This window comes from Roseibium limicola, from assembly GCF_017313085.1.
In the GTDB taxonomy this organism is placed as follows: domain Bacteria; phylum Pseudomonadota; class Alphaproteobacteria; order Rhizobiales; family Stappiaceae; genus Roseibium; species Roseibium limicola.
On the sequence record NZ_JAFLNF010000003.1, the window covers coordinates 461,374 to 519,044 of the forward strand.

Consider the following 57,671-nt stretch of genomic DNA (forward strand, 5'->3'; position numbering starts at 1 on the left):
CAGCGCCGCAGTGACATCTGTCAGCGCGCCGTACTCCAGAATTTCGGCAGTCGGATAAAGCGTCTCCAGGGTCTGGCGCAAGGCTCCTCGAAAAAGCGGATGATCATCGGCGATCATAAATCTGTAAGTTTCTGTCGGCACGATTGCCTTCCTCCCAATTAAGTCCATGCCTTAGGGCGATCGCGGTGTTGACCCTCAAGGATTATTTTCATTGCCAAGCGACAGAGCCGTTCCCACCCGGATGACAAGACGCTGACGAACCCGTCCGGTAGAGTCACGGCCAAGGACACCTCACCCTTGGTTGTCGTTAATCTAGCTGACAATCCTTATTCAGATCAGAGCGTCCCGTCTCGCTCTAAAGCCAACTTCACTTCACACACCTAGCTGTTTGCCTTGTTATTTGCCTGGCTCTGAACTGAAGCATTCCCTCATGTTAGCGGGATCAGCGTCACAGACACAACTACGAGCCATCGCCAACATAAAGCCCCAACCAGAGAGGCCTTCTCTGATCTCCATGCTCGGCACTGTTTTGCTTGCAGGCGTCTCCTTCCTCGTCGCCCATTTCATGCCTTTTCCTAGCGTTCAAATTCCGAGAACAGATATGTGTGTTCCACTCTCGCGTGACCGGCTGAAACGCGAAAGCGAAGGTAATTCCGATCAAAGTTGAAAAGATCCAGTCGGTTTATAAACTCAAATCCCAATTTAACCTAACCCGGCTCCATCGAAGCGAGTGATTGCCACCACTCCACCACGGCATATAGTCGATCTTCGCGCCTTAAGTTCATAAAAAATCAACAAAAACCCTACGTCAAATAATTTTAGTCTTGAGAAAAATTCAAGAACTCATTTATCCCAAAGTATAACCTTAAATCATGCAGAGTTCTTTTATGCGGAGTGCCGAAAATTCTGGCCAGCCGCTCAAGAACTTCAAACTCTCGAGACTCTTATGCTCCAGTGTAGTGAAGCGTTACGGTGCGCTGGAATGCGCCACGCCGATGCTCAACCAGATAGACCGCCTGCCAGGTGCCGAGATCCAATTGGCCTGAGACGACAGGGATTTGCAGGCTGATGCCTGCAAGCACCGACTTGATATGAGCCGGCATATCATCCGCCCCTTCAAGATGATGGCGATAGCCGCTGCCTTCGGGCGCCAGGCGGTTCAAGGCATCGAGCAAGTCCGCCTGAACATCCGGATCGGTATTTTCCTGGATGGTCAGAGAGGCGGAGGTATGACGGAGGAACACCGTCAAAAGCCCGTCACCTACCTCATTTTGACCAAGCCAATCATTCAGGGCGTGGGTAACCGTGGTAAATCCCGGATCCCTCGTGGGGACAACCAGCCGTCCCATAAGCTGACGCAAGGGGGCAGCGTCCTCGTCGAATGTCCAGACACCTATCTGATTGCCGTGCATGCTCGTCTCTCCCAACCAGAGCCTAGATTATCCAACAAGCCATGGCATGCGCCATTCCAAGTCACATCGAGATCGATCAGCGATCCCTATCAAATCAAGATGTCAAACTGCAAACCTGATGGCCAGTCTCTGAATGGCCACTGTTGCTTGCCAAACAACCTAACGTCATGTGGCAGTTAAATTTCTCACAATCCTTGGTTTATCGACAAGTCTGGAAATTCAGGGCAGAGAGTGTGGAGAAAACATTGCGGCCAATGCACTCTCTACCGACCATACTTCTGTCGCCGCTTTCTAGAAATAAATAGAAACAGGTGCTCACTCGTAATGTCAGCCTCAGAAACTCTGCATTCCTTCGTAAATCGATGGGAGTGCGACGAAGTAGATCACCTCAACGTCCAGTTCTATTTTGCCCGTTTTGAAGAAGCGGACCGCCAGTTCCGCCAAATCACAGGTCTGAGTGAAGCGCTGATTGGAGCGCGCAGGGTCCGTCACCTCCGTTTTCACCATGAACTTCGCTCTGGAGACCTTCTCTCCATCCGCACCGGCATTGCCTTTGACGGCCCACATATGCTGACCGTTCTGCATGAAATGGTGAATCGGGAAACCGGTGAAGTTTGCACCACAGCAATTGACGGATATGACCCGCAACCCACGGCCGTCAAAACTCTACGCAGCCGCTACAAGGATCACCGGGAAGACATGCCTGATCACGCCGCTCCACGTGGTTTGAGCGCTACCCCGGTCCAGACGCGGGTAACTTTGGACGAGCTGAAGAAATCCGGGACCCGCGAAACCTTTCGCGGAACGGTTCTGCCGCGCCATCTCTCCATCGATGGACGGGTGGACGATGCCTATGCTGTTGGCTGTTTCTCTGAGGCTTCACCCCACATTTGGCAGGCAACATCCCTGACCGCCGCACGGTTGAATGAAATAAATGCCGGACGCGTCGTGCTGGAAATGAAGCTTACATGGATCAGTCCGCTGAAGAGCGGTGACATGGTGGTGGCCGAAAGCGGATTGACGCAGGTTCAGGCCAATACCTTCAATGTACGCCACCACCTCTTCGAGAGCAGAACCAACCGGTTGGCTGCAATCTGCGATGTGGTTGCCGTAATGCTCGACAAGACAACCCGCAAGGTCGTGCCTTTGGACGAATTAACCCGACGCGAGATGACGAACCTGATCACCTGAGCTGCCCTACCCCGGAAAGAAAGGCGTCAGTCTCAAGGCTATCGCAAGATCAGACTTCAGCTTCCACCGTTGGTTAGCTCATTCTGCATATCCTGAATCAAGCCGAAGAAGCGCCTCATCGCCTTTTCTGAAAACTGTACCATCTGTTCAATCTGCGCCTGGTCTTCCGGTGCAAGGCGTGCCTCGTCTTTGCTTTGAACACCGGCACCCGATTCCAGCGTTTCCAGACGCGACGTCTTGTCACCAACGGTTGGCACCTGACTGACCACTGCTGCTGTATCGCCCTCTTCAGCAGCTGCGGGAGGCTCGCCAATGCTGCCCGTTGTCAGGTTCTCAGGCTTTTCCAGTTTTTCCTGGGCTTCAAGCTGTTCAACCGCAGCTTGCTCGCGTGCTTTCAGGTCAATGACCTCCGTTTCGAGAAGGTCGATCTGGTCCGAGAGCGCAGCGATTTCGCCCTCATAGGCGTCCCGTGCTTGTGGCACTGGCAGGCAACGCCAGATATCTGCGGCCTGCTTGCAGATATCGAGCGTCCCGTTCTCAAGATCCAGTCGGGCGAGCCCACCATCGACTTCGACCAAGGCAAAACGGCCCGGCGCATCCGGCAAAAGCAGTTGCGGCGCAGATCCGAACTGCTCTGTTTCAGGTGAGCTAGGTGGCGTTTTGGGCGGCGACACGACACCGGACTGTTCCGGCGCCTCCTGCAGTTTGCGGATCCGGGGCTTGACCTGACCAGGCGTCACCAGACGCAGGCCTTCACTGTTCTGGAATGGCGCACTGCTTGGAGCTTTCGACTCAGCAGCCGACACATCCGTCTGGGTGGCTTGACCGGCCTGTACCGCCTGCGCCGCAGTCAGCGCCATTAACATCATGGCAGGCAGTACCGCAGCAGTCGTCATCACGCCCATGTCGTCTCGCCTTTTACAGTTTGTTTACCTTCGGCATACTGACAGGAAAGGCACGTTGTGGGCAGGGGGCGATCTCGGCTTTTTGTCTGGATCCCCAAGCCAGTTTTGCATCCGGCGAAATCAGCGATCAGGCTGCCACCGAACTGGTGGCAACCTCCCCTGTGCATACTTCCCCCGAAGAAGAGCGCCAGCAGAAACCGGCGCACTCCAGAGATTTTAGAGCGGACGATAAGGTGCGCGACCGCTTTTCAAGGCTTCTTCGAGCAGGCCCAACCGGTCCTGACCCCAGAAGGGCTCACCGTTGAGAACGTAAGTCGGCGACCCGATCACACCAAGGGAAATCGCTTCGCTCTGGTTGCGCGTATAATCGGCTTGAACTGCGTCACTTTCGATTTCGGAAAGCACATCACTGGCCGACAGGCCGAGGTCTCCCAGCATACGCTCGATGACGTTGGGTGAGGCGATATCAAGGTCATCAACCCAAACAGCCTGGAATGCCAGCGCCGAAAACTGCAGAGCAGGCCCATTTGCGGCAGCGAGGTAGGTGGCACAACCATCTGCCAGTCGTGGCGATGTCGGAAAGTGCTTCGGCTTGAGCGTCAACGGCACGTCACGGGAATCGCGCCAGCGCTGCATTTCCACAAACCGGTAGTCTTGCCGCGCCTGATGGCGTTTGCCGAGCGGAAGGCCTCCGGTGGATTGAAAGACACCAGACAAATCGACTGGCTTCGGCCGGATGACGACGTCATAGCGCGCGGCCAGGGCTTGGAACGGCTGATGGCCCAGATAGGCCCAAGGAGAAATGTGGGTGTAGTAATAGTCGATCGTGGTGCTCATTGGCGCTCGCCCTTCCCTAACTCTCAATAGTTCCTACGAATTTCACCTCTAGGGGCCAAAGTAAAGTCTGTTCGCCCCAACTCCGCTCAAGAGCTTCCGCTGGGCAAAAGGGCTTCCAGCGTTTCCAACGTGTCTGCCTCGGAGGCAGGTTTGTCCCACCGCAAACGCGATATTCGAGGAAAGCGCATGGCCAGCCCGGACTTGTGTCGTGGCGAGCGGTTCAACCCCTCGAAGGCGACCTCAAGGACCAACCCGCCGTCCGGTTTCTGGGTCACTTCGCGCACCGGACCAAAGCGATTGACGGTATTGGCGCGGACGAAACGATCAATCTGCTTCAGTTCCTCATCGGTAAAGCCAAAATAGGCCTTGCCGACAGGAACCAGCGATGGGTCATCTGCACCCACCCCCGTTTGCGTCCAGACACCGAAGGTGTAGTCAGAATAAAACGACGAGCGTTTGCCATGCCCCCGCTGGGCATACATCAGCACCGCATCAATCAAATGCGGCTCGCGCTTCCACTTGTACCAGGGGCCTTTGGGACGGCCGGTCAGATACGCCGTGTCGCGCCGTTTGATCATTAGCCCTTCCACCGCCTCGGCGTCGGGCCCCTTCAGATAGGCAGCAGGGTCTGAACGGGCCACAGCGAGCTCCTCCAAAGTGGTGAGCGGGAGAACTGCCGAAAGATCAATGCGCGGCGAACCGATTTCACCAACAAACCGTTCGAGCCGAGGGCGCCGCTCCGAAAGTGGCAGCGGGCGCAGATCTTCGCCGCCCTCAGCCAGAAGATCGTAGGCACGCAACGCCGCCGGAAACTCCCGCAACAGCTTGGCGCCGACAGTCTTGCGGTTGAGACGTTTCTGCAGATCAGAAAAAGCCGCCACTTTCCCGTCCCGCATCACCAGCAGCTCGCCATCCAGCGCCCCATCAAAGGCTAGGTGCTCAAGGAGGTCGGGAAAGGCAGCAGAGATGTCATCACCTGTCCTGGTATAAAGCCGGGCGACATGGCGCCCCTCCTCATCCCGCCCCGCGGCCGCCTGGACACGGATGCCATCCCATTTCCATTCAATCTGATGCTCTGCGACATTCAGCGCCGGGCCATCCTTTTCGAAGTTGAAAGGATGCGCGAGCATGGCCGGTCGAAACGGCGCCGGATCTGAGTAACTCGGCTTTGGACCACGTCCCTCCACCCAGTCAAAGAGCGGTTGGTAGGGCGGCTCCAGTCCATGCCAGACTTCTTCCACCTCCGATGGGTCGACCTCCCCAAGCCGTGCAACCGCGACTTTTGCGGAGCGGGCTGAGACGCCAATCCGCAATCCTCCGGTTACCAGCTTGAGCAGCGCCCAGCGTCCAGTCTCGTCCAGACGGCTGAGCCAGTACGTCAGCAACCCCGGCAAGTCTGTCTTACCCGCCGCCTGCAACTGATGGACGACATCTGACAATGCCAACGCGTCAGAGCTGCCGTTGAGATCCGAGCCTGCATCGTCAATTGGCCACATCAGCGCGATGGTCTCCGACAGATCACCAACGAAGTCATAGGACAATTCGAACAGACGCGGATCGCTTCGTTCAGAAATCAGGCCGCGCAGAATTGCCGGCTTGGCGTGTCGAAAGGTCAGCGCGCCCGCAAGCGCGGCCAGCGCATAGCCGCGATCCGGATCTGGTGTCGCGGCGAGGTATTCCAGTACGAGCTTTTCTTTCACCAGCCGGCGAGGCTCAAAAGAAAGTCGGTCAAGGAGCGCGGCGAATGCCTTCATGAGTATGCCTGTCAGAGAATGCGGGAGTGATAGCCGGAGCGTCCCTTCACTTGCGTCAGGCCGACGGATTTTCAAGGGCCGTCTCATAGGAACGCTTCCAAGCCTGCTGCACAGCTTCCCGATGTCTCAATTAAAACGCGAGGCCTACTGTTTGGTTCGTAAATGCACGTATGTTCATCTCATTATTGACTTGGCAAGCCCGGTCGAAGTCTGAAATAATTGCAATAATTAATCATAGACACTTATGACACTGCATAGCTGCCCAACGATTTTAACAGGCCTGTAGAGCATCCTTAGAGTGGACGAATGGCTCGGAAACCCCTATACAGGCGCCAAATATATACGCGCACAGTGGCCTAGCATTTGCCGCCCGCGCGCATGCACCCCCACTGAAAGATCTAAATGACTGATTTCCAAAACGTCGTTCCGGCGTTGGCAAAAGCCTTAGAAAAAAAAGGCTATACTACTCTCACACCTGTACAGACCTGCGTTCTCGACGATGCGCCGCATGATGCAGACCTTCTGGTCTCTGCACAGACCGGCTCCGGAAAGACTGTAGCTTTCGGACTGGCTTTGGCCCCGAACCTGCTCGGCGACGACGACAAGCTTCCGCCTCCGGGCGCGCCGCTTGCTCTTGCAATTGCCCCGACGCGCGAACTCGCGCTTCAGGTCAAAGAAGAGCTGAGCTGGCTTTATCGTGAAACCGGCGCCCAGACGACATCCTGTGTTGGTGGCATGGATCCACGCGCAGAACGCCGCAACCTGGATCGTGGTGTTCACATCGTCGTTGGTACACCTGGCCGCCTGCGCGACCATTTGGAGCGCGGCGCACTGGACCTGTCCGAGTTGAAGGCCGTCGTTCTCGATGAAGCCGATGAGATGCTCGACATGGGCTTCCGCGAAGATCTCGAGTTCATTCTCGGATCCGCGCCGGAAGGCCGCCGTACGCTGATGTTCTCGGCGACCGTCTCCAAGCCGATTGCCCAGCTTGCTGAACGCTTCCAGCGCAATGCCGTGCGTCTGACGACCATCAATGCCCGTGAACAGCACATCGACATTGATTACGTCGCGCACCCGGTGGCACCGCATGAGCGCGAAAACGCGATCATCAACGTTCTGCGTTTGCATGAAGCCGAGAAGTCGATCCTGTTCTGCTCGACCCGTGAAGCTGTCAAGCGCCTGACCAGCCGCCTTGCCAACCGTGGCTTTGCGATCGTGTCCCTGTCCGGCGAACTCAGCCAGGCAGAACGGTCCAACGCGCTAGCCGCGATGAAAGACGGTCGTGCCCGCGTCTGTGTTGCGACTGATGTTGCCGCCCGTGGTATCGATCTGCCCAACCTGGACCTGGTGATTCACGCCGACTTGCCGACCGGCAAGGAAGGTCTGCTTCACCGGTCGGGTCGTACAGGCCGTGCAGGCCGTAAGGGCACCTGCGTTTTGATGGTCCCCTTCCCGCGGCGCCGTCAGGCGGAGCGTATCCTACAGTGGGCCGGCATCAAGGTGACCTGGGCCGGAGCCCCGACTGCAGATGACATTCGCGCCAAGGACAAGGCCCGCCTGATGTCGGACCCGGTCTTCACTGCGGAAACCGATGAAGACACGGTCGAGATCGCTCGTGAGCTTCTGGAAAACCACGATGCGGAATCGATTGCAGCCGCTTTCGTCAAGCTGCATCAGTCCCGCATGCCTGCACCGGAAGAAATCACCGCTGCCAATGCGGATTCCCTCGCCGGTCGCGGCACTGGGGAACGCGGCGGACGGGTCGCGGAAATTCGCGGCAAGTTCGACAGCGGCGCATGGTACAAGCTATCTCTCGGTCACAAGCATCGTGCGGATCCCAAGTGGCTGCTTCCAATGATCTGCAAGGCCGGCGGCGTCACCAAGAAAGACGTTGGCGCGATCAAGATCTACCAAAACGAAACCCACGTCGAAATTGATGGTGCTGTGGCCGACAGCTACACAGCGGCTGTTCTTGAGAACGGAACCGGTGAACGCAATGTCTCCATCGACCCGATCGATCTGAAGGGTGCCAAAACCCCGACAGCGCCGGAAGAAGCCCGGTCTGGTGGTTTTCGTGACCGCAAGGGCGGCCCAGGCGGTGGCGGCGGCCGTTTCGAAAGGAACAAGCGCGGGTTTGACTATGAAGGCTCAGGCCGGGAAGATCGCCTCGACGGCGACCGCCCTTCACGCGGCCCAGCCCGTGGTCCCGGTGCCCCCAAACCTGCACCCCGCGCACGCAAGCGCCGCTTCGGCGACGACGAGGAAACACCAAACCATCCCGCCTATGCCCCGCTTGACATGAAAGAGCTCGGTGGCGGTGCTGATCGCAAGGGCAAAAAGCCGTCTGGTCCCAAAGGCGCTGTAAAGCCCGCTGGCGTCAAGAAGAAGGCTGCAAAGCCCGGCAAGCCGTCGCGCGCTGATCGCAAGGAATCCAAGGCTGCAAAATAAGCCCTGGCCAAGACCATAAAAAAGCCCCGCAGTCCAAATCGGACTGCGGGGCTTTTTTGTGTGGACGACCGGATCTCGCCTTACTGAAAACGGCCCGCGCGTTCGAGCACCTCGATCTTGTATCCATCAGGATCCGACATGAAGAAGAACTTGGCGAAGGGCTTGCCCTCAAAAGGCATCTGCTTGATGTCGCCGAGCTCCAGACCAAGATTTCGCAGGCGCGCATGTTCCGCATCCAGGTCGTCAACCGACAGCGCTAGATGACCGTAGCCATTGCCCAGTTCATAAGGGCCTGAGTGACTGCCATTGACCGTAAGCTCCAGCTCGAAGCCGGTTTCCTTGTTCGCCAGATAAATCAGAGTGAACCCGTCAAACACATATCGACCAGCCACTTCGAGATCGAAAGCCTTCTTGTAAAAATCCGTCGAAATACCTTCATCCGCAACGCGGATCATGGAGTGAATCAATTTAGCCATTTTCGTCCCGTCTCTGCCAATAACCCTTCACCGCAGCACAGCTGGATCCCTACTCGTTCACAACTGTCGCGATCAGCCAGTCATCACCCAGCAAGACCAAGTGATAGTGACAGGTGAATTCCAGAATAACTTCGCCGTCAGGACCATCCTGGGTCCAGTCGAGCGTGACCAGGGCCGTCGTCCCGCAGACATGGCTGGAGACCACCTGGAAATCGGAGGTTACGACCCCCTCCCTGCCGAGAGCTCCCAACAGCGCCGCGATGTTCTCGACCAGCTCTTCTTCGTCGTGAAAAACATGGCCCTTTTCATGCTGCCAAATCGTGGCTGGCAGCGCGAAGCAATCGGCAATGCGGTCTTCATCCGCATCATTGAAGCCTTCGAGGTAGTCCTCGAACAGAGCGTTGATCTGCTCTTCCTCCTCCGGAGAAGAAGTAGCAGCCACGTCTTCATCGTACTCCAGCTTGCCGTCGTCGCTCATTTCTTCGTCCAACTCCTGTTCGCCCCACCGTCCCGTCGCCGGTGACTCCCCCACATAAGGGAGTTTCTCTCAACCGGCCACCGCATCAATCTGCGAAACGGTGGCTTCAGCCGCCTCTTCCCCATCATCATATCCGATCATGTTGAGAGGCCGTGCAACAAGTCCCTGATTTTCACACCAATGCACCAGAGCGTCTTCCGCTCCATGGGTCACCCAAATTGTTTGCGCTCCGGTTTCACGGATGGTCCGGCATAGATCATTCCAGTCGCTGTGATCTGAAATGACAAGTGGCAGCTCAACACCTCTCTGACGGGCCCTGGCACGAACCCGCATCCAGCCGGAGGCGACCGATGTCATGGCATCACCGAAGCGTCGGGCCCAACGATCCGCCAATTGGCCGGGCGGACACATGACAATCTCCCCCGCCAGCTCCCTGCCTCTCGTTCCGACGGGCTCCAGTGACCCAAGATCGACACCCTGATCCTGATAGTAGGTGCAGAGGTTGACCAGCGCCCCGTGGAGATAGATCGTTCGTTCATATCCCGCCGCACGGATTTCCGCGATGACACGTTGGGCCTTGCCCAGGGAATACGCGCCGAGCAAATGGGTCTTTTCCGGAAGTAGCTGAAGCGAAGCCAAAAGCTTTTGCATTTCCTCCTGCGCTGGCGGATGGCGAAACACCGGAAGGCCGAAAGTCGCCTCCGTTACGAAGGTATCGCAGGGCACCAGCTCGAAATCCGCACATGTCGGGTCGGACTGACGTTTGTAATCACCGGAGATGACTGTTCGTCCAGCCTTGTCTGCAAGACGAACCTGGGCTGAGCCGAGCACATGCCCTGCCGGATGCAAGCTGATTTTGGTCTCCGCGACTTTCACGACTTCGCCATAGACCAGCTCCTGGCGCTGTTCGCAAAACCCTTGTCCATAACGGATCGCCATGATGTCCAGCGTTTGAGGCGTTGCCAGAACGCTGCCATGCCCGGCACGCGCATGATCGGCATGTCCATGGGTGATGATGGCACGTTCGACCGGACGAACCGGGTCGATGTGTGCCCTGACATCAGGGCAGTAGAGGCCTTCCGGCGTGAGGATCAGGGTCTCGGACATGTTCTAAACAGTAGGATGCCGGATCGAAATTGCCAGCCCGTCCAATAGCTTTCTTTGAGCTCTCGGCCATACCCGGTCGTGTGGGCCAGCAGATGGTAACGCGCATAGCCATCACGACAGGCTCGCCTTTCGCGAAAAGCTTCCCTACATAAGCAGAATGTCAACAACGTCCCTCCCGCCCCGGTTTGAAAATTGGTTTGCATCGCGCGGCTGGAGCCCGATGGCACACCAGATTGATCTTCTGGGAAAGCTTGAGGCGGGACAATCCACCTTGCTGATTGCCCCGACGGGTGCGGGCAAGACCCTCGCTGGCTTTCTGCCGAGCCTTGTGGAGTTGGACGCCCGCGGAAGACGAAAGCCGGGCAAAGCCGGACCGAGAAGCGTCCACACGCTGTACATCTCCCCGCTGAAAGCCCTGGCTGTCGACATTGCCCGAAACCTTGAAGCTCCTGTTTCAGAAATGGCGCTGGATGTGCGGCTGGAAACCCGGACTGGCGACACCCCCTCACACAAGCGACAACGCCAGAAGATCAACCCACCCGATATCCTGCTGACAACGCCAGAGCAGATTGCGCTTCTGTTGTCGGATCCGACCGCAGCAGATCTTTTTGCCGGACTGCGGACCATCATTCTCGACGAACTGCACGCCTTGGTGACGTCCAAGCGCGGGGATCTTCTGGCTCTGGGTCTGGCGCGGCTTCGCCGCCTGGCGCCAAACCTGCGTACCATCGGCCTTTCAGCGACGGTAGCCAATCCGGATGAGCTGCGCGCCTATCTGGTCGAGCAGCCCGACCCGAAATTGAGAGCCCTGGCAGAGCTGGTCGAGATCAAAGGCGGGGCCCAGCCAGACGTCGCCATCCTGCATTCTGAAGATCGGATCCCATGGTCCGGCCATTCCGCCCGCTACGCCCTTACAGAGATCTACCAGCTGATCAAGGCACATCGAGTCACGCTGCTTTTCGTCAACACACGCTCGCAAGCAGAAGCGGTGTTCCAGGACTTGTGGCGGATCAACGACGACACGTTGCCGATTGCCCTGCACCATGGCTCGCTGGATGTGGGGCAGCGACGGAAGGTAGAGACCGCAATGGCTTCAAGTGCCTTGCGCGCGGTCGTCGCTACCTCATCGCTCGATATGGGGATCGACTGGGGCGACATCGACCTGGTCGTCAACATCGGCGCCCCGAAAGGTGCGAGCCGATTGGCGCAGCGGATCGGCCGCGCCAACCACCGGATGGATGAGCCATCGAAAGCAGTCCTCGTTCCCGCCAACCGGTTTGAGGTGTTGGAGTGTCAGGCCGCACTGACTGCCTCGCTGCATGGCGATCAGGACACGCCGCCTTTGCGCAAGGGGGCACTGGATGTTCTGACACAGCACCTACTGGGACTGGCCTGTTCGGCCCCACTTGATCCAGACGCCACCTTCGACGAAATTCGTTCCTGCCAGACCTACCGCCAGCTGACGCGCGGGCAATTCGACCGCGCTCTCGACTTTGTCGCCACCGGTGGATATGCGCTCAGGGCCTATGATCGCTATGCGAAGCTGAAGGCAGGGCCGGACGGCTTGTTGCGGATCGCCAATCCGAAGATTGCTCAGCAATATCGTCTGAATGTCGGCACCATCGTCGAAGCACCAATGCTGAAGGTGCGGCTCATTCGATCCAAGGCCGCTGGCCGACGGGCTCCCATCGGCCGTGGTGGGCGGATGCTAGGCGAGATCGAGGAGTGGTTTGTCGAGCAGCTCAATCTTGGCGACACCTTCATCTTTGGTGGTGAAGTCGTCCGGTTTGAAGGCCTGCGCGAGAATGAAGCCTTCGTCTCACGCTCCAAGGCCGATACGCCGATGATTCCCTCCTATATGGGAGGCAAGTTTCCGCTCTCGACCTATCTGGCCGCCAGCGTGCGGCACATATTGGCGACAAAGGCGCTCTGGCCAGACTTGCCCGAGCAGGTTCGGGACTGGTTGAAGCTGCAGGACCAGAACTCCAGGCTGCCTGAAGAAAACGGTTTGCTTGTCGAGACATTCCCGCGCTCCAACAAGCATTACCTGGTCTGCTACCCTTTCGAGGGGCGTCTGGCGCATCAAACGCTCGGCATGCTTCTCACCAAGAGATTGGAGCGCCTGGGCGCCCGGCCAATGGGGTTCGTTGCCAACGACTATGCGCTGGCGATCTGGGGTCTGGGAGATCTTTCCCTAAGTTTTCAAACGGAACGGATCTCTCTGGACGAACTCTTCGACGAAGACATCCTGGGAGACGATCTGGATGCGTGGCTCGCCGGGTCAAGCCTGATGAAGCGGACCTTCCGAAATTGCGCCGTCATTTCCGGGCTAATTGAACGCCGGCATCCGGGCAAGGAAAAGAACGGTCGCCAGGTCACAGTCTCCTCTGACCTCATCTACGATGTCCTTCGGGCGCATGAACCAGGTCATTTGCTATTGGAAGCAACGTGGAACGACGCGGCGGAAGGACTTCTGGATATCTCCAGATTAGGCGAACTTCTTGCACGGATTAAGGGACGAATCACGCATACTCCCCTCACGAGGGTATCTCCTCTGGCGGTGCCGATCCTTCTTGAGATCGGCCGAGAACCGATCTACGGCGAGGCCATGGACAGTCTACTGGAAGAAGCGGCAGACGATCTTGTCATCGAGGCAACCGGTCAATGAATCTCCTGCCCAAGCACATGCGAGAATTCATGGTCGTGCCCGTGTGTCACGACATTCAGGTCAACGGACAAACGATTGGCCTGCATGAAAGCGGCATTCTCTGGTGGCCGGATGAGTCCACAATCATCATTGCCGATCTGCATTTCGAAAAGGGCTCGTCCTACGCCACGCGCGGCCAGATGCTTCCACCTTACGATACGATTGCCACATTGGAAAAGCTCGCAGGTGTCATGGACGCCTTCGATCCGGCGCGCGTCATCTGTCTTGGCGACAGCTTTCATGACAAGGAAGGTTCCGACCGACTACCGGCGACCTATCGTGCCATGCTCGCCACGCTACAGCTGAACCGGGAATGGATCTGGGTCACAGGCAATCATGACCCACTTCCCCCCGTCAGACTGTGTGGGGAAACAGTGGACGAAGTCACCATTGGTGGCCTGACGTTTCGTCATGAGCCAAGCGAAGACCCCGCAAGATCTGCTGGTGAAATCTGCGGCCATCTTCATCCGGCCGCAAAAGTCCGCCGCTATGGCCGGGCGATCCGTCGTGCCTGCTTCGTCACCGATGGAACACGGCTTATCCTACCAGCTTTCGGCGCTCTGACCGGTGGGCTGAATGTGATGGATGACGCCTTCTCACCACTGTTCGAGAAGCGCCGGTTCTCCGCCTTCTTGCTCGGCGACAACCGGCTGTATCCCTTCACCGCGTCCCGTCTCGTCAGCGATTGAAGCAGCTTTTCTTGAACTAAATTGAAACTCGCAACACGCGCTGCGGCGCGCAGATTTTCTGTGCTTAGTCCTTGCGGAAGATCACGCCTGCCAGCCAACCGGTGACCGTCGCCAGAATGACAGCCAGTACGCCGTAGACCAGTGGGTGGTGGCGCGCCAGGTTATAGGTGACTTGCTCGAAGCCAATCTTTGCCACAGCCAACTCTTGCTCGGTGCGCGACAGAAGAACCCCATCCTGAATCAGAAACCCCTGAATGCTGTATTTGCCCACCGGGATATTGGCTGGCAGCGGGACGGTTGTCCGGAACATGGTATTGGTCAGAAACTCGATGGACTCTGGCCGTTCGGCATAAAGCCCCTGCTCCGTCCGCAGCCGCAAGAACGCCTCGCGGAAATCATCGCGTTCTGACAAAGGAACATGAGAGCTACCGCTGACCGGAAGGTTGAGGTGGTTCAAACCGAGCGCATGCGCGTCGAGCAATTCCCGTCCTCCGAGCTCTCCAACCCGGCCAGTGCTGGCCAGCGAATAGAAGCTAGGAACGGCCACGAAAGTTTCGTAGTCGCGGTTCACCCAGACCCCTAGAAACCGACCTTTACGCCGGGTGGTGATCTGTTGATCCGGACCGACGACCTTGATGATGATGTCGTATCTCCCCGGACGCGACAACGTTTGCGGGTCCATCCCGATCTGCCCGAAAATGACGATCTCTGTCCCGGTGAAATTGGACTGGATCGAGACGACATCGGAAGACAGTGCCGTCACGAGTTCCTCTGCGCGGCCTTCGCCACCAAGCAGAAACAGCCCCAGCAGCAGGCCGAGGCACGGCTTCAACCAACGCGTCGACAGGCGAGTGCAAGCCGTCAAGACCCTGCTCCCCCCATGATCGCGATGGAATAGAAATCCGTCGGCGTCAGCAGAAGATCCACTGCAAACCGCAGCCCGACGAGCAAAACCAGCAATGCCAACAGAAGGCGCAGCTGATCTCCGCGCAAATTTTGGCCCATGCGGGCTCCGAATTGCGCGCCAATCACGCCGCCGATCATCAGCGTCAACGCAAGAACAATGTCGACGGTCTGGGTTCCGATGGAATGCAAGACAGTGGCTGTCGCCATGGTGAAGAGGATCTGCAGAAGCGATGTCCCGATCACCACATTGGTGGGAACCCGCAACAGATAAATCAGCGCTGGCACCATCATGAAGCCGCCGCCAATCCCCAGGATTGTGCCGAGGAAGCCGATGGTGGCGCCCAGAAACAGGACCGGGATCACGCTGACGTAGAGCTTCGACTGACGGAACCGCATCTTGAACGGCAGGCCGTGAATCCAGTTGTGCTGGCCTGGGCGCCGAATGCGTGCGGCCCCACCGCTGCGCCGCCGCCGCATGGCGCGCAGAGATTCAAACAGCATCAAAGTGCCGATGGTACCGAGGAATGTCACGTAGGACAGCGAGATCACCAGATCGAGCTGACCGAGATTCTGCAGCACTTCAAAAAGGAAAACGCCTACGATCGAACCGGAAATGCCGCCGACCAACAACATTGTGCCCAGTTTGAAATCAATGGCCTTTCGCCGCCAATAAGTCAGGACGGCCGAAGTAGACGAGGCCGTCACCTGAGTGGTGACCGTGGCCACCGCGACGGCTGGCGGGATACCAGAGAAAATCAGCAAGGGCGTCAACAGGAAGCCGCCGCCAATGCCGAACAGCCCGGACAAGAACCCCACGGCTCCACCCATGCCAAATATCATGAAGATATTGACCGGTATTTCGGCGATGGGAAGATACAGTTGCACGGTAGACAGCAGACCTTGGAAGCGCCCGGAAGGCTAATTTACATCGGCACGGTTAAATCTTCTCGAAAAAAGCACGTCAATGCCCAACAAGCAAAGAAACAGTCCCCAAAACGAGATCAGGCACGCCTTCTTTATCAGGCGTGCCTTCATGATCACAGATGCGCTGATTTCCTAGGCATCCCGGCGTTCCAGTGCTTTCAAAAGATCGGCATCCGCTTCGCCTGTCTCGCTGCTGCCACTGTTGCGCTGGAAAGCCCGAATGGCAGTGCGTGTCCTCGGGCCGATTGCGCCATCCGGCTCTCCGGCCTCATAGCCCAGGCGGTTCAGATGAAACTGAACCTGCTTAACTAATGAGGTGTAGTCGGTGACATCATCCATCAGCGTCGATGCGTCTGTCGAGAAGCCAGTGCTTTCCGCCCAGGCCGGGTCCGGGATCACCTTGTTGGCGTTTTCGGCAGGCGTCTTCAGAGCAAAGTTCTCGACCGCCAGTCGTGCATTGGCCAGGTTTTCCTGGTCCAGCATGTTGGCGATCTCATCCCGCTTCTGTGCCGCATCCTGGTCACCCTGTTCTGCAGCGACCGCGAACCATTTGTAGCTGGCCACAAGATCCTTTTCGACGCCAAGGCCGCGAGCATAGAGGATACCCAAGTTGAAGAGGCTGTCCTTGATGCCGTAGTTGGCGGCAAGCTCGAACCATTTTGCCGCTTGGGCAAAGTCCGGTGTGCCTTCGACGCCTTCAGCATACAAAACCGCAAGATTATGCATCGACTTGGCGTTCCCGGCTTCGGCGGCCTTGGTATACCAATCGCGTGCCTTGATCCGGTTGCGTTCAGTGCCGCGACCTTTTTCATAGAGACTGGCGAGACGGTACTGTGCGGGGGCCAGGCCTTGCTCTGCAGACCTTTGATACCACTTGGCTGCTTCTTCCAGATTGGCTGGAACGCCCTGACCTTCAGTGTATTTAACACCGACGAGGAAAGCGGCCGCGGCATCACCGCGTGCAGCTGCCGTGCGCAGGGCGACAGAACCAAGTTCAGCTGGAGGGAGCGGTGTGCTCAGGTTGACCGGGCTGCTCTGCTGCGTGGTCTGAGAGAAACTGCCGGCGGGCACAGGCTCGGCTTCGCCAATTGCCTGAGGCGCGTTGGGGGTGGCGAATGCGAGATCGCTTCCAGCTTGAGCTGCAGGGGCATCTTCCATTTCCCGAGCGAGCTCCGGTTCGGAGGCAACATCCATATTTGCCATCTCGGAAGACGATCCGACCTCAGGGGCCTCAGCAATCTCAGCGTCGAGACCATCTGGCTCAACAATAGGTTCCAGCGGCACCTGAACCCGCTTGGGTAGGGCGGCGGTATTCGTTTCAGCGGTCGAGAGCGGGGTGCCCTGCTCATTAAGGCCGGACGCATTCGAGCCGACAACGCCCATCTGATCTTCCATTGCCGGCACATCGGTTGCCGCAACATCCTGAGAAGATGGCATCACCATTCGAGCGATCTGCAAAGTACCCAGAGCCAGAACCACAGCAGCCGCCGCAAACATCAGGGCTCTGCGACGTCCTTTGCCGCCCTCGGATCCACTCTGCTCATCGTCCAGAACCGAAACTCTTTCGCGCATATGCAGTTCATTGTCTGCATTCCCGGTTTCCGACTTTCCTGCATAAAGACTGCCGGATGGACGCGCATCCAGATCGTCCTGCACCGCCGTGCCGGCCTCAGTGTCCTTTTCGCCGCGCTTCAAAGTGTTGCGGAGCCAATTTCCACGGGCTTCTCCACGCTCGGGCGCTGACGCCGCCACCGGCGTCTCAATGGCTTCCTTGGCTGCTTTTCGTGCCGGCTTGGCCGCTTTGACCTTGGCCGGAGCCTCCTTGCGCGATTGTTGCTCAAGCTGGGCTGCCTCCTCAGAGGCCGCTTGTGCGGCGCGCCGGGCAGCAGCAATGAAATCGGCTTTGCGATCCCGCACCCGTTCGCCGGGTCGGTCATCCTTACCGGTCGTAACTGGTGCTGTCGGCTTGGCACCTGCAGCATCCGGCTCGCGCTTCAAAAACGCCCCCATGCGCCCTGCTGCTGCAACCGATGAGGCGCCAGAGACGGGGCCGTCCGTTTTTTCCAAATGCTCCAATCGGTCAGTCAGGGCAGAGAGAACCGACTGCACACCATCGAAAGTGTTGCGAGTGCGTTCCTCTGACCCTTGAGCCGCCTGAAGAAGTTTACGGAGATCTCCCTGCAAACCTTCGATGGCGTCGTCATATTCGGTCGAACGTGTCTGAGGCTGACCGGCGACCACGCCCTCGGCAACTTCGCGAGCCGCCTTTTTCGCCATCACGACCACATCATCGCGCGTGGCCTTGAGATTATCCTCGATGCGCGCCAGCGCCGAGGAAATACGTGCGGTATCCTCATCGCGTTCAGCAGAGTTTTCGAGGTGCTCAGCCAGCTGTGCAACCTTGGCTCCCAACTGGTCCAGACGGCTATCGTCAAGCTGGCCACGGTCTGCGGCAAGGGTCTCGGCCAGTTCGGCGATCCGCTGCTCCAGCTTTTCCGTCTGCGGGGGCGCCGAGAAGGACGCCCGCATCTCGCCGATTTCCTTGCGCAGCAAATCGAGGTCCGCCGTCGTGACTGAATCGGCAGGCTGTGAAAGTTGCTCCGACAAATCTCCAATGCGTTTCTGCAGGTCGCCCAGCAGACGCAGGTTGTCATCGGACAGGCTGGCCGACTTACTGGCGCTGGCGTCAAGCACCGGAACCGGACGGTTCGAGCGTTTCTCGATCAAATCGATCTTGCTGGAGATCTTTTCCAGCTTACGCTCCAGGGCAGACATGGCCTCGGAGCTTGCTTCAGCGCTCTGTGGCTTCGGCGTGTTGCGTTCCATCCGCTCAAGACGGCCAGCGATCTCGTCAAACCGGGCGCTCTCCGGCGGCGTACGGTCTTCCGATAGCATGCCGACGATATCTTCCAGGCGCCCCTGAAGACGACCAAGCATTTCCGCGTCCGGAAGGCGTTCTTCCATCGCGGCGATACGGGTGTTCATTCCACGCTGCTCGCGTGCAAGGGTTTCCAGCTCATCCAACCGGCTGGAAACGAAGCGCAACCGATTGTCGATGCTTTCGACAAGATCAGTGAAATCAATCTTGGTGACGACGGCCCGCAGATCCTGCAGCTCCATCTTCAAAGGTTCGATGTCAGTCGGGCGGTGGCTGGTGATCAGATCCTCGACCCGCTCGGAGATGTCGCCGATACGGTCTTCAAGGCTCTGCATATGCTCGCCGCGCGGCAGCACGGCAAAGGCGTCTTCAATTTCGTTCAACCGCGTGGTGATGCCATGCAACACGCGCGGATCGACTGCACCGCGATTAAGCTCATCCAGACGCTGAAGAATATGCGCATATCCATGCTCAAGGCTCTTCAGAGCGCCGTCCACATTGCTGCGTCCGAGAAGCGCCTTTACTTCAGACACTTCCTTCTGCATTTCCCTCAGCTGGCTGTCGTCCTGTCGATCAGCGCGCAAACGCTCAACCATCTCGGACAGATGCCGCAATTCGGAATTGTGGCGAGAGGAGCGCTCCTGGTTGCCTGCGGCATAACCGGAGATCGCGTCGCGCAACGAGCCGAGCCCTTCCCGCATCGCCATCATCGTCTCTTCTTGCGGCTTGCGCAGGGAATCAATACGGCGGCTCAAATCGCGATAGGATCGCGGTGACATATTCCCCGCGGTGTCACCCTCATGGGCACGTCCGTACAGTCGTGTGCTCGACGACTGGCCCATACTGGTCTTTGAACTCAGGCGCTCGCGCAGTGCCGGGCGTCCAGCGACAGGGCGTTCGTCTTCATAACCGCGGTAGCTATCATCATCGTCGTAGTCATCAAAGGCGTCAGTTTCAGCCTCAGAGGAATCGGCTGCATCTTCAAAAGCCTCGGGCGCAAAATCCTGCTCCGGCAGCCTCGCCTCTTCCGCTTCGGTTTCCGACAGACGTGCAACCTTCGCATCAAGACGCTCAAGAGCGCCCATGACTTCTTCCAAACGCTTGCTGCCCTGAGCAGGCGCATTGGCCGACTTGGGACTGGCGGCAGCCTTTCGTGGCGAGCGCCCATCCGATGTCGCAGACCGAGCATGGCTAGACGCGGCACCTTCGGATACGACTTCCTTCGAGGCACGCTTGGCAAGGCTCTGGCGCTCGCTGAGCAGCCGATCGAGTTCGTCGGCGACAGCCTCCAGATCTTGTTCCGGATCCGTGTCATAGGGCGCTTCGGAGTTTTCTTGCAAGGATGTGGCGGTGCGAGTCAGACGGTCAATACGGCGCTGGGCCTGAACTCTAGACTTTTCCTGGCGGGCATCTGTATCGCGTTCCGGCATATCGAGGTTTTCCTCATACTCGCCAGCAGAAGGATGACGGGAAGAATATCGACCGCGGCCTTCTGCATCACGGTTTTTCCAAGCAGGCATTTGCAAACCCTGAGCTGACGATCTTTCTGATCGCAAACGAATGTTTGAGCCGCCCGGAACCAACACAGTAAAATCACCCAGGGCAGCAGTTGCCAAAGCTTTGTCCGTTTAGGGTAAACAGCGCGTTAATCGGAATCGCGGTCTGCGAATACGCTAACGATTTGTCAGGCATAACTGCTCAGAAGAGCGGGCCTATCGGCGCCGAAAATTAACGATTTTCGACACGTGAACACCCCAGCGGCTAGACGGTGACGTACGCGTAAGCTAAAACCCGCGAGAACACGTTTAAAACGATACGAAATTCAGCGGCGGTCATGTGATTTATCCATGAAACCAGCCGCGTTCCGGCCTTATGTGCCTCGAAAGAAATGATATGAGTGAAGCCCTATCCATCCTGAATGAATCTGATCTGGCCGATAGCCTCGATCCGCGTGATGAAGGCAGCAAAAAGCCGTTTTTCACCATCGGCGAGCTGGCCAAGGAATTTGAATGCACGTTGCGTACCCTGCGCTTTTATGAAGACAAGGGACTGATCAATCCCAAGCGCGATGGCATGAACCGGGTCTATTCCCGCCGCGATCGTGCCCGCTTGAAACTGGTTCTCATGGGCAAACGCGTCGGCTTCTCATTGGCCGAAATCCGCGACATGCTCGACCTTTATGACCTTCGCGATGGTCAGGTGACCCAACTTCGTGTGGCGCTTAATCGCTTCAATGAGCAGATCGATGTTCTGGAAAAACAGCGGACCGATATCGAACAAGCAATCGGCGAACTCTCGCGGACCGTATCGGTGGTTTCTGGCATGCTTCGGCAGAAGGAAACCGAGGAAGCCGAGACCAACGAGCTGATGAACGCAGCCAGCTCACTCGACTAACTGTTTGCGGTTCAGTTATTAACTTTTGAACGGGCGGCCCAGGCTGCCCGTTTTTTATTTTCGCGTGCGGTGTGCTGGCGATCAATTCTCAAAAACCAGCATCCGCGAAAAGTCGAATATCACTGAAAAATCGGCCCCTCACATTCTAAAATCGGGCAAATAGTCTGCATTTTCGACCCGTTTTCCATCAAAAAGGCTCATTTTTCCGCTCACCTTCCCCAAGGAGACCACTTGTCGCCTCTTCCTGGTCAGCGTATATAGCTCACAAGGTGACGTTTACGGAAACGTCATGCATAAACGCTCCAGCGGCTATTCTGGGAGGAATTCATGCCGAGTTATCGCGCCCCTGTAGAAGACACCCTCTTTCTTCTCAACGATGTGCTCGACTATGCGAGCTACTCCGATCTGCCTGGCTTTGCGGATGCCTCCCCTGATCTGGTTGAGGCGATTCTGACGGAAGGCGGCAAGTTCGCCGAAGAGGTCATTCAACCCTTGAACCTCTCTGGAGATCAGGAAGGTTGCAAACGCAACAGCGACGGCTCTGTCACTCCGCCCAAAGGCTTCAAACTGGCCTATGAAGCCTTCTGTGAGGCTGGCTGGGGAACGCTTTCTGCGGATCCGGACTTCGGCGGTCAGGGGTTGCCGCATACCCTGGCGACCGCTCTCAACGAATATGTTTCCTCCGCCAACATGGCTTTTGCCATGTATCCCGGCCTGACCGCAGGCGCCATTGCCGCCTTGACGCTACATGGTACGGATGAGCAGAAGCAGACCTATCTGCCGAAAATGATCGCTGGCACCTGGACCGGCACGATGAACCTGACCGAGCCTCATTGCGGCACGGATCTGGGCCTCTTGCGCTCCAAGGCAGTGCCGCAGGGCGATGGCAGCTTCAAGATTTCAGGCACGAAGATCTTCATCTCCGCCGGTGAGCACGACATGGTCGAGAACATCGTGCACCTGGTTCTGGCACGCATCGAAGGCGCACCCGAAGGCACGAAAGGTATTTCGCTCTTTGTCGTTCCAAAGCGCAAACTAGATGCAGATGGAAACCCCGGCGAGGAAAACGGCGTCTCCTGCGGCTCGCTGGAACACAAGATGGGCATCCACGGCAACGCAACTTGCGTCATGAACTATGACGAAGCAGTTGGCTGGCTTGTCGGAGATGAACACAAGGGCCTGCGTGCCATGTTCACGATGATGAACGAAGCGCGCCTGGGGGTGGCTGTACAGGGGCTGTCCCAGTCTGAGGTCGCCTATCAAAACGCAGTTGCCTATGCGAAAGACCGCCTGCAAGGACGCGCCCTGTCCGGAGCAAAAGCGCCGGAAAAGGCCGCCGACCCGATTATCGTCCATCCAGACATTCGCCGGATCCTGATGCAGATCCGGGCCTTCAATGAAGGCGCACGGGCACTCGTCCTTTGGACTGCACTGCATGGTGACATTGCCCATCGGTCCCCTGACGAGAAGACCCGTCAGAACTCCGAGGACATGATGGGCCTGATGACACCGGTGCTGAAGGGCGTTCTCACCGACACAGGCTTTGCCAATGCCGTCAACGCCCAGCAAGTCTTTGGCGGACACGGCTACATTGCCGAGTGGGGCATGGACCAGTTCGTTCGCGATGCCCGTATCGCGATGATCTACGAGGGCGCCAACGGCATTCAGGCACTTGACCTGGTTGGCCGCAAGCTTCCCGCCAATGGTGGCCGGGCCGTGATGGCGTTCTTTGAGGAAATGAAAGCCTTCGGCAAAGCCAATAAGGACGATGAAGCGCTGGCTCCGTTCATCCAACCGTTGAAGCAGGGCGCCGATCACCTGCAGCAGGCCACCATGTGGTTCATGCAGAACGCCATGAAGCAGCCGGATAATGCCGGCGCCGGTTCCACCGATTACATGCATCTCTTCGGCCTGGTGGCCATGGGATACATGTGGGCGAAAATTGCCAAGGCCACTCATGCAAAACTCGCCAACGGCGATGCCGCAAACACGGAAGAACTGAAGGCCAAACTTGCGTTCGGGACCTTCTACATGGAGCGCATGATGCCAGAGACCGCGGCACACCTGGCCCGGATTTCATCCGGTTGCGACACCATGATGTCCGTGGATGCCGATCTGTTTTGATGATGCACCAGGCACAGCCTTTTTTTCGTGAGGCTGTGTCACTCCCGGCTCGGCGGGCGTGCGACTTCGGGCTAAGGTCCGGTTTCAAATACCGCTTCACGAGGAGAGATCAAACCATGAGCGATTATATTCTTCACTGCTTTGCCCAATCCGGGAACGCCTACAAAGCGGCCCTGATGCTGGAGCTGTCCGGAGCCGACTGGAAGCCGGAGTGGGTCGACTTCTTCAACGGAGCAACACGGCAGGAAGGCTTTCGCGAAGGTGTGAACGAAATGGGCGAAATCCCGGTTCTCGTTCATGGAGACCTGCGGCTCAGCCAATCCGGGGTCATTCTCGACTATCTGGTCGAAACACTCGGCACCTTTGGCTGGGAGACGGAAGCAGAACGGCGTGAGATCCTGCGCTGGATCCTCTTCGATAATCACAAATTGACCGGCTACACGGCAACGCTGCGTTTTCTGCGTTTCATTGCCAAGACCGGAGAAACAGACGTTGTGAAGTGGCTCGAAACGCGCGCAACCGCCGCCTACGCCATTCTCAACAAGCACTTGGACGGTCGCGAGTTCGTTGTCGGTAACAAGCCGACAATCGCCGACCTTTCGTTATGCGGCTACCTGTATTGGCCGGACGAAATCGGCATCGACCTGAGTCCCTATACGAACATCACGCGCTGGCTGGAAACCCTCAAGGCCCTTCCAGGCTGGCAACACCCATATGATCTCATGCCCGGACACCCCTTGCCCTGCGCGTGAGCGAATAAACGACCTAGAGGAGGACCCCATGCCGGAAGCCTATATCTACGATCATGTGCGCACCCCGCGCGGCCGCGGCAAAAAAGACGGAGCCCTGCACGAAGTGCCGGCGGTTCGTCTGGCAGCAACCGCTCTGGAAGTCATCCGGGATCGCAACGGCCTCGACACGACACGTGTCGACGATGTGGTTCTGGGCTGCGTGGATCCGGTTGGCGAAGCCGGTGGCGACATCGGCCGGGCGGCTGTGTTTGCCGCTGGTTACGACAAGTCCGTGCCCGGCATGCAGATCAATCGCTTCTGCGCTTCCGGCCTAGATGCGGTCAACATGGGCGCTGCGCAGGTCATGTCCGGTCAGCACAAGCTGGTGATCGCCGGTGGCGTGGAAAGCATGAGCCGCGTCGGCCTTGGCGCCTCCGGTGGTGCCTGGCCCATCGAGCCACAGGTGGCCCTCCCCTCCTACTTCATGCCGCAGGGCGTCTCCGCCGACCTGATCGCCACGAAGTATGGCTTCAACCGCGACCAATGTGATGGCTATGCGGTTGAAAGTCAGAAACGTGCCGCCAAGTCCTGGGAAGAGGGCCGATTCAAGAACTCCGTGGTGCCGGTGAAAGACATCAATGGCATCACCATCCTCGCTCGTGACGAGCACATGCGCCCGGAAACGGACATGCAGTCCTTGGCCTCGCTCAATCCTTCCTTCGCCATTATGGGCGCAATGGGCGGCTTTGACGGGGTGGCCATCCAGGCGCACCCGGAAGTGGAAGCCGTGAAGCATGTGCATCACGCCGGCAACTCTTCCGGCATCGTCGATGGCGCCTCGGCAGTGCTGATCGGATCACGTACAGCGGGCCGGTCTGCCGGACTGAAACCGCGTGCCCGCATCAAGGCCTTCGCCAATATCGGATCTGATCCGGCACTGATGCTGACAGGACCTGTTGATGTCACCGAGAAGCTTTTGAAGAACGCCCGCATGGAGATGAAGGACCTTGATCTCATCGAGATCAACGAGGCTTTTGCATCGGTCGTTCTGCGCTACCAGCAAGCGTTTGATCTGGATCCGGCCATCGTCAACGTCAATGGCGGCGCCATTGCCATGGGCCACCCGCTAGGCGCAACAGGTGCGATGATCCTCGGCACGGTGCTCGACGAACTGGAACGCCGCGACCTCAACACCGCGATCGTAACGCTGTGCATCGGCGCCGGCATGGGCACTGCCACCATCATCGAGCGCGTTTGATTAGAACAAGCGGAGGAGCAAGACAAATGACCTACACAAATTTCAAAGTCGAGACCGACGCTGACGGCATTGCCCTGATCACCTGGGACATGCCGGAAAAGTCGATGAATGTTATCGACCTCTCTGTGATGGAAGAGCTGGACAAGATCGTCGACCAGGTGGTCGCGGATGATGCGATCAAAGGTGCTGTCATCACATCCGGCAAGCCAGCCTTTTCCGGTGGCGCCGATCTGACCATGCTGGAAGGCCTGTTGCAGGACTTCCACAAGCAGCGCAACACCAATCCTGAAGCTGCTGCCAGGGCTCTGTTTGACGGATCGCGCAGACTGTCGCTGATCTACCGCAAGCTTGAGACATGCGGAAAGCCATTTGTTGCCGCCCTGTCCGGCGCCTGCATGGGGGGCGGCACCGAACTGGCCCTTGCCTGCCATGCGCGCATTGCTGCGAGCGACGGTAACCTGAAGATGGGCTTGCCTGAAGTGAAGGTCGGGCTGTTCCCCGGCGCCGGTGGCACCCAGCGTGTCATGCGCATGGCCGACGGCCAGCAGGGACTGCAATTTCTGCTGCAGGGCCGCACATTGGATGCAGCCAAAGCGAAGGCGATGAAGCTCATCGATGACACTGCAGCACCAAAGAAACTGATCGAGACAGCAAAACGGCTGCTGAAATCAGGCGACGTTGACCCTGTGAAGGAGTGGGACAAGAAGGGCTACAAGCTGCCCAACGGCAAGGTCTACTCCCCCGCCGGATTCCAGTTCTGGCCCGCCGCCAATGCCATTTATCGACGTGAGACTTTCGACAATTATCCCGGTCCCCGCTACATGATGCATGCGGTCGTGGAAGGCCTCCAATTGCCGATGGACCTCGCACTGCAAGTGGAAAGCCGCTACTTCGCCAAGGTTCTCCAGACGCCAGAAGCAGCCAACATGATCCGCACGCTGTTCGTCTCCATGCAGGAGCTGAACAAGTTGGCACGCCGCCCGGCAGATCAGCGTCCGAACAAGATCAAGAAGCTCGGCGTGCTCGGCGCAGGCTTCATGGGCGCGGGCATTGCCTTCGTTTCGGCCAAGGCCGGGATCCAGGTCGTGCTCATCGACCGGGATCAGGCTGCTGCCGACAAGGGCAAGAGCCACTCCGACGAGCTGATGAGCAAGGCCATCAAGCGCGGACACGCGACTGATGACGACAAGGCAAAGCTGCTCGAGAAGATCACCGCGACTACGGACTATGACGCATTGGCCGATTGCGATCTGGTGATTGAGGCTGTGTTCGAGGACCGGGAGATCAAGCGTCAGGTCACCGAGCAAGCTGAAGCCGCCATGAAGTCTCGCGCCATCTACGCCTCCAACACGTCCACGCTGCCGATCACCTCGCTGGCCGAAGCGTCCACCCGACCGAAGAACTTCATCGGCATTCACTTCTTCTCACCCGTCGATCGGATGATGCTGGTGGAGGTGATTGTCGGCAAGAAGACCTCAGATCGGGCCCTTGCGATGGCGCTCGACTACATCAAGGCCATCAAGAAGACGCCAATTGTGGTCAACGACTCGCGCGGCTTCTACACCTCGCGCGTTGTCATGACCTACATCCGCGAAGGTCTGATGATGCTGGCGGACGGTGTGCCGGCCGCGATGGTGGAAAATGCCGGCAAGATGGCCGGAATGCCGGTCGGCCCGCTCTCCCTCGGTGACGAGGTCGCCCTGGATCTGGCCTGGAAGATCGTATCGGCAACGCGCAAGGATCTTGGCGTGAAATACGTCGAGGGACCACTGGACAACATTCTGGAAGAGATGGTGGTCAAACACGAGCGTTTTGGGCGCAAGAACGCCAAGGGCTTCTATGATTACAAGGGCAAGGAAAAGACACTCTGGCCTGGCATTCCGGATGTTGTCGGTCAGCCGAAGTCAGCAGACAGCTTCCATGTCGAGGAACTCCAGCAGCGTCTCTTGGTCATGCAAGCGCTTGAAACCGCTCGCATCTTTGAGGAAAAGTGCCTGACCGATGTGCGCGAGGCGGATGTCGGCTCAATCCTCGGGTTCGGCTTTGCCCCTTACTCGGGCGGCACACTTTCCTACATCGACACCATGGGAACGGCTGCGTTCGTCGAGCTTTGCAAGAAGTTCACCCGCAAGTGGGGACCGCGCTTCAAGCCCAACAAGTTGCTGCGCGAAATGGCCAAGGAAGGAGAAACCTTCTATGGCAAGTTCCCACCGCAGCCGAAGGCAGGAAACAGTGAAGACGCTGAAGCTGCCTAGTGCCTTCAAACTGATTTGAAAACCCAGTCCCACGTCGGCTTAGAACCGATGTGGGACTCTTACATTGGTACATCTACCTGTGTCACATTTTCGTGTGGTGACGTAAAGGAAGGTGCTTCTGCTTGCCGCTTGGCTCAAGCTACCCTAGACATTAAAGATGCTGCGGGAGATGGGCCGGTATCCGTCATGGTTGAAAAGGCTATATGGGCGCGTGCAGATGCCTTGGGCATTCTCATTGATCATCCGCGCACCCGACACCTTGATTGGGGAAAGATACTTGAGGATCTTTCCGTTGAAATGGAGGAGATACGCGATCCCCTCTGCACGCTTCCGTTCGAAAAAGTAGCTTCCGGATTTCAAGTCGTGTCCGAAGCCTTGGGCGATGATGCGGCGATGTTCGACATCTACAGCACACTCCCCGCCGGCACGCTTTCCGTCTTTGATTATCTGCTGCATTATGCTCCGACCTTGCGCGAAGGCCTGCAAACCTGGGTGCGCTATATCCCGGTGCGCATGAATGGGCTCCACTACCAGTATTTCGAAGGGGAGACTGAAGGCGGACTGCGCTGGCCCTCCTTGCACGGCTACGGTGACACCCGACAAAACATGTATGCTCGTATTGCCTGGGCCGTTGGCCGGATCAACCTCGCTCTGGACATCAGCCCTGCTCCCGTCACCATTCATCTGGAAGGGCCACCGCCCAACAACAGCAGCCAGTTCTCAGAACTCTACGGCGACAGGCTTCTGTTCAACCAGGACGCTGATGCCATCCTGATTGCCAAAGCGTTTCTCGACCTTCGCCCGACACGCAGGGACAACAACCTGCATCAGCTCCTGAATACGGCTGCTGCACATGAAATCGCGCACCTTGGGGACCATGACCATCAGATCCAGGACATGACAGAGACCATTTCAACATCCTTGAGCAATGGAACCTGCAACCTACCCCTGGTGGCGAAGTCTCTCGGCATTTCCCCCCGCACACTTCAACGAACTCTGGCCAAGAATGGCCGCTCGTTCCGCGAAGCGGTCGAAGACGTTCGGAGATCAAATGCAGAGAAGTATTTGACCGAAACCAATCTCTCGATGAAGGAAATCTCCTTTTTGCTCGGATTTTCCCAAGTCAGTACTTTTTCACGTTCTATTCGTGTCTGGTTCGGCAAACCGCCAACGGAATTGCGGCGAAGTCAGGCTGGACGCGTCGCGCAACCGGCCAAACGCACAGTCGGCGAGTGAATCAGATCCCGCAATAATTGTATTTTTTAAAATAACAATTCTCAATTTTATTCAGTCATCCGACAAAACATAGCTTTAGATTTCTACTTTTCTAAATCATGGAAATTGAATACAATATGATCCTTAAGACGATTTATGATGTTGATTATACTAATAGAAGACGAATTAAAGATTTGAGGTATTGAGTCACCTAGGTTATTTTTATTGAAATTAGGTAACCGCCACTTTCCGATAGGCCTCGTGGCCAGTATCGCCGAGAGAGGATCGATGCCCCTAGATGGTAAAACCGACTGGGTCGTGAGCAGCCTATTGATAAATGCTGGTGCACTGGCTCGGGAAAAAGGTATTAATTGGGGGCACATTCTCGAAAAGCACAACGTCGCCGCAAGCCTTCTTCTGTCTCCCGACAAACATGTAGGCTTGCGCCAGACGCTCGAGATCCTCAATACTTTAAGTCACTCGGTCTCCGACCCGACATTCATCCTGAACGGCTTTGCCAACCTGCCGATAGGCGTTGCCGACCTGCTTGACTATGTCGCGGTGTTTGCTCCTGACGCCGGGACCGCACTGCAGAACTGGGCGCGTTATGCACCGCTTTGCAGCAAGGGAATGACTGTGAGCGTCGAACAGAGCGCCAGCGGTCTTGAGTTGGAGCTATCCATCCCGGTTCGCTTCGGCTCCAATGCCCAAGCCTCCTATGCGCTGATGGGGCTGATGGCGAACCGGCTTGGCTATATCCTGGGACCGGAAAGCAAACACACGCAAGTCCAGTTCACCTCCGTCAACCCTGGCAATGCTGCATTCCCATTACGTCTCGGTGGATTTTCCGGCCAGGTGCAATTTGAAACATGCCGCAATCGTATCCTGCTTCCAGACAGAGTGGCCAACATCCCCAACCCACATGCGGACAAGAACCTGCTGCGATTGATCCACACCGCCGCGACACGTCTTCTGGCGGACGTACAAGAGGACGAGAGCACCATCTCGATGATCTCCGCGAAAATTTCGGAGGGGCTACGAGAAGGTCGGCTGTCAATGGAGGCCGTGTCCTCGTCACTGGGATTGTCGCAACGAAGTCTGCAACGGCTACTGGAACAGGAAGGCACAAGCTATCGTGAAATTCTCGATGACGTGCGAAAATCCAGCGCCGAGCGGTATCTGCTCGACACCCGGTTGGCCGCAAAAGAGATTGCCTATCTCCTAGGGTTTTCGAACATCTCCGCGTTTTCCCGCGCCGTCAAAAACTGGTTTGGGATGGCCCCGCGCGATCTTCGCAAACACGCGCTTGAGGACATGGAAGCAGAGTAACTCGCAGAGAGCTAAGCAATCCGATCATCGGCCAGATGCAAACGTGAAGAGGAAAAAGGGGCGCGGGTGCATTTTCGGCAACCCGCGCTTTATCCAACCGCACGTGGGAGAAACGCGCAGCGCAGTCGACGGCTTTGATGAGACTACGTCCCGCCCGGCAACCGCAAATGGTAGACGTCACCTTGCACATTCCGCTTCCAGGAACGCTACTGGCACAGCCTCGGAAGAACAGCCTGATTTTGTGTAGCAAAACATTCAGGTTAAACAGATCGATCGATGGGGCGACACATCTGCATTACTCGAACCTGACGGCTTGTTTTTGTTGTCCTCAGCCCGCTTGTTTTCTTATTTCTATAAAGCAGGATAAACAGCTTTCTTCCGCAGCGGTATCTACAAGGATTTCTCTTGAGAGGGATTGGCAAAAGCACCCATTTCTTTATCGAAATGCGCCATTCTCTTTCGCAGATGTCACTAAACGAAATTTCGTGAAACCCAGAATTGAAAAAAGTTCAAAATCTTGCGCACGCTCCCAAAGCGCTTCGGGTCGACTTGTAAGCGAGACCCCGCGATCCTACGTTTCACACAACAGTTCAAACGTCCGGTACAAAGACACTATGGCTCATGACACCTTCTCCCGATTCATCGGCGGCTCACCCGGCCAGGTGATCCTCAGACTGATTTTTCTGTCGTTCGTCGTCGGGATTATCCTATCCGCCCTCAGCCTCGACCCGATGTCCCTGGTGGACATGGTCATCAGATTCTTCAACCGTCTGTGGAACATGGGCTTCGACGCTATTCTATCGTTGGGACGGTACTTTCTGCTCGGTGCCGTGATCGTCATCCCGCTGTGGCTGATCGGGCGCGTTCTGTCGCTTGGCAAGCGTTAAGTCTCAGAACCGTATCAACTGAGACTGTTTCGCGGCAGAAGACTGCCCCTCCTGACGCAGGGCTTGGGCCATTGTCCGGTGCAGGCCCGCATGCCGTTCTGCCAACTCGCTGATGTCGGTGGAATACCCCCCGCCAAGCACACCGGCGATGGGCAGGCCTTGCCGTCTGACGCGATCAATCACGATCCGGTTGCGCCGTAGCAAGCCCTCCCGCGTCAAGGACAGGCGCCCGAGACGATCACCTTCCCACGGATCGACGCCAGCGTTGAAGAACACAATGTCGAAGGGCCCTGCGCTGAACGCCTTCTCCATCGCCGGAGCCAGAGCTTCCAGATACCCCTCGTCATCAAGACCATCAGGCAGAGCAACATCGAGCGAAGATGGGACTTTTTGCATCGGGTAATTTTTCTCTGCATGCAATGAAAGAGTGAATACGCTGGGATCTCCTGTGAAGATTTCCGCAGTGCCGTCACCCTGATGGACATCCAGATCGATCACCAGCGCCCTGTCGATAACGCCATCGGCTTGCATCACCCGTATGGCCACAGCCACATCATTGAAGACACAAAAGCCAGCACCCTGCTTTCGACGCGCATGATGGCTGCCGCCAGCCGTGTTCGCAGCCATCCCGTAAGACAACGCCAGATAGCCGGCAAGCACGGTCCCTGCAGTCGCACAGCGCGCACGCAAGGCGACATCCGGTTTCATCGGAAAGCCGATGTCACGCGCGATCCTATCTGGCACTCGGCAGTCCAGAACGGCATCGACATAGGCCGGATCATGGGCCAGGGCCAGCCACTCGAAAGGCGCTACACGGGGCTTGAAAAACGTGCCATTCATCAAATCGCCGTCAGCGCGCAGGATCTCCGCCACAGCACGAAACTTGTCCATGGGAAAGCGATGGCCATCAGGCAATGTGGCGCAGTAGGCGGGGTGATGCACAATCGGAAAGCTCATACGCGAGACCATATAGGCTTGTCGATCCGCCAGGAAAGGCATAGAGGCAAGTGTTCCCATTCGAGCGACCTGCCCGCCGATATTTTCCCAGCTGATTTCTGCTGCCCGCCCAGAGCCTGACATGACCCAGCCAAACGCCAAGTCCGACACCTCCCGCGCCTTCGACATCAGCCACACAGGCGTCCTGAAAATCGCACTGCCGATGACACTGGCTTATCTGTCGACGCCCATCCTCGGCATCGTCGATACAGCGGTGATCGGTCGCCTTGGGGACGCCGCACTGCTTGGCGGAATTGCGGTTGCAAGCATTCTGTTCGATCTGGTGTTCACGACGTTCAACTTCTTGAGGTCTGGAACGACTGCGCTTACCGCCCAGGCCTTTGGCGCTGACGGCAAACGGGAAATCAAGGCTTCTCTACTGCGCGCATTGCTTATCGCAGCTCTCGCTGGAACGGCCGTCGTCGTGCTTCACGTCGCCCTTCTGGATTTCGGTCTGACGCTGATCGGCGGCAGTGCTGACGTTCAATCCGCCGCCCGACGATACTTCGAAGTCCGGATTTACTCCGCGCCTCTGATGCTGGCGAATTACGCCATTCTGGGATGGCTCCTGGGGCTTGGCCGCGCCGGAACCGGCCTGTTTCTTCAAACCGTTCTGAACGGGCTGAATGTCGCCCTGTCCATCTACTTCGTCATTGGCCTGGAATGGTCGGTCGAAGGCGCTGCCTGGGCGACGGTTGCCAGTGAATGTCTTGCCTGCCTGCTGGGGCTTGCTCTGGTGAAGGCGGTTGGCCGCGGTGGGGCCTGGCCGACGTGGAGCGAGGTGATCGACAAGACCGCTCTGCGGCGCATGATGGCTGTCAATCGCGACATCATGATCCGGTCCTTCACCTTGCTGTTTGCTTTCACATTCTTCACCCAGCGCTCTGCGGCTCAGGGCGACGGCATCCTCGCCGCCAATGCGATTCTGGAGAAGTTTTTCCTGGTCGGAGGCTATTTCCTCGATGGCCTTGCCACGGCGGCAGAACAGCTGGCAGGGCGCGCTGTCGGGGCACGCTATCGGCCCGCCTTCGACAAGGCTGTGCGCATCACGGCAATCTGGAGCTTTTTACTGGCCGGGCTTCTGGCTGCGTTTTACCTCGGTTTCGGCAGCTCACTGGTGCGGATGATGACTGTGTCAGAAGATGTCCGCCAGATCGCCTATACCTATCTGCCCTGGGCGGCGATCACGCCCTTGTGCGGGGTGCTGGCCTTTCAGATGGATGGCGTCTTCATCGGTGCAACCTGGTCCAGGGACATGCGCAACATGATGCTGGTCTCTCTGCTCGTCTTTATCATCGCCTATTTCTCCCTGTTCCCGCTGCTGCAGAACCACGGACTCTGGCTGGCACTTGAGATTTTTCTGGGCGCGCGAGGCTTGTCTCTGCTGATGATCTGCAGCCGACGCCGGAACGAGACGTTCGCCCCGGCGTAAGCCTCCAAGATCCTCAATCTGAGGGATCAAGATTGGCCCAGGCATCCAGATTTCTGTCACGGGCCTCGCGCAGATTTGCAAGACCATGCTGATCGAGCTTGGCGGACAGCCCCGTCAGAATTTCTCCGATCAGCCCTGTTCCCTTGTAGGTAAGCGCAGAATAGACCTGCAGCAGATCCGCACCCGCCGTGATCTTGGTCCAAGCACTTTCCGCACTGTCGATGCCGCCGACCCCGATAATTGGCAGCTGCGGTCCGGCCAACTTGCGCGCCTTGGCAAGCATGATGGTCGATCGACGGAACACCGGCCGTCCGGACAGACCACCGGCCTCCTCCGTATGGTTGGTTGACTTCAAGCCAGCACGCGACAAGGTGGTGTTGGAGACGATCAACCCCTCCAGCCCCTTGGCAAGAACCTCCTCGACGATCTCTGCCAACTCTTCTTCCAGAACATCCGGAGCGATTTTCAGCAGGACGGGGACATGCCGGCCTATGACCTGAGTGCGTTCGTCTCTTGCAGAAATGACCGCGGTTAAAAGTTCTGCCAGAGCAGTGCGCGCCTGCAGATTGCGCAATCCTGGCGTGTTGGGCGAAGACACGTTGACGGTGAAATAGCTGGCGAGATCCGCGAAGGCATGAATGCCAGCAACATAGTCGGCAACCCGGTCGCTCGCGTCCTTGTTGGCGCCGACATTGACCCCGACGACTCCTCTCTGGCTCGGACGACCTTCCAACCGGGATCTCAGTGCCTGATGCCCTGCATTGTTGAAGCCATAACGATTGATGACCCCCTCATCGGCCTTGAGCCGGAAGACACGCGGGCGCGGATTTCCTGCCTGTGCGCGCGGCGTGACCGAACCAACTTCAGTGTAGCCGAATCCCAGATGAAGCAGAGCGTCAGGGACTTCACCATTCTTGTCGAAACCGGCGGCCATACCGAGGGGATTGGGAAAGCGCAAGTCCCACAGAGCAGTCTCAAGGCGCGGATCCGCTGGCTTTGCAGCTGATCCGCCCAGTCCTGCCTTGAGGGCCTTGATCGTCACGCTGTGGGCCGTCTCCGCGTCCATTTGATGCAAGAGGCCAAGGCCGAGTTTTTGCACGAGAGGGAAAATCATTGCGTGAGGTCCGGAAACTGATGGGCGCCGTCAGCATCGATCGGCAAGGGTTTCACCCACACCGCCAGGGCGGGGTCGAGCGAAGCATAAAGATGCGGGAACAGCGCTCCGCCTCTGGAGGTTTCCCACTTCAGGTCCGGGCCAAGGGTCTCGGCATCAAATGCCGCCAAAAGCAGGTTCGACTGGCCAACAAAATGCTTCGATGCGGTTTCCCGAACCTGGCCGGCATTGGAGAAATGGATAAACCCATCGGCGAGGTCCACCGGGGCCCCGGCAAATTCACCGGCAGCCAGTGCCGCATTCCAGAGAGGTTCCGGTAGGATCTTGTAAATCAGACGCATAGCCCAGCCTTTCGCCGCGAAAACCGGGGCGCGCTGCCCCGTAGAAGCGGGCGGACCCTACAGCCCAGAGCCTGCCAGCTCAAGCCGGGCGGCTCACCGCTGGACGGTTTTCAGGAATTTAAGCTTTTGACAGCCTTTTTCCCGGAACACATAGTCCGAGAAAAGGGATATATTCCTGTCAGCAAGTGGGTAAGTGGAGACGAACCATGCTGTCCCATGAACAGATCTGGGCCGCCATCGATGCTCTGGCAAAACGCCATGGTCTGACCTCATCGGGTCTGGCCAAGCGTGCCGGACTGGATCCGACCACGTTTAATCCGTCAAAACGGTTTGCCGGAGACGGGCGCCCGCGTTGGCCGTCGACCGAGTCGCTGTCAAAGATTCTGGAAGCAACCGGCGAATCCGTCGGGCGATTTGTTGCCGGGCTGGACCCTGAAGAGCGTACAGTGACCGCCAGACCGGAGGCCTTCGCCGGCATTCCAGTTGCCGCCTTCTCGTCCGAAGCGGATGCCGACTTCGATGCCAAGGGAGCCCCGACCGGCCCTGCCTGGGAACCGCTGACCCTGCCCCCGCGCAAGGCAGACAAACTCTTTGCGCTGAGCGTCGAGGGCGATGGCTTGCTGCCCGTCTATCGGCACGGGGATGTGGTGGTGATCAGCCGCAAGACCCCGGTTCGGACCGGCGACAGAGTGGTGGTCAAACCAAAGAACAGTCAAATGACCCTGCTGTGTCTGGAACATCGCACTGCAAAGGCGTATGTCTTCAAAGCCTTGAGTGGAGCTTCCGCTCGCTTGCAATTGGGTCACGAGGACGTCGACTGGATGGGCCGCATCGTATGGGCGAGCCAATAGAGCCGGGAACGAAAGCCGAGACATGCCACCACGCGCCATAGCCTTGCCGGTACTGCTTTTGGTCGTGGCTGGTAGTGCTGTCGCCTGGCTGAAGCTGGCCCCACCGCCTGCGGTTCCAGAGACGTCTTCTGCCGAACACAATGCGTCATCGACGTTCCTGACAGCTTCGCGCAAGCGCCCTGAGGTCGCGGCGCCTCGTGAGCAGGACCAGCCAGCCTCGGCTGCACCGCTCCCACATTACCTGCGCAACGTCGCACCGAGTGGCATCCCCGCCCCTGAAGTATCCGGCCCGCTCTTGCGGGTTGAGGCCCGGCTGCCCGAGATCCGACAACCAGAGCCCGAAGCCTTGCCGACGACCGGAGACCTGATCGTCATTCGTCGGCCTCAAGTGGTTTCAGCCGGAACCCTGACCGGTAACCACCTCACCCTGCACCTTGCCCATGTCGACGCGCTTGCCAGTAAGGACACTTGCCCATCGGACCTGGGTACAGACTGGCCATGCGGGGCACTGGCGCGCACAGCGCTGCGGGCAGTGGTACGGATCTATGCTGTAACCTGCAAGAAAACAGCAGATATAGGGGAGCGCGAAATCAGCGCCATCTGCGAGCGCGGACCGCTGAACCTGAGCCGCTGGCTCGTCGAATACGGCTGGGCAGTGCCCGATGACACTGCCCCTGAAGATTACACTGAGCTGGCAGCGGTCGCCAAAGAAGAAGGCAGAGGCCAGTGGAAACGAGACTGGGAACCGCTTCTGGTCGATTCCGATGAGGCCGACACCTATGCCGAAGAGCAACCACAAGCGAAGTCTTCTGGATCAAGTTCTGTGTCAGAAGGCGGCGACGCGGATCTCTATCTGGACAGCCTGTCCCAACTTGAAATGCTGCCCAGCCGAAATGCTTTGCCTGAAGCAGTTGCCACCGGGGGCTCTAGCCAGAACAACGCAGAACTGAACCAATAAACCGTCGGCCGGTGCGAAGGCCCGCTTTACCGCCTGCCTCAATGACGCGAAGGCCAATCGCGACAGAGCGCGTCCAGGGCCTCCTCCGGCCCTTCCAGCATCAGCGTCACCCCGCCAGCATCGAATACCCTGTCAACGATGTCCACCGGAGCCAGGCCGACCTGCCGCTCCAGGTCGGCTGTTTGCGAGAAAGTGGCCGAGACCTTCGCCTCCGCACGCCTTTCAAAGGCAACCAGCTCAGCTTTCTGAATGGCATCTGCCGCAGCGCCTGAGTAGGCTCGCGCCAGCCCGCCACCACCAAGTTTTGTGCCGCCGAAATAGCGCACCACAATCACACCGACATTCACGAGTGCCGGTCCCTGCAGGACTTTCAGAGTTGGCATGCCAGAGGTTCCGGAAGGCTCGCCGTCGTCCTTCCCGATTTCCTCGACCCGTCCGTCGTCATGCAGTTTGCGAAAGGCGTTGACCAAATGGTTGGCCTTGCGGTGCTCTGCCCGCAGCTCTTCCATCCGCCGCCCAAAATCGGGCAGCGGCATGAGGAAGGCGTAAAAGCGCGACTTCCGGTCTTCGAGAAAACCTTCGAACTCACGCTCAACCGTAAAATAGTCGGGCATTGGCCGGTTCAGTCCACTGCCCGGAAGTGCTTGGAGAGTTTCAGTGCCTGCCCTTGGTAATTGGAGCCAATCCCCTCGCCATAAAGGGTGGCTGGGCGTTGGGACATTTTCTCATAAACCAGGCGACCAACCGTTTGGCCATGTTCAAGAATAAATGGCACATCGTGAGAACGGACCTCTAGGACAGCGCGTGAGCCCACACCACCGGCACTGGAATGACCAAAGCCTGGATCAAAGAACCCTGCGTAGTGAACGCGGAATTCTCCCACGAGGGCATCGAATGGCACCATTTCCGCAGCATAATCCGGCGGAACGTGAACGGCTTCCTGACTGACAAGAATGTAGAATTCATTCGGATCAAGGATCAGCTCTGCGGCGCCACGACGGTAGATCGGCTCCCAGAAGTCGAGCGGTGCATGGGCGCCCGGCTTGTCGACGTCGATCAGTCCTGAGTGGTGCTTGGCGCGATAGCCAACCAGCGAGCCTTTGCCGGAGCCTTCCAGATCGATGGACAGTTGCACACCACCGCCAATGCGCTCATTGCCACCCGTCACCAACGTATGTTCCCGATGCACCATCTGCAGGAACTGATCGGAAATCAGACTTTCACCTCGCCGAAACCTGATCTGGCTTAGGCGGGACCCCGTGCGCACCAGAATAGGGAACGTCAGCGGCGAGATTTCAGCGTAAAGCGGCCCAGCGTAGCCGGCCGGAACCGTGTCAAAGGCAACGCCCTGATCCGTGATGACGCGGGTGAACACATCGAGGCGCCCGGTGGAGCTTTTAGGATTGGCCGTGGCGGATATATCAGCGGGAAGAACAAGGCTTTCCTGCAAGGGGACGATATAGACACAACCAGTCTCCAGCACGGCGCCTTGGGCCAGATCGACCTTGTGCAGCTTGAGATTTTCCAGCTTCTTCAACACCGTCGGGTCTGGACCCGTGAGGAAGCTCGCCCGAACCCGGTAGGCGGTCGCCCCAAGGCGCAAATCTAGGCTCGCAGGCTGTATCTGCCCGTCAACAGGAGCCTGATCAGATACGATGGATCCATCGTCGAACATCTGTTCGATGGCCTGCACAGGCAAAATACCCGAGACGTCCGCTGCCATGGTCTGCCTGATCCTCTCGCTCACCCGACTTTAACTCTCACTTTCCCTGTGCTTAGCCGATTGGGGCAGATACGCCAACCGGATTTCACCGCAAAGCGTTGACCGCCGCCCGCTTTTGGCCTATTCACCCGGTATATCTCGTGGTCATTTGAGCCGGCCGGCTTGCAGCCACATTAAACAAGTCGCTAAACAGGCCGGGATCCAAAAGACCCCGGCTCACGGCCGGGTTTTTTGCTTTTGGAGTAGACTGATATGACCACCCGCGATCCCAATGACTCCTCGTCCTGGCGTCCGGCCACCCAGCTGGTCCACGGCGGCACCACGCGTTCCCAGTTCGGCGAGACGTCCGAGACGCTCTACCTGACGCAAGGGTTCGTCTATGACACTGCCGAATTCGCCGAGCGACGGTTCAACGGCGAAGAGCCGGGCTTCGTATACTCGCGCTATGCCAATCCGACAGTTGCGATGTTCGAAGACCGGATCAAGATGCTGGAAGGCGCCGAGGCTGCGCGCGCCACCGCGTCTGGAATGGCTGCTGTCAATCTGGCGCTGATGGCTGCAGTGAAGGCCGGAGACCATGTGGTCGCGGCCAAGGCGCTGTTCGGGTCTTGCCGCTATATCGTTGAAACGCTGTTGCCGCGCTTCGGCGTTGAAAGCACCCTGGTGGATGGCACGGACATCGACCAATGGAAGGCTGCCGTCAGGCCAAACACCAAGGCGCTGTTCCTGGAAAGTCCGACCAATCCGACGCTCGAAGTCATCGACATTTCAGCTGTCGCAGACATCGCCCATTCGGTCGGCGCCCGACTCATCGTCGACAATGTGTTCGCCACCCCGATGTTCCAGTCGCCGCTTTCGCTTGGAGCCGATGTAGTGGTCTATTCAGCCACCAAGCACATCGATGGTCAGGGCCGTTGTCTCGGCGGTGTCGTGCTTTCCGATGAAAAGTGGATCACCGAAGAGGTGATGCCATTCGTCAAGCACACCGGCCCGCACATGAGCCCCTTCTCTGCATGGGTTCTGCTGAAAGGGCTGGAAACGCTTCCGCTGCGGGTGGCACAACAGACCGCCAATGCAGCCAAGATCGCAGATTACCTTGCAGAACAGTCTGCTGTCAGCCGTCTGGTGTATCCAGGTCGCGCCGACCATCCGCAGGCAGACCTCATCAAGCGGCAGATGACCGGTGGCTCGACCATGGTGGCGTTTGAGATCGATGGCGGCAAAGAAGCAGCCTTCCGGTTCCTCAACGCGTTGGAGATCATCCGGATCTCCAACAACCTTGGCGACGCGAAATCGCTGATCACCCATCCGGCGACAACGACCCACCAGTCGATCGGAGAAGACGCACGCGCCGAACTGGATATCTCAGGAGGCTTGCTACGGATGTCGATTGGCCTGGAAGACGCTCAGGATCTGATTGACGACATCGAAAAGGCACTCAAGGCAGTCTGATCGCTGGCTTTGAGCTGTGATTTTTGAAACCTTTCCCGCCCCGGCGGGGAAGGTTTTTTTCAATTTCAGTGCGGCATCGCATCCAGACATCTGCTTCATTTCAAAGCCTGAGCGCTGCTGATTGCCCGTGCAGCGGCCGAAAGCCAGCAAACCATGGCAAATCCCCAGGCAAGCCAGACGAAGCCTTGCGGGAAAGTGCACATGACGAGAAACAAGGCGATGGTCTCCGCGCCCTCGGCAATGCCCGACAGGTAATACAGGGATTTTCGCCCCTGGGCGGTCGTCTCCAGCCCGCGCTTTTCTGCCATGACAGCAAAGGCGAGGAAGGCGGAGCCATTGGCGTAAAAACTAAAGAGCAGCGCAGCCGCCGCCAAGGCATTGCCCGCCGGATCGGCCAATGCAAAGGCAAATGGCACGCCGGCGTAAAAGAAAAAATCCAGAACGATATCGAGGTAGCCGCCGCGGTCGGTTTTTTGGGTCAGCCGCGCCACCGCACCATCCACACCGTCGGCAAGACGATTGAGGCAGATCAGCAAAAAGCCCAACCAGTAAACCTCACAGGCAATGGCAAGACAGGCCGCAGCCCCCAGACCAAAACCGGCCAGCGTTATTTGCGTCGCCGAAACGCCTGTCTTGGCCAAGGGCGCGGCCAAAGCGTTAAGCGGCGGGTCGATGAGCGGGCGCAGGCGAGCATCAAACATTGGCGATCCGGTTCCGATCTGCAGGACTGTCACTATCTTTTTTGGAAAATCCGGGGGGCAGCAGCAAGGTCGGATCTTTCAACTTTTCGACAAAACCCCTATAAGCCTGCCGCTAGAGACAAAGACCTCATATCAGAAGATCGAGTCGTGTCAGGACAATATCGCGCCATAACCCAAGGCATCACCGTTTCGGTAGAGCCATTTTATCTGGACGAGGAAAGCCGTCCAGAGCAAGGCCGCTATGTCTGGGCCTACATGGTGGAAATCAAAAACGATACGGACACACCGGTGCATCTGAGAAGCCGGCACTGGATCATCATGGACGGTCAGGGCCGTGTCGAAGAGGTTCAGGGACCGGGAGTCGTCGGTGAAGAACCGGTGATCGAGCCGGGCGAGGCCTACGAGTACTCCTCCGGCTGCCCTTTGAGAACACCATCCGGCATCATGTCCGGCAGTTACGGCATGGAGCGGGAGGATGGTAGCTCATTCGACGTCACCATCCCGGCATTCTCCCTCGACCTCCCGGACGTCGCCCGCAGCCTGAACTGACCCTCAGCCGTCAAACGCGTCTGTGACGTGCAATCGCCCCACGCTCGATGGCAGCAGTGGTCAATTTGTCCAGACGCAACCGATCCCGCAGGATCTGCAGAACTCTTAATTCCTCGCGAGAGACATCCATGTCGGCGGCGGCAACATCCACCGCCATGGCATAGGCGGTATCATAGAGATGGACCGGAAGCGCGTCCGCCACAAGGCTGAGAACATCCGTCAGGCCCGTCTCACCCTGCAGCCGCTCCCCGCATCGCTGAGCCGCTGGGAGAACATCTGCCGGATCAAAATCGGTAAAGACCGGGAGTGTGCGCGCCATATCGCCGATGGCTGCCAACTCGCTATCCGTCATCTTGGCGTCCGATGCGGACGTAATGACCATGACGTAAATAAGAGCTTCATGAATGCTGACTGTCTCGCTCATGCCCTACGCACCACCTTTGTTTCTGAAGTCCGCTTGCACTCTTGCAAGTTCTTCCGAGAGTTAGGTTGCGAAACTCTCGCTTTCAAGCGAGAATCCCGAGATCTTCGTTGACGCCAGCCCCCGGCCTTTCTAGTGTCGCCGCGCTTTCACGGTGGGGCCGCTTCCCTGCTTCGATCAAGCATATATCCCTTAAAAAAGACCCAGAAACAGAAACAGAGCATTATGACCGACAGTTCCCTGCCACCGCTTGACCTATCGCCTGAATTCGTCGAGGCGGCCCGGACTTCCAAAGCCTGGCCGTTCGAAGAAGCGCGAAAACTGGTCAAACGGGTCGAAAAGCGGGATCCGTCGCAGCCGGTGCTGTTCGAGACCGGCTATGGCCCCTCAGGCCTGCCGCACATCGGCACCTTCGGCGAGGTGGCCCGCACAACCATGGTGCGCACCGCCTTCCGCCTGCTGACCGAAGACAAGATTCCGACGCGCCTCCTGTGCTTCTCCGATGACATGGACGGTATGCGCAAGATCCCGGAAAACGTGCCGGACAGAGCAGCTCTGGAGCCCTATCTGCAGATGCCGCTGACGGTCGTCCCCAATCCATTTGGCGGCGAGCACAAGAGCTTCGGCGACCACAACAACGCCATGCTGCGCCGGTTTCTCGATACCTTCGGCTTCGACTACGAGTTCGCCAGCGCGACCGAGTACTACAAGTCCGGCAAGTTCGACGAGATCCTGCTGACAGCGGTTGCCAAGTACAAGGAACTGATGGCGGTGATGCTGCCGACGCTGGGCGAAGAACGCCAGGCCACTTACAGCCCATTCCTGCCGATCTCACCGATCTCCGGGCGTGTGCTCTACGTTCCGATGAAAGACGTCAATGGCAAGGACGGCACGATAACCTTTGAAGACGAAGACGGCTCGGATGTCACGCTGCCCGTCACCGGCGGCAATGTGAAGCTGCAGTGGAAGCCGGACTTCGGTGCCCGCTGGGCAGCCCTTGACGTGGACTTTGAAATGTTCGGCAAGGACCACGGCCCGAACATGCCGCTGTACGACAAGATCTCCAAGGTGCTGGGTGCCAAGCCGCCGGAGCATTTCGTCTATGAGCTCTTCCTCGCAGATGATGGCTCAAAAATCTCCAAATCCAAGGGCAACGGCCTGAGCATCGACGAGTGGCTGACCTACGCCCCGACGGAAAGCCTGGCGCTCTACATGTTCCAAAAGCCGAAGACAGCCAAGAAGCTGTACTTTGAGGTGATCCCGAAGGCCGTCGACGAGTATTTCACGTTCGCTCAGAAGTACGCCGACATGCCGGTGGAACAGAAGCTGCAAAACCCGGCATGGCACATCCACTCCGGCGCCGTTCCGGCCATTGACATGCCGGTGCCGTTTGCCATGCTGTTGAACTTGGTGTCTGCCTCGAATGCGGAGAACAAGGACGTTCTGTGGGCGTTCATCACCCGCTATGCGCCGGGCGTTACGGCTGACACCCATCCGCATCTGGATGCGCTGGTCGGCTACGCGATCCGTTACTTCGACGATTTCGTCAAGCCGAACAAGTCGTTCAAGACCCCGGACGAGGTTGAACTGGACGCACTGAAGACGCTCGATGTCAGCCTGGCCGCCCTGCCAGCCGACGCGGATGGTGCGGTTATTCAGGATGCAGTGCTGGATGTGGCACGCCAGATCGAACGCTACCAGGATCCGAAGAAGAAAAGCCCGGACGGTGGCCCCGGCGTTTCTGTCGCCTGGTTCTCCGCGCTTTACCAGCTGCTTCTGGGTCAGGAAAAAGGCCCACGCTTCGGTTCCTTTGTGGCGCTCTATGGCATCGCGGAAACCCGCGCGCTGATTGCAAAGGCCCTGGCCGGCGCGCACACAGCCTGATCGTCCGAAGTCGAGACCAAAAAAGGCGGCTACCGGCCGCCTTTTTTATGTTTCAAGTTGCCTTGAGATGGTCTTTCAACGCGGCCACCTCCTGCCTCAGGGCCCTGACCTCGGTCAGGATGTGCTCGGTTTCGGTCTGGATCGCCTTGCGATCTTCGTCAGCCGTGTGCTCATGTTCTTCCTGCATTGCCGAAACCATGATCCCGATGAACAGGTTGAGCACGGTGAAGGCCGTACACAGGATAAACGGCATGAAGAACAGCCAGGACCAAGGATGGACCTCCATCACCGGACGGACGATGCCCATCGACCAGCTCTCCAGCGTCATGATCTGGAACAGGGTGTAGAGCGATTCCGGGATGGTTCCAAACCACTCCGGGAACGTTACGCCGTATAGCTTCGTCGCCATGACCGAGAAGACATAAAAGACCAGGATCATCAGCACGACGATAGAGCCCATGCCCGGCAGGGCCGCCATCAACCCGCCAATGACCCGGCGCAGGCTGGGGACGACGGAAATGAGGCGCAAGACACGCAGAATGCGCAAGGCCCGCAGCACGGTGAAGGGTCCACTGGCCGGAACCAGGGCTATCGCCACGATGATGAAATCGAAGATGTTCCAGGCGCCCTTGAAGAAGCTCCGGCCGTCGGCAACGATCCGCAAAAGCAGCTCGGCCACGAAGATCGCCAGGATCACCTTGTCCACGACGTGCAAAACCGGACCGACGGCATTCATGACCGTTGTTGAGGTCTCCAGCCCCAGGGTGATCGCATTGATGACGATGATCACAACGATCCAGAATTCCCATTGACTGGAATGAACGAGCTTGTGCAGACGCTCCCGCATCATGAAGGCCACTTTCCTTTGCGCGAATTTTCACGATCCACCTGGCAGGCATCCAGCCGGGGGGCTTCTTTTTGAAGCGGGACGACAATGCCACAGGCAGGCCTGCTGACAAGCGTTTGATGCGGTCATCCAGCGTGAAAATCTCTTCACATAAATGTCACGGACGTACCATCCATTGCACTGCATTCCACTTGACAGAATGCGGTGCGGGCAGCAGAACTGTCGTCGCTTCCGCGGGTGTAGCTCAATGGTAGAGCAGAAGCTTCCCAAGCTTAAGACGAGGGTTCGATTCCCTTCACCCGCTCCAGTTTGCCATTGCCTTTCAGCTTCCCCACAGCGCCAGCTTCCAGAATGTCACTTGCCGCTTTGGCCGTGAGGATCTTGCGGCGTGATTTCGACACGCCGTGCTCGGTCTTGTTCCAACCATGAGGTTGGCGGAGGAATTCCCAGGCTGCCTGATAGAACGCACAGGCATTCAACGCCCAGTAAGCAGGCAAGGTCAGCGCCTGAAGCCACACGCCTTTCAGCCTGCGTTGACGGGCGCCCCAGAGCAGTGCAGCGACTGAGCCGGAATAGCAGATACAGACACTGCCCAGACAGACGGCGGTGAAGGCACCCCGCAGGCTGCCCTCCAGCTGCGGAACTTCCAGCCAGCCGAAGCTGTAGAGGCCCACCAGGACGACGCACACGGGGCTCAGCGCCATAACGGCGATATTGCCGCCAATCAGGCTGAGCGCGACGCACAGACGGCGCCATCCCAGATCCTGAAGCAGATGCCCAAGATTGCGGGTGTGAACGAAGAATGTCTGGATCCAGCCCTTGTGCCAGCGTGCACGCTGTTGGCGCCAGGCCTTCCAGGTGATCGGCGCTTCCTCAAATGTCGAACTGGGCAACACACCACATGCGTAACCCAAGCGGGCCAGACGAATGCCCAGGTCGGCATCCTCGGTGACGTTGAACTTGTCCCAGGCCCCGGTGGCAATCAGCGCCTCGGTGCGGAAATGATTTGAGGTGCCACCCAGTGGAAAGGGCCAGTCATGCCGATGCAACCAGGGCAGCAGCTGATCAAACAGGCAAGCATACTCAAGCGCAAAGTGACGGGTCAGGAAGCTGTCTTCTGAATTGTCGATCGACAAGCGAGCTTGCAGGCAGGCGACTTCAGGCGTGGCCAGCGCAAAGAAGAACGCCGCCAATTTCAACTGGTCCGGCTCTGGCCGGTCTTCGGCATCATAGACCGTGATTAGACTGCCCGTCGCCTGCTCCAACCCGTGAGACAGCGCCCGTGGCTTGGTACGTGGCGCCCCATCCGGCACCCAGACGATCTCCATGTTGGCAGGCAGGCACTCCTTGAGATGGCGGGCGGTCTCCAGATCGTCGCGTTCCAGCAGAAAGAGGACTTGTAGCCGGTCACGTGGGTATTGCAGAAGCTTCAGGTGTTGCACCAAGCCAGACACGCTCGCCGCTTCCCGGTAAAGCGGGATGAGGATGGTGTATCTCGGCCAGTTTATCGGCCCGTCCGCAATCGATGGCGGCAAGCGGAAGGACGGACTGTCATGACGGCTGCTCCAGGCACTGGCCAATCTCGCCACACCGAACATCGTGCAGCACAAGGCCATCGCCAAGGCACAGAAGACTAGCGTGGACACGAGCGGTATAAAGCAGCCAAAAAGGAAGCCCACGCCAAGGCTCACGCCCTTGATGATCTGCGCCTTGTTGACCCGGTATCGGGCCGAAAAATCCGGATATCGGCTTTCCAGGTCTCCCTCTGGCGAATTCAGATGGGTTGTGGCGTGACGCAGGGCATCCGGCGTCGTGATGCGAACCCAACGGCGCAGCTCCGGCCTGCGGCGGCATAGGTCCAGGACGTCAGCGAAGGCGGCAAAGTCAGGGGCCACCGCATAGATTGTATCCTTCTCGGTCAACCCGATCAGCAGCGGTCCACATTCATCTGCGCCCAGACTGATGTAGCGACAATTGATGGATTGAGGGCGAAATCCTCTGGTGGGGAGAAATGGAAGTCCACAGGCTTCGGCGAGCGCGCTGTAGACGGTGTCTTCGGTCAGAAACCCGCGGGAGACGAGATATTCCGATGGGCTCATACCCACCCGCGCTGCGCAATTGCAGGCTCGTTCCAGGATTGATTTTGCGATTCCCCGCTGACGCAGTATCTCTAGTTCAGCCGGGATAGGCGCTTCAATCCGCATATCCCTCCCCGCTTGACGTTGAAACGAACAAACCGGAAAAAGCCTTGCGATCTTTCCCTTGCGTAAAATCTAGCGTTTTTAGCCCGTCTCGCGCAAGGGTTGTGATTACCCTTGCGTCACTTTTTGCGATTTTTATCGTCTCCGGACCAACGCAGTTCCAAGCTCAGGCTCAAGATTTCAGTGATGCGGAAGCGGAGATTTCAAGTGGCGATGTTCCGGTTATTCCGAATTTTTGGGATCCCAAGACGGTCCAAGACCGCCCGAAGGACCTTCCGGACAAGATCCAGTTTCTGGCAACAGACGACTTTCCGCCCTTCGTGTTCCGGGATGACACGGGCAAGCTGACCGGCTTTAACATCGACCTGGCGCGCGCAATCTGCCATGAGCTCATGAGCTCCTGCGCCTTGAAAATCCTGCCTTTTGAAGATCTCGTTCCAGGTCTCATCGCCGGCGAAGGTGATGCGATCATTGCCGGCCTCGTGCCCAACACCGCCCTGAACGGAGATCTTGCGTTCACCCAGGACTACCTCAAGTTGCCGGGCCGATTTGTGGTGCGCGCCGACCAGGCGGACATGTTTGATGAAACAGAGTTGGCTGGACGAAAAATCGCTGTTGTGGCTGGTACACGCCATGAAAGCTTTGCCCTGTCATTCTGGCCAGACGCCTTTCTTCAGACATATCCAACAGTTGCGAATGCAAGACAGGCTGTTCAGGAGGGTGAAGTCGATGCGCTTTTCGGCAGCGGTCTCATGCTTGCCATCTGGATGGCCAGCGAGGATGCAAAGGATTGTTGCGCGTTTTCCGGCGGGCCTTGGCTTGAGCCCGGCTTCTTCGATCAGGGCCTTGGGATTGCCGTGCGAAAATCAGAGCCCAAACTTGCCGAAGCCCTCGACTATGCCCTGCGCAAAACGGCCACAAACGGCAAATACCGTGAGCTTTATCTCCGCTATTTCCCTGTGAGTTTCTACTAGCCAGTTTATGGTCGGCAAACGTCGTTCCTCCCCGAAGGATCGACCTCTTGCAGACTTACTGCTTGAGCAAACCGCCAAATGCGGCTAGGGCGGTTTAAAATCTATCGACAGTGCCATTGGGCCACCAGCAATCGAGACCAAATGACCGACCTTCACTGGACCAAACCGGACAGCAAGCCCACCGCGACGCTTCTCCTGGCGCATGGCGCCGGCGCCGCGATGGACTCCCCCTTCATGAACAAGATCGCGGACAAGCTTGCTGCCGAGGGCATTGCCGTCGTTCGGTTCGAGTTTGCCTACATGGCACAGCGGCGTGAAGGCGGAAGCAAGCGCCCGCCCCCCAAGGCGGACAAGCTTGTCGGTGAATATCAAACAGCATTGAAGCAGCTGATGGGCATCACCGAAGGTCCCCTGCTGATTGGTGGCAAATCCATGGGCGGACGTGTTGCTGCCATGGTCGCAGGAAATCAAACCCCTCCCGGACGGCTGAAGGGCGTTGTCTGTCTCGGGTATCCTTTCCATGCGACAGGCAAAACCGAAGGCGACTGGCGCCTGGGACCTCTGGAAGCATCCAACCGCCGGATCCTGATACTGCAGGGCGAGCGTGACCCCTTCGGCAGCCAGGTTGAGCTTGATGCACTAACGCTGCCCACCGCCATAGAGCTGCACTATCTCGAAGACGGCAACCACGATTTTGCACCGCGTGGCCGGTCACCTGCGACGATGGACAGCAACCTCGGTGCTGCTGCCAAACACATAGCAGCCTTCGCCAAAACGGTCGTCAAGCCGGCATAAGCTACGATCGCCCGCGCAGCACGTCTCAACAAAAAAGGCAGGCCCGAAGGCCTGCCTTTTGCGTATTTGATGCCGTATCAGCCTATCGTTCTGCGTCGAACTCATAGCGTGCCGAGCAGAATTCACAGGTAACGACCACCTTGTCGCCCTCGCGCATGGAATCGATCTCTTCAGCCGCAAAACTGGACAATATGCCTTCGACCCGATCACGCGAGCACCGGCACTTGTCAGCAACGACCTGTGCGTCGTAGAGGCGCACACCACGTTCGTGGAAAAGCCGGAACAGCAAGTGCTCGACACTCAGGTCGGGGTCAACGAGTTCGTCGTCTTTAACGGTCTCGACCAGTGCCCTGGCTTCCGCCCAGGCGTCATCTTCTTCCAGATCATGCGCGCCAGCGCCTTCCGGCGCATCTCCGGGATCCAGATCAGGCTGACGCATACGCTCGGGCGCAGCGGGCAGGAACTGCACCATCATGCCACCGGCAATCCAGCGACGATTTGCGCCTTCGCTGGAGCCAGGTGTCAGCAACTCCCCCACTGCCATGCGAATTTCCGTCGGAATCTGCTCAGACCGGGCAAAGTAGCGACGGGCGACTTCTTCCAGGGAAATGCCGTCCAGCTCCACCAGACCCTGATACCGCTGCATGTGCTGGCCCTGATCGATGGTCATCGCGAGATGACCGCGACCGAGCAGGTCGTGCGGCTTGAGGTTGCCTTGTGCGACTGCCGCGGCGACCTGCTCTTCGTCAAAGCTGGCACAGGCGCGCACCGCGTCTGGCGACGAGAAGTCGACGACGAGCATGGACACCGGACCATCTGTCTGGGTCTGCAGGGTAAAGCGCCCCTGAAACTTCAAGGCTGTGCCGAGAAGACAGGTCAGGACAATGGCCTCCGCCAGAAGGCGCGAGACAGGTTCTGGATATTGATGCCGCGAAAGGATGTCGTCAATCACCGGACCGAGGACCAGCGAGCGCCCCCGCACATCCAATCCTTCCACTGCAAACGGGCGTACGGCGTCCAACCCAGCGGGCTCAACGCCGAATTCTTTCAAGTCAAAAGCCACGGTTCTAGACCTTATGTGGTTCGCCACGGTCTCCCGCGCGCATCAGATCGCGCCGAAGCACCAGGCCAGAATACCCTTTTGGGCATGCAGCCGGTTTTCCGCCCCGTCAAAGACAACGGAATTGGGACCATCCATGATCTCGGAGGTCACTTCCTCATCCCGGTGGGCAGGCAGGCAGTGCATGAAGAGGGCGTCGGATTTGGCCTCCTGCATCAGGCGTGAATTAACCTGATAAGACTTCAGAAGATTGTGGCGCGTTGCCTCGTCTTCATCCCCCATGGAGACCCAACAGTCGGTCACCACACAATCGGTGCCCTTCACCGCCTCATATGGGTCATCTGTGACCACAATGGAACCCCCGGCAGCGCGTGCCTGCTCGATCAGCTCCTGCGGCGGCGCCAGTTCACCCGGCGTAGCAATGCGCAGCTCGAAATCGAACTTCGGAGCAGCATGGATCCAGGACGCCAGGACATTGTTGCTGTCGCCGGTCCAGGCAATCTTTCTGCCTGCGATCTGACCACGATGTTCCTCGAAGGTCATCACGTCTGCCATGATCTGGCACGGGTGAGAGAGCTTGGTCAGGCCGTTGATCACCGGAACGGTGGCATATTCCGCCAACTCGTTCAGATCATCATGGCTCAAGATCCGGATCATGATGCCATCGACAAAGCGGGACAGGACCCTTGCTGTGTCGGCAATGGTTTCGCCGCGGCCGAGCTGCATTTCTGCGCCGGTCAACATCAACGCCTCGCCGCCTAGCTCGCGCATGCCGACGTCAAACGAAATACGGGTTCGGGTCGACGGCTGCTCGAAGACCATGGCAAGCACCTTGCCGGCCAACGGGCCTTCGCCCCGGCGCACGCCATTGCGGGTGCTCTTGATACGTTTCGCGCCATCCAGAATATGGCGCAGCTCATCGCCATCAAACTCGGTCAAGTCCAGAAAATGCCGCGACATGCCATCCTTGGTCACTGTGCCGCTCCCTCATTTTTCAGTTTGTTTTCAAGTACGGCTGCCGCCTTTTCCATGCGGGCTACAGCTTCGCCAATTTCGTCTTCGGTAATGGTCAGCGGTGGCATGATGCGCACCACATTGTCGCCAGCAGGAACCGCCAGAAGGCCTTCCGCGCGCGCGGCGACAACAAAATCGCCAGCCGGAACTTTGCACTTCAACCCGAGCATCAGCCCCTTGCCACGAACCGTTTCAAAAACGTTCGGGTGGTTGTCGACAAGCGCTGCAAGCTTCTGTTTGAACGAAAGCCCCTTTGACTGGACGCCTTCGAGGAAGGTTTCCTCCAACACCACATCCAGCACGGCATTGCCAACGGCCATGGCCAGCGGATTGCCGCCAAAGGTCGTTCCATGAGTGCCCGGCACCATCGAACTGGCAACTTCCTCTGTCGCCAGACAGGCGCCCATTGGAAACCCGCCGCCAATGCCCTTTGCCACGGCCATCAGGTCCGGATTCACTCCGGCCCATTCATGGGCAAACAGCTTGCCAGTCCGTCCGACGCCGGTCTGGATCTCGTCAAAGATCAACAGCGTGCCGGTCTCGTCGCAGAGCTTGCGCAGCTGACGGAGGAAATCGACGGGAATTTCGCGAATGCCGCCTTCCCCCTGAATAGGTTCAAGAGCAATGGCTGCTGTCTGCGGGCCAATCGCTTTTTTGACTGCAGCGATGTCGTCAACCGCAATCTGGTCGAAGCCCGGAGCTTTCGGCCCGAAGCCTTCCATATACTTGGCCTGACCACCAGCAGCGATGGTGCCCAGTGTCCGGCCGTGGAAGGCGCCTTCGAACGTCAGAATGTGGAACCGTTCGGCCTCACCACGGTCATAGTGGTAGCGACGCGCTGCCTTGATGCAGGCTTCCATGGCTTCTGCGCCCGAGTTGCAAAAGAAGACCTTGTCGGCAAAGCTCGCATCGGCCAGCCGTTTCCCCAGAAGCTCCTGTCCGGCGACCACATGAAGGTTGGACACGTGCCAGAGCTTTTCAGCCTGTTGCTTCAGGGCTTCAACGAGGTGCGGATGAGAATGGCCGAGGGAATTGACTGCGATACCTGCCCCGCAGTCCAGAAATCGTCGATCGTCCTTCGTCACGAGCCAGATGCCTTCCCCGTGATCGAATTCGAGACCCGTTCTTGCATAGTTCGCAAACAGCGCAGACGCCGACATTCCTTAAACTCCTGTGGAGCGATGATTTATGAGAGATACCGCGCCTTCATCTTCCAGCCCACTGCACCGGCCATGCAGTTTACTTGGTCCAGAAACGAAAGATGCCGCCCCGGAGAGACGGCATGCGTATATCGGAAGGTTTTATACACCCCCTCCCGCAGGTTCTGTCAATGCCAATGCAGGCCTTCCGCCAATTCGCGCTGAGACAGGGATAGAAGAGCTAAACTGGGGAAAAACCGATTCTTCCCCATGAGAAACAGGCTGCAACCTTGCTTGCCGTTTTTACCTTATTGTAGGCTCTGAGCCATCGGATACGACATATCGTGCACCACTCCAGTTTATAGCACTAGATATATGATTTTCGGCATTCTAACGTTTGCCTTAATAATGGGTTAATGCCCGTCGTTTTAACCAAGACCAACGAGGTGCGGCAACATGAGTTGGACGAATGAACGGGTAGAGCTTTTGAAGAAGCTCTGGACTGAAGGCCATAGTGCAAGTCAGATTGCAGCGGAGCTTGGCGGCGTCACACGCAATGCAGTCATCGGTAAAGTTCACCGGCTCGGCCTGTCTGGCCGTGCCAAGTCCACAAGCCCGGTTGCCAAGCCGCGCCGCAACCGGCCGGCCACAGCCGCTGCAGGCAGTACTGCGCCCTCACCTGCCGTTGCAGGCAGCCGCACGTCTTCAGCTCCGGCCCAGCCACGCACTCAGGGGGCCACAGCCCTGAAGGCCGAAGCCTCGCCAGCTCTGCAGTCTCAGCCGCTTGTTGAAGTGATGGCCGAACTGGTGCCAATCTCCGAGCGAGCAACCATTTTGACGCTGACAGAACGCACCTGCAAATGGCCTGTTGGAGACCCGAGTACGGAAGACTTTTACTTCTGCGGTCGGAATTCTGATGCGGGCGTGCCTTACTGTGCCCATCATTGCAAGATCGCCTACCAGCCGGTCAGCGACCGCCGCCGGAGCGCCAACAAGGTCACCACCGCGCGCGCAGCAGGCTGAATAAGCCGAGTTCTGCAGTAAAACCCATAAGGTCCGTGTTTCACGGGCCTTTTTTGTTGCTCAAAAACGCGCTCGACCAGGCCAAATCATTGCACCCATCGGACAAGCGAAAACCCGGTCAGCCAGGCTGCCGGGTCTTGCATGTTTCACCGCAGTTCGCCAGGAGCGCTTGTGCGGTCAGATCGTCGAAAACTGGTCGTTGAATGCATAGCCGGCACCGCGCACCGTCCGGATAGGATCCTTCGCCTTGCCTCGGTTCAAGGCCTTGCGCAGGCGACCGACATGCACATCGACTGTGCGTTCATCGACATAAACATCATGCCCCCAGACACCATCCAGAAGCTGCTCGCGCGAGTACACTCGTCCGGGTGATGTCATCAGAAATTCGAGCAAGCGAAACTCGGTCGGCCCCAGATGGATCTCCAGCGTGTTACGCCGTACCCGGTGGGTCTCGCGGTCCAGCTCGATATCACCGGACTTGAGGGTCGTGGATACGACTTCCGGACTGGCACGGCGCAAGATAGCGCGCACGCGGGCCATCAGCTCCGGAACAGAGAACGGCTTGACCACATAGTCATCCGCCCCGGTGGAAAGGCCGCGGATACGTTCTGCCTCCTCACCACGAGCCGTCAACATGATGACCGGCAAACGTTCGGTTTCCTCACGCATGCGCAAGCGCCGGCAAAGCTCGATCCCTGACAGGCCCGGCAACATCCAGTCCAGCAGAAGAAGGTCGGGAACGCTTTCCCGCAGACGTATTTCCGCATCATCGCCACGGACACAGACGTCCACGGCATAGCCTTCCGCTTCAAGATTGTATTTTAGCAAAAGGCTGAGGGGCTCCTCGTCTTCAACGATGAGTACCTTCGGCATTCCAGTGATCTCCGATCAAAGTCCGAGGGAGAACCCCTCAGACGCTTTCCTTGTCTTCCACCCCGGTCTCGTCCATGCGAGGCCGGTCATCCAGGAGATGGTCGCCCTTGACCATGTAGAAGACATTTTCAGCAATGTTGGTGGCGTGATCACCGATGCGTTCGATGTTCTTGGCACAGAACAGCAGATGAGCACACTGCGTGATGTTGCGCGGGTCTTCCATCATGTAGGTCAGCAACTCGCGGAACAGCGAGGTGTAGATGGCGTCGATTTCTGCATCCTGGCCACGGATCCGTACGGCGGCTTCCGCATCCTTGCGTGTGAAAGCGTCGAGTACGGCCTTCAACTGGTTCAGCGCCAGTTCGGTCATATGCTCCACGCCGATGGCGAGCTTCTTCGACTTGAGATCGCTGTCGATGGCAATCACTCGCTTGGCAACGTTCTTGGCCATGTCACCGACACGCTCCAGGTCGTTGGCGATACGCGTTGCGGCCATGATCTCGCGCAGGTCCTGCCCCATCGGCTGGCGACGGGCGATCACCTGAACGTTGCGCATTTCGATCTCGTGCAGCAGATCGTCGAGCCGCTGGTCACGGTCGATAGTGCTTTGGGCAAGTACCAGATCCTGGGTAATCAGGGCACTGACTGCATTGGAGACAATGCTTTCGGCCAAGCCGCCCATTTCCGCGATCTTACCGGCAATTTCGGTCAGTTCCTGATCGTATGCGGAGACTGTATGTTCGCTCATGAAATCTCATCCTTTCCCGGGCAATTCTACGGCCGGCCAGGGTCTGGCTTGGCCCTGTGGCACACTGTAGATCACCCCTATAAATCAGCCGAAGCGCCCGGTGATGTAGTCCTGCGTGCGCTTATCCCGAGGATTGGTGAAGATATCCTGGGTGTCGCCCACTTCAACAAGATTGCCCAGGTGGAAGAAAGCGGTGCGCTGGGAGACGCGAGCAGCCTGCTGCATGGAGTGGGTCACGATCACGATCGTGTAGTTTTCGCGCAACTCATCAATCAGCTCTTCGACCTTTGCCGTCGCAATCGGATCCAGTGCCGAACATGGCTCATCCATGAGGATGACTTCCGGGCTGACGGCGATGGCGCGAGCAATGCACAGACGCTGCTGCTGGCCACCAGACAGGCCGGTTCCCGGGCTGTCGAGGCGATCCTTCACTTCTTCCCAAAGACCGGCTTTCTGCAGGGACGAGGCGACGATGTCATCGAGCTCGGACTTGCGGCGAACCAGACCGTGGATGCGCGGACCATAAGAGACGTTGTCGTAGATCGACTTTGGAAACGGATTCGGCTTCTGGAAGACCATGCCCACCTTGGCACGCAGCTGCACCGGATCGACCTTCGGATCATAGATGTCCTCATCGTCAATAGCGATGCGACCTTCGACACGGCAAATGTCGATGGTGTCGTTCATCCGGTTCAGGCAACGCAAGAACGTGGATTTGCCGCAGCCGGACGGGCCGATGAAGGCGGTTACGGTCTGCGCACGGATGTTGATGGACACATCTTTGATGGCATGCGTATCGCCGTAATAGACCTGGACCTTATCGGCCGAGATTTTGGTATTTTCCATTGCCGTAGCCTTATTGGGTTCAAACTCGTCGGCAGTTCGGATTGCTCCGGAAACTTCGCTCATGGCACTACTTCCCCTTACCAGCGGCGCTCGAACCTGCGACGCAGGATAATGGCAACAATATTCATGGTCATCAGGAACAGAAGCAGGATGATGATCCCACCCCAGGCCCGTTCGTAAAAGGCCGGATCCGCGCGCTTGGCCCATTCATAGATCTGGGCCGGCATGGCAGAGTTCGGCGACAGGAAGCCTTCGAACACGCCACTTGGATACTCGGAGGCGATGAAGCCCACCATCCCGATCAGCAGCAGCGGAGCGGTTTCGCCAAGCGCCTGAGCCAGACCGATGATGGTTCCGGTCAGAATGCCCGGCATGGCCAGAGGCAGAACATGGTGGAACACCGACTGCATCTTGGAAGCGCCAATCCCCAGAGCCGCATCCCGAATGCTCGGCGGAACCGATTGAAGCGAGGCGCGGGTGGAAATGATGATCGTCGGCAACGTCATCAGCGTCAGCACCAGACCACCGACCAGTGGTGCGGACTGAGGCAGATGGGCGAACTGGATAAATGCCGCCAGCCCCAGGATACCGAAGACAATCGATGGCACCGCCGCCAGGTTGGAGATGTTCACCTCGATCACATCGGTCAGACGGTTCTTAGGAGCGAACTCCTCAAGGTAGATCGATGCAGCCACACCAATCGGCAGGGCCAGGCACAGGACGACCAGCATCATGTAGAAGGAGCCAACCATGGCAACGCCGATACCGGCTTGTTCAGGACGGCTGTCCGAGGCATCGGACCCGAAAATGAACTGCCAGTTGAACCCGGAAGTCACGCTGCCTTGCTCTTTTAGCTGATCAACGATGTCGAGGTGCGCAGAATCGAGGTTCTTGTCTTCCGCCAGGGCTGCACGTGTCACACGGCCCTTGAAGTAGCCGTCGACGCGCGAGGATGTGAGGAAGTCAAACGGCACGGTGGTGCCAATGGCATCCGGGTTTGCCAGGACGAACTCACGCAGAGCACCCGGAGCTCCAGAGGACATGATCTGCAACAGCTTTTTGCTGTCCATGTCGGTCGAGACACCTGCCGTCTTCAGCTTCTCGATCAGCACCGCACCGATGATATCGCGGTATTTGGAGGTCTTGACGATGGACTTTTCAGCCGCCTCAATTTCCGACTGCACCAGAGGAACAGGCAGGGAGATAGATGTCTGCGTGAAGGCAGACAGTCCGTTGCTCAGGATCGAGACCAGCAAGGCGACCAGGAAGAAGACGCCGATGCCAATGGCACCGATGCCATAGAACTTGAACCGTGTCTCCGCGGCGTTGCGCTTTTTCGTGCGCTCATCGATCTCCAGCAGAGACTTGGAGCGAGCCGGTTCGCTTGCAGGTGTTGTGGTCAGCGTGACGTCGGTCATCAGTCGTACTGCTCCCGGTACTTGCGCACAATATAGAGGGCGAAGATGTTGAGGCCGAGGGTGATGACAAACAGTGTCATGCCCAGAGCAAAGGCGACCAGAGCTTCAGGCGAGGCGAAATCCGCATCCCCGGTCAGCTGGCTGACGATCTTGGCGGTCACCGTCGTCATCGCGTCGAAGGGGTTCATGCTGAGCCTTGCAGCAGCACCTGCCCCCAGTACGACGATCATGGTTTCACCTATGGCGCGAGAGGCCGCCAGAAGGATAGCCCCGACAATTCCCGGAAGGGCTGCCGGCATGATGACCTGCTTGACCGTTTCGGAATGTGTGGCGCCGAGCCCCAGGGATCCATCACGCATGGCCTGCGGCACAGCGTTGATGATGTCATCGGACAGAGAACTAACGAAAGGAATCAACATGATGCCCATCACCAGACCCGCGGTCATCACGGCGGTCCCGCCTTGCATCCAGCCGACGCCGAGTGCGCCATCGTTGCCGAAGATATCAACCAGAAGAGGCCCGACTGTCAGGAGTGCAAAGAGCCCGTAAACGATGGTCGGGATGCCCGCCAGAACCTCCAACAGAGGCTTAGCCACAGCGCGCACCGTTGGAGAGGCATATTCCGACAGGTAGATCGCCGCGAACAGTCCAACCGGCACCGCGACCGCCAGAGCAATCAGCGAGATATAGAGAGTCGCCCAGATGAGGGGGAGAATTCCGAGTTCGGATCCACCACCGAAGCTGGGGCTCCAGACCAGACCGAAGAAGAAGTCTTCTGCCGGGTAAAGCGAGAAGAACTCGACTGTATTGAAGATCAGCGAGAAGATAATCCCGACCGTGGTCAGAATCGCCAGCAGCGCCGCGAAAACCAGGATACCCTTGACCACTTGCTCGACGAAGTTGCGGGCGCGAAAATCCTTGTCCGTGCGACGGTAGGAAACCGCAAGGCCGCCAAGCGCAACAAGCAGGACAAGCACCGTGCGCATCCAGAACCCGGTAGCGGTCGCCGACCGGTAGGTTTGGGCCGCCTCAAGCTTTTCGGCCGTCACTTCGGCCCCAAGCGCAACACCGACCGCACCCAGCGTCTCGCGAATATCGGAAGACCCCGTGTTGAGCCTCGAAGCGTCTTGCGCCGTCAGAACACCGTTCTGAACCGCCAGATCAAGTCCGTCGGCGATCCGTCGAACGTCACTCATCACCAGCCCCAGCGTGCTCTCGGCAGCGGACTCGGCAGAGATCATTCCGGACACGGTGTGGTCCACCACGACTGGCTGGATAGCAAGCCATAGCAGAAGGGCCAGAAAGGTAGGCAACAGCACCGTCAGGGCACCGTTCCAGCCGTAGTAGCCAGGCAGCGAATGCAGCAAGCGGATATCACCTCCTGCAGATTTGAAAGCCCTGGACTT

The 57,671-nt window shown here is 58.0% G+C and carries 49 protein-coding genes, 1 tRNA gene and 1 riboswitch (2 of these 51 only partly in view); of the genes, 22 read left to right on the plus strand and 28 right to left on the minus strand.

The features are described 5' to 3' along the window. Both J0X15_RS09295 and J0X15_RS09300 read right to left on the minus strand, forming a co-directional pair. On the minus strand, positions 1-168 hold the start of the coding sequence (locus J0X15_RS09295; protein WP_206939958.1) for a response regulator transcription factor. The gene continues 555 nt to the left of window position 1, outside the view; only the first 168 of its 723 coding nucleotides appear in the window; the start codon lies at positions 166-168; its stop codon lies beyond the left edge, outside the window. 776 nt (positions 169-944) lie between these two features. Continuing rightward, entirely contained in the window at positions 945-1,412 is a 468-nt protein-coding gene (locus J0X15_RS09300) for a secondary thiamine-phosphate synthase enzyme YjbQ (RefSeq protein ID WP_206939960.1), read from the minus strand. Between the two features lie 324 nt (positions 1,413-1,736). Here J0X15_RS09300 and J0X15_RS09305 point away from each other — a divergent pair, with 324 nt between their 5' ends. Next, on the plus strand, positions 1,737-2,603 hold the full coding sequence (locus tag J0X15_RS09305; protein ID WP_206939962.1) for an acyl-CoA thioesterase: 867 nt from the start codon (positions 1,737-1,739) through the stop codon (positions 2,601-2,603). A 56-nt stretch (positions 2,604-2,659) separates the two neighbouring features. Here J0X15_RS09305 and J0X15_RS09310 read toward each other — a convergent pair whose 3' ends face one another. The 3 genes from J0X15_RS09310 to J0X15_RS09320 form a co-directional block, all read right to left on the minus strand. Then, complete coding sequence (locus tag J0X15_RS09310) at positions 2,660-3,508, minus strand: hypothetical protein (protein ID WP_206939964.1); 849 nt, start codon at positions 3,506-3,508, stop codon at positions 2,660-2,662. A 216-nt stretch (positions 3,509-3,724) separates the two neighbouring features. Next, on the minus strand, positions 3,725-4,345 hold the full coding sequence (locus J0X15_RS09315) for a 2-hydroxychromene-2-carboxylate isomerase (protein WP_206939966.1): 621 nt from the start codon (positions 4,343-4,345) through the stop codon (positions 3,725-3,727). Positions 4,346-4,431: 86 nt separating this feature from the next. After that, entirely contained in the window at positions 4,432-6,099 is a 1,668-nt protein-coding gene (locus J0X15_RS09320; RefSeq protein WP_206939968.1) for a cisplatin damage response ATP-dependent DNA ligase, read from the minus strand. Positions 6,100-6,501: 402 nt separating this feature from the next. On the opposite strand from J0X15_RS09320, the gene J0X15_RS09325 reads away from it, so the two are divergent. Beyond that, positions 6,502-8,547: a DEAD/DEAH box helicase gene (locus J0X15_RS09325; protein ID WP_206939970.1), complete on the plus strand. Its 2,046-nt coding sequence runs from the start codon at positions 6,502-6,504 to the stop codon at positions 8,545-8,547. Positions 8,548-8,627: 80 nt separating this feature from the next. Here J0X15_RS09325 and J0X15_RS09330 read toward each other — a convergent pair whose 3' ends face one another. From J0X15_RS09330 to J0X15_RS09340, 3 genes are all read right to left on the minus strand, one after another. Further along, a complete protein-coding gene (locus J0X15_RS09330) occupies positions 8,628-9,023 on the minus strand; it encodes a VOC family protein (protein ID WP_206939972.1) in 396 nt (131 codons plus the stop codon). Positions 9,024-9,072: 49 nt separating this feature from the next. Further along, positions 9,073-9,501: a DUF4440 domain-containing protein gene (locus tag J0X15_RS09335; RefSeq protein WP_206939974.1), complete on the minus strand. Its 429-nt coding sequence runs from the start codon at positions 9,499-9,501 to the stop codon at positions 9,073-9,075. Positions 9,502-9,570: 69 nt separating this feature from the next. Further along, positions 9,571-10,608 (minus strand): ligase-associated DNA damage response exonuclease, encoded by a 1,038-nt coding sequence (locus tag J0X15_RS09340; RefSeq protein WP_206939976.1) that lies wholly within the window; start codon positions 10,606-10,608, stop codon positions 9,571-9,573. A gap of 157 nt (positions 10,609-10,765) precedes the next feature. Here J0X15_RS09340 and J0X15_RS09345 point away from each other — a divergent pair, with 157 nt between their 5' ends. Both J0X15_RS09345 and pdeM read left to right on the plus strand, forming a co-directional pair. Continuing rightward, the gene (locus tag J0X15_RS09345; RefSeq protein WP_206939979.1) at positions 10,766-13,276 is read left to right on the plus strand and encodes a ligase-associated DNA damage response DEXH box helicase; all 2,511 of its coding nucleotides are present in this window, start codon (positions 10,766-10,768) and stop codon (positions 13,274-13,276) included. Beyond that, the gene (gene pdeM / locus J0X15_RS09350; protein ID WP_206939981.1) at positions 13,273-14,004 is read left to right on the plus strand and encodes a ligase-associated DNA damage response endonuclease PdeM; all 732 of its coding nucleotides are present in this window, start codon (positions 13,273-13,275) and stop codon (positions 14,002-14,004) included. Before J0X15_RS09345 ends, pdeM begins: the two co-directional genes overlap by 4 nt. A 64-nt stretch (positions 14,005-14,068) precedes the next feature. Here the strand turns inward: pdeM and J0X15_RS09355 are convergent, their stop codons facing one another. From J0X15_RS09355 to J0X15_RS09365, 3 genes are all read right to left on the minus strand, one after another. Beyond that, positions 14,069-14,869, minus strand: coding sequence for a TIGR02186 family protein (locus tag J0X15_RS09355; protein ID WP_209015202.1), 801 nt, complete (start codon positions 14,867-14,869; stop codon positions 14,069-14,071). Further along, complete coding sequence (locus J0X15_RS09360) at positions 14,866-15,795, minus strand: sulfite exporter TauE/SafE family protein (protein ID WP_206939983.1); 930 nt, start codon at positions 15,793-15,795, stop codon at positions 14,866-14,868. Before J0X15_RS09360 ends, J0X15_RS09355 begins: the two co-directional genes overlap by 4 nt. A 171-nt stretch (positions 15,796-15,966) precedes the next feature. Then, positions 15,967-20,232 carry a peptidoglycan-binding protein gene (locus J0X15_RS09365; RefSeq protein ID WP_206939984.1) on the minus strand — a complete coding sequence of 1,422 codons (4,266 nt, stop codon included), beginning with the start codon at positions 20,230-20,232 and terminating at the stop codon, positions 15,967-15,969. Between the two features lie 373 nt (positions 20,233-20,605). Between J0X15_RS09365 and J0X15_RS09370 the strand changes: the two genes are divergently transcribed. The 8 genes from J0X15_RS09370 (at position 20,606) to J0X15_RS09405 (ending at position 30,905) form a co-directional block, all read left to right on the plus strand. Continuing rightward, positions 20,606-21,106, plus strand: a complete 501-nt coding sequence (locus J0X15_RS09370; RefSeq protein WP_206939986.1) for a MerR family transcriptional regulator — start codon at positions 20,606-20,608, stop codon at positions 21,104-21,106. Positions 21,107-21,433: 327 nt separating this feature from the next. Then, complete coding sequence (locus tag J0X15_RS09375) at positions 21,434-23,230, plus strand: acyl-CoA dehydrogenase C-terminal domain-containing protein (protein WP_206939988.1); 1,797 nt, start codon at positions 21,434-21,436, stop codon at positions 23,228-23,230. A gap of 116 nt (positions 23,231-23,346) precedes the next feature. Continuing rightward, entirely contained in the window at positions 23,347-23,982 is a 636-nt protein-coding gene (locus tag J0X15_RS09380; protein WP_206939991.1) for a glutathione S-transferase family protein, read from the plus strand. A 28-nt stretch (positions 23,983-24,010) separates the two neighbouring features. Next, positions 24,011-25,219, plus strand: coding sequence for an acetyl-CoA C-acetyltransferase (locus tag J0X15_RS09385; protein WP_206939993.1), 1,209 nt, complete (start codon positions 24,011-24,013; stop codon positions 25,217-25,219). A gap of 26 nt (positions 25,220-25,245) precedes the next feature. Next, complete coding sequence (locus tag J0X15_RS09390; RefSeq protein ID WP_206939995.1) at positions 25,246-27,474, plus strand: 3-hydroxyacyl-CoA dehydrogenase NAD-binding domain-containing protein; 2,229 nt, start codon at positions 25,246-25,248, stop codon at positions 27,472-27,474. A 186-nt stretch (positions 27,475-27,660) separates the two neighbouring features. Then, positions 27,661-28,710 (plus strand): helix-turn-helix transcriptional regulator, encoded by a 1,050-nt coding sequence (locus J0X15_RS09395; RefSeq protein WP_206939997.1) that lies wholly within the window; start codon positions 27,661-27,663, stop codon positions 28,708-28,710. Positions 28,711-28,977: 267 nt separating this feature from the next. Continuing rightward, on the plus strand, positions 28,978-30,018 hold the full coding sequence (locus J0X15_RS09400; protein ID WP_206939999.1) for an AraC family transcriptional regulator: 1,041 nt from the start codon (positions 28,978-28,980) through the stop codon (positions 30,016-30,018). 614 nt (positions 30,019-30,632) lie between these two features. Further along, positions 30,633-30,905, plus strand: coding sequence for a DUF6460 domain-containing protein (locus tag J0X15_RS09405; protein ID WP_206940001.1), 273 nt, complete (start codon positions 30,633-30,635; stop codon positions 30,903-30,905). 3 nt (positions 30,906-30,908) lie between these two features. Here J0X15_RS09405 and J0X15_RS09410 read toward each other — a convergent pair whose 3' ends face one another. Then, positions 30,909-31,862: a histone deacetylase family protein gene (locus J0X15_RS09410; RefSeq protein ID WP_206940225.1), complete on the minus strand. Its 954-nt coding sequence runs from the start codon at positions 31,860-31,862 to the stop codon at positions 30,909-30,911. Between the two features lie 121 nt (positions 31,863-31,983). Here J0X15_RS09410 and J0X15_RS09415 point away from each other — a divergent pair, with 121 nt between their 5' ends. Next, the gene (locus tag J0X15_RS09415; protein WP_206940003.1) at positions 31,984-33,333 is read left to right on the plus strand and encodes an MATE family efflux transporter; all 1,350 of its coding nucleotides are present in this window, start codon (positions 31,984-31,986) and stop codon (positions 33,331-33,333) included. A gap of 13 nt (positions 33,334-33,346) precedes the next feature. On the opposite strand, the gene J0X15_RS09420 is transcribed toward J0X15_RS09415, so the two are convergent. Both J0X15_RS09420 and J0X15_RS09425 read right to left on the minus strand, forming a co-directional pair. Continuing rightward, on the minus strand, positions 33,347-34,447 hold the full coding sequence (locus J0X15_RS09420) for a quinone-dependent dihydroorotate dehydrogenase (RefSeq protein WP_206940005.1): 1,101 nt from the start codon (positions 34,445-34,447) through the stop codon (positions 33,347-33,349). Beyond that, a complete protein-coding gene (locus tag J0X15_RS09425) occupies positions 34,444-34,788 on the minus strand; it encodes a DUF952 domain-containing protein (RefSeq protein ID WP_206940007.1) in 345 nt (114 codons plus the stop codon). The genes J0X15_RS09420 and J0X15_RS09425 overlap by 4 nt, the downstream gene beginning before the upstream one ends. Positions 34,789-34,994: 206 nt before the next feature. Between J0X15_RS09425 and J0X15_RS09430 the strand changes: the two genes are divergently transcribed. Then, positions 34,995-35,639: a S24 family peptidase gene (locus tag J0X15_RS09430; protein WP_206940009.1), complete on the plus strand. Its 645-nt coding sequence runs from the start codon at positions 34,995-34,997 to the stop codon at positions 35,637-35,639. A gap of 22 nt (positions 35,640-35,661) precedes the next feature. Continuing rightward, positions 35,662-36,597 (plus strand): thermonuclease family protein, encoded by a 936-nt coding sequence (locus J0X15_RS09435; RefSeq protein WP_206940011.1) that lies wholly within the window; start codon positions 35,662-35,664, stop codon positions 36,595-36,597. 38 nt (positions 36,598-36,635) lie between these two features. Here the strand turns inward: J0X15_RS09435 and J0X15_RS09440 are convergent, their stop codons facing one another. Then, a complete protein-coding gene (locus tag J0X15_RS09440) occupies positions 36,636-37,211 on the minus strand; it encodes a YigZ family protein (RefSeq protein ID WP_206940013.1) in 576 nt (191 codons plus the stop codon). 8 nt (positions 37,212-37,219) lie between these two features. Next, entirely contained in the window at positions 37,220-38,320 is a 1,101-nt protein-coding gene (locus J0X15_RS09445) for a 2'-deoxycytidine 5'-triphosphate deaminase (protein WP_206940015.1), read from the minus strand. 130 nt (positions 38,321-38,450) lie between these two features. After that, a riboswitch (SAM riboswitch) is annotated at positions 38,451-38,530 on the plus strand. A 42-nt stretch (positions 38,531-38,572) separates the two neighbouring features. On the opposite strand from J0X15_RS09445, the gene J0X15_RS09450 reads away from it, so the two are divergent. Further along, positions 38,573-39,772, plus strand: a complete 1,200-nt coding sequence (locus J0X15_RS09450; RefSeq protein ID WP_206940017.1) for an O-succinylhomoserine sulfhydrylase — start codon at positions 38,573-38,575, stop codon at positions 39,770-39,772. Positions 39,773-39,867: 95 nt separating this feature from the next. On the opposite strand, the gene J0X15_RS09455 is transcribed toward J0X15_RS09450, so the two are convergent. Next, positions 39,868-40,473, minus strand: coding sequence for a CDP-alcohol phosphatidyltransferase family protein (locus J0X15_RS09455; protein ID WP_206940019.1), 606 nt, complete (start codon positions 40,471-40,473; stop codon positions 39,868-39,870). Positions 40,474-40,620: 147 nt separating this feature from the next. On the opposite strand from J0X15_RS09455, the gene apaG reads away from it, so the two are divergent. After that, positions 40,621-41,022 carry a Co2+/Mg2+ efflux protein ApaG gene (gene apaG / locus J0X15_RS20160; RefSeq protein WP_206940021.1) on the plus strand — a complete coding sequence of 134 codons (402 nt, stop codon included), beginning with the start codon at positions 40,621-40,623 and terminating at the stop codon, positions 41,020-41,022. Positions 41,023-41,032: 10 nt separating this feature from the next. Here the strand turns inward: apaG and J0X15_RS09465 are convergent, their stop codons facing one another. After that, on the minus strand, positions 41,033-41,446 hold the full coding sequence (locus J0X15_RS09465) for a tellurite resistance TerB family protein (protein ID WP_206940023.1): 414 nt from the start codon (positions 41,444-41,446) through the stop codon (positions 41,033-41,035). A gap of 222 nt (positions 41,447-41,668) precedes the next feature. On the opposite strand from J0X15_RS09465, the gene J0X15_RS09470 reads away from it, so the two are divergent. Further along, the gene (locus J0X15_RS09470) at positions 41,669-43,327 is read left to right on the plus strand and encodes a lysine--tRNA ligase (RefSeq protein ID WP_206940025.1); all 1,659 of its coding nucleotides are present in this window, start codon (positions 41,669-41,671) and stop codon (positions 43,325-43,327) included. 52 nt (positions 43,328-43,379) lie between these two features. Here the strand turns inward: J0X15_RS09470 and J0X15_RS09475 are convergent, their stop codons facing one another. Next, positions 43,380-44,174 carry an ion transporter gene (locus J0X15_RS09475; protein WP_206940227.1) on the minus strand — a complete coding sequence of 265 codons (795 nt, stop codon included), beginning with the start codon at positions 44,172-44,174 and terminating at the stop codon, positions 43,380-43,382. Between the two features lie 233 nt (positions 44,175-44,407). On the opposite strand from J0X15_RS09475, the gene J0X15_RS09480 reads away from it, so the two are divergent. After that, a tRNA-Gly gene (locus tag J0X15_RS09480) sits at positions 44,408-44,481 on the plus strand. On the opposite strand, the gene J0X15_RS09485 is transcribed toward J0X15_RS09480, so the two are convergent. Further along, complete coding sequence (locus tag J0X15_RS09485) at positions 44,447-46,273, minus strand: glycosyltransferase family 2 protein (RefSeq protein WP_209015203.1); 1,827 nt, start codon at positions 46,271-46,273, stop codon at positions 44,447-44,449. The genes J0X15_RS09480 and J0X15_RS09485 overlap by 35 nt on opposite strands. 206 nt (positions 46,274-46,479) lie before the next feature. Between J0X15_RS09485 and J0X15_RS09490 the strand changes: the two genes are divergently transcribed. Then, positions 46,480-47,349, plus strand: a complete 870-nt coding sequence (locus J0X15_RS09490; protein WP_209015204.1) for a transporter substrate-binding domain-containing protein — start codon at positions 46,480-46,482, stop codon at positions 47,347-47,349. Between the two features lie 141 nt (positions 47,350-47,490). Continuing rightward, positions 47,491-48,144, plus strand: coding sequence for an alpha/beta fold hydrolase (locus J0X15_RS09495; RefSeq protein ID WP_206940028.1), 654 nt, complete (start codon positions 47,491-47,493; stop codon positions 48,142-48,144). A gap of 82 nt (positions 48,145-48,226) precedes the next feature. Here J0X15_RS09495 and J0X15_RS09500 read toward each other — a convergent pair whose 3' ends face one another. From J0X15_RS09500 to J0X15_RS09510, 3 genes are read right to left on the minus strand one after another with little or no spacing between them, the layout of a single operon-like run. Next, positions 48,227-49,207 carry an Hsp33 family molecular chaperone gene (locus tag J0X15_RS09500; protein ID WP_206940030.1) on the minus strand — a complete coding sequence of 327 codons (981 nt, stop codon included), beginning with the start codon at positions 49,205-49,207 and terminating at the stop codon, positions 48,227-48,229. A gap of 42 nt (positions 49,208-49,249) precedes the next feature. After that, positions 49,250-50,164: an ornithine carbamoyltransferase gene (argF, locus tag J0X15_RS09505; RefSeq protein WP_206940231.1), complete on the minus strand. Its 915-nt coding sequence runs from the start codon at positions 50,162-50,164 to the stop codon at positions 49,250-49,252. A gap of 11 nt (positions 50,165-50,175) precedes the next feature. Continuing rightward, the gene (locus J0X15_RS09510) at positions 50,176-51,378 is read right to left on the minus strand and encodes an aspartate aminotransferase family protein (protein WP_206940032.1); all 1,203 of its coding nucleotides are present in this window, start codon (positions 51,376-51,378) and stop codon (positions 50,176-50,178) included. A gap of 435 nt (positions 51,379-51,813) precedes the next feature. Here J0X15_RS09510 and J0X15_RS09515 point away from each other — a divergent pair, with 435 nt between their 5' ends. Next, entirely contained in the window at positions 51,814-52,380 is a 567-nt protein-coding gene (locus J0X15_RS09515) for a GcrA family cell cycle regulator (protein ID WP_206940034.1), read from the plus strand. Positions 52,381-52,557: 177 nt separating this feature from the next. Here the strand turns inward: J0X15_RS09515 and phoB are convergent, their stop codons facing one another. The 5 genes from phoB to pstC all read right to left on the minus strand — a co-directional run. Continuing rightward, positions 52,558-53,253: a phosphate regulon transcriptional regulator PhoB gene (phoB, locus tag J0X15_RS09520; protein WP_206940036.1), complete on the minus strand. Its 696-nt coding sequence runs from the start codon at positions 53,251-53,253 to the stop codon at positions 52,558-52,560. 37 nt (positions 53,254-53,290) lie between these two features. Beyond that, positions 53,291-54,001 carry a phosphate signaling complex protein PhoU gene (gene phoU, locus J0X15_RS09525; protein WP_206940038.1) on the minus strand — a complete coding sequence of 237 codons (711 nt, stop codon included), beginning with the start codon at positions 53,999-54,001 and terminating at the stop codon, positions 53,291-53,293. Positions 54,002-54,085: 84 nt separating this feature from the next. Next, entirely contained in the window at positions 54,086-54,847 is a 762-nt protein-coding gene (gene pstB / locus J0X15_RS09530; RefSeq protein WP_231710368.1) for a phosphate ABC transporter ATP-binding protein PstB, read from the minus strand. A 77-nt stretch (positions 54,848-54,924) separates the two neighbouring features. Continuing rightward, positions 54,925-56,265 carry a phosphate ABC transporter permease PstA gene (gene pstA / locus J0X15_RS09535; RefSeq protein WP_206940042.1) on the minus strand — a complete coding sequence of 447 codons (1,341 nt, stop codon included), beginning with the start codon at positions 56,263-56,265 and terminating at the stop codon, positions 54,925-54,927. Beyond that, on the minus strand, positions 56,265-57,671 hold the 3' portion of the coding sequence (gene pstC, locus J0X15_RS09540; RefSeq protein ID WP_206940044.1) for a phosphate ABC transporter permease subunit PstC. The gene runs 63 nt beyond the window's last position; 1,407 of the gene's 1,470 nt are visible here — the last part of the coding sequence; the start codon falls outside the window, past its right edge; it ends in the stop codon at positions 56,265-56,267. The genes pstA and pstC overlap by 1 nt, the downstream gene beginning before the upstream one ends.

Excerpts from the sequence above, each read along its gene's own strand:
- J0X15_RS09300 (WP_206939960.1), bottom strand. The coding sequence starts at position 1,412 with ATGCACGGCAATCAGATAGGTGTCTGGACATTCGACGAGGACGCTGCC.
- J0X15_RS09305 (WP_206939962.1), top strand. The coding sequence starts at position 1,737 with ATGTCAGCCTCAGAAACTCTGCATTCCTTCGTAAATCGATGGGAGTGC.
- J0X15_RS09310 (WP_206939964.1), bottom strand. The coding sequence starts at position 3,508 with ATGGGCGTGATGACGACTGCTGCGGTACTGCCTGCCATGATGTTAATG.
- J0X15_RS09315 (WP_206939966.1), bottom strand. The coding sequence starts at position 4,345 with ATGAGCACCACGATCGACTATTACTACACCCACATTTCTCCTTGGGCC.
- J0X15_RS09320 (WP_206939968.1), bottom strand. The coding sequence starts at position 6,099 with ATGAAGGCATTCGCCGCGCTCCTTGACCGACTTTCTTTTGAGCCTCGC.
- J0X15_RS09325 (WP_206939970.1), top strand. The coding sequence starts at position 6,502 with ATGACTGATTTCCAAAACGTCGTTCCGGCGTTGGCAAAAGCCTTAGAA.
- J0X15_RS09330 (WP_206939972.1), bottom strand. The coding sequence starts at position 9,023 with ATGGCTAAATTGATTCACTCCATGATCCGCGTTGCGGATGAAGGTATT.
- J0X15_RS09335 (WP_206939974.1), bottom strand. The coding sequence starts at position 9,501 with ATGAGCGACGACGGCAAGCTGGAGTACGATGAAGACGTGGCTGCTACT.
- J0X15_RS09340 (WP_206939976.1), bottom strand. The coding sequence starts at position 10,608 with ATGTCCGAGACCCTGATCCTCACGCCGGAAGGCCTCTACTGCCCTGAT.
- J0X15_RS09345 (WP_206939979.1), top strand. The coding sequence starts at position 10,766 with ATGTCAACAACGTCCCTCCCGCCCCGGTTTGAAAATTGGTTTGCATCG.
- pdeM (WP_206939981.1), top strand. The coding sequence starts at position 13,273 with ATGAATCTCCTGCCCAAGCACATGCGAGAATTCATGGTCGTGCCCGTG.
- J0X15_RS09365 (WP_206939984.1), bottom strand. The coding sequence starts at position 20,232 with ATGCCTGCTTGGAAAAACCGTGATGCAGAAGGCCGCGGTCGATATTCT.
- J0X15_RS09370 (WP_206939986.1), top strand. The coding sequence starts at position 20,606 with ATGAGTGAAGCCCTATCCATCCTGAATGAATCTGATCTGGCCGATAGC.
- J0X15_RS09375 (WP_206939988.1), top strand. The coding sequence starts at position 21,434 with ATGCCGAGTTATCGCGCCCCTGTAGAAGACACCCTCTTTCTTCTCAAC.
- J0X15_RS09380 (WP_206939991.1), top strand. The coding sequence starts at position 23,347 with ATGAGCGATTATATTCTTCACTGCTTTGCCCAATCCGGGAACGCCTAC.
- J0X15_RS09385 (WP_206939993.1), top strand. The coding sequence starts at position 24,011 with ATGCCGGAAGCCTATATCTACGATCATGTGCGCACCCCGCGCGGCCGC.
- J0X15_RS09390 (WP_206939995.1), top strand. The coding sequence starts at position 25,246 with ATGACCTACACAAATTTCAAAGTCGAGACCGACGCTGACGGCATTGCC.
- J0X15_RS09395 (WP_206939997.1), top strand. The coding sequence starts at position 27,661 with ATGGTTGAAAAGGCTATATGGGCGCGTGCAGATGCCTTGGGCATTCTC.
- J0X15_RS09400 (WP_206939999.1), top strand. The coding sequence starts at position 28,978 with ATGCCCCTAGATGGTAAAACCGACTGGGTCGTGAGCAGCCTATTGATA.
- J0X15_RS09405 (WP_206940001.1), top strand. The coding sequence starts at position 30,633 with ATGGCTCATGACACCTTCTCCCGATTCATCGGCGGCTCACCCGGCCAG.
- J0X15_RS09410 (WP_206940225.1), bottom strand. The coding sequence starts at position 31,862 with ATGAGCTTTCCGATTGTGCATCACCCCGCCTACTGCGCCACATTGCCT.
- J0X15_RS09415 (WP_206940003.1), top strand. The coding sequence starts at position 31,984 with ATGACCCAGCCAAACGCCAAGTCCGACACCTCCCGCGCCTTCGACATC.
- J0X15_RS09420 (WP_206940005.1), bottom strand. The coding sequence starts at position 34,447 with ATGATTTTCCCTCTCGTGCAAAAACTCGGCCTTGGCCTCTTGCATCAA.
- J0X15_RS09425 (WP_206940007.1), bottom strand. The coding sequence starts at position 34,788 with ATGCGTCTGATTTACAAGATCCTACCGGAACCTCTCTGGAATGCGGCA.
- J0X15_RS09430 (WP_206940009.1), top strand. The coding sequence starts at position 34,995 with ATGCTGTCCCATGAACAGATCTGGGCCGCCATCGATGCTCTGGCAAAA.
- J0X15_RS09435 (WP_206940011.1), top strand. The coding sequence starts at position 35,662 with ATGCCACCACGCGCCATAGCCTTGCCGGTACTGCTTTTGGTCGTGGCT.
- J0X15_RS09440 (WP_206940013.1), bottom strand. The coding sequence starts at position 37,211 with ATGCCCGACTATTTTACGGTTGAGCGTGAGTTCGAAGGTTTTCTCGAA.
- J0X15_RS09445 (WP_206940015.1), bottom strand. The coding sequence starts at position 38,320 with ATGGCAGCGGACGTCTCGGGTATTTTGCCTGTGCAGGCCATCGAACAG.
- J0X15_RS09450 (WP_206940017.1), top strand. The coding sequence starts at position 38,573 with ATGACCACCCGCGATCCCAATGACTCCTCGTCCTGGCGTCCGGCCACC.
- J0X15_RS09455 (WP_206940019.1), bottom strand. The coding sequence starts at position 40,473 with ATGTTTGATGCTCGCCTGCGCCCGCTCATCGACCCGCCGCTTAACGCT.
- J0X15_RS09465 (WP_206940023.1), bottom strand. The coding sequence starts at position 41,446 with ATGAGCGAGACAGTCAGCATTCATGAAGCTCTTATTTACGTCATGGTC.
- J0X15_RS09470 (WP_206940025.1), top strand. The coding sequence starts at position 41,669 with ATGACCGACAGTTCCCTGCCACCGCTTGACCTATCGCCTGAATTCGTC.
- J0X15_RS09475 (WP_206940227.1), bottom strand. The coding sequence starts at position 44,174 with ATGCGGGAGCGTCTGCACAAGCTCGTTCATTCCAGTCAATGGGAATTC.
- J0X15_RS09485 (WP_209015203.1), bottom strand. The coding sequence starts at position 46,273 with ATGAGCCCATCGGAATATCTCGTCTCCCGCGGGTTTCTGACCGAAGAC.
- J0X15_RS09495 (WP_206940028.1), top strand. The coding sequence starts at position 47,491 with ATGACCGACCTTCACTGGACCAAACCGGACAGCAAGCCCACCGCGACG.
- argF (WP_206940231.1), bottom strand. The coding sequence starts at position 50,164 with ATGTCGCGGCATTTTCTGGACTTGACCGAGTTTGATGGCGATGAGCTG.
- J0X15_RS09510 (WP_206940032.1), bottom strand. The coding sequence starts at position 51,378 with ATGTCGGCGTCTGCGCTGTTTGCGAACTATGCAAGAACGGGTCTCGAA.
- J0X15_RS09515 (WP_206940034.1), top strand. The coding sequence starts at position 51,814 with ATGAGTTGGACGAATGAACGGGTAGAGCTTTTGAAGAAGCTCTGGACT.
- phoB (WP_206940036.1), bottom strand. The coding sequence starts at position 53,253 with ATGCCGAAGGTACTCATCGTTGAAGACGAGGAGCCCCTCAGCCTTTTG.
- phoU (WP_206940038.1), bottom strand. The coding sequence starts at position 54,001 with ATGAGCGAACATACAGTCTCCGCATACGATCAGGAACTGACCGAAATT.
- pstB (WP_231710368.1), bottom strand. The coding sequence starts at position 54,847 with ATGGAAAATACCAAAATCTCGGCCGATAAGGTCCAGGTCTATTACGGC.
- pstA (WP_206940042.1), bottom strand. The coding sequence starts at position 56,265 with ATGACCGACGTCACGCTGACCACAACACCTGCAAGCGAACCGGCTCGC.